Here is a 56,946-nt window from a genome sequence, read left to right as displayed (position 1 = left end):
TCGCCCGCGAGGCCGGCGTCGAGGTCGTCGATGCCGACACTCTCTACGCCGACTCGCTCGGTGCCCCGGGCAGCGACGGCGCCGACTACCTCTCGGCCACCGTGCACAATACCCGCGTCATGGTCGAGGCCTGGGGCGTGCAGCCCGAGCCACTGCCCGCGTCGTTGGCGGAGACGGCGCAGTGAGGACCGCCGCAGCGAAGTCTCCGGCTGCGGAAGACCCGGTCGCCCCGACTCCGGCGCTCACATTCGACGGCGCCGCATTCGGCTACGACGGCATCGCCCGCGTGCACCACCTGAGCCTCGAGGTGCCGGCCGGCGCCGCCGTCGCGCTGATCGGCCCGAACGGCTCGGGCAAGTCGACGCTGCTGCGCGGTATCCTCGGGCTCGCCGACCTCGTATCGGGATCGGTCGCGGTGCTCAGCGAGAGCCCGGTGCGCGCACGCCCGCAGGTCGGCGCGCTGCCGCAGGCCGATACCCGCGACACCTCGATGCCGGTCACGCTCAAGCAGGTCGTGACGATGGGGCTCTACCGTTCGCGGGGCCTGCGCCCCATCGGCGCTGCGGGCCGTGCGGCGGTCGACGACGCCCTCGACCGGGTGGGGCTCGCCCCCTTCGCGAAGCGCCGCTTCGGCGAGCTCTCGGGCGGCCAGCAGCAGCGCGGCATTCTGGCGCGATCCCTCGTCTCGAACCCTCGGCTGCTGCTGCTCGACGAACCGTTCAACGGCCTCGACCGCGAGAACCGCGACGCGCTGCTCTCTCTCGTGCGCGAGATCCGCGACGAGGGGCGCACCGTCATCGTGTCGACCCACGATCTCGAGATCGCGCAGCGGGCCTGCACCCACGCGCTGCTGCTGTCGAGCGGCCACGCCCCCGAGCAGCCCGGCCACCCTGCCGCGTTCGGGCCCGTCGACGAGGCGCTGACCCTCGAGGCGGTGCAGCACGCGTTCCACGATCAGACGGTCGAGCTCGACGAGCACACCGTGACCACGGCGCGCGAGGTCGAGTGATGGCCGCGCATCTGGCCGTGCTCGTGAGCGACCCGGGCTTCGTGCAGATCTTCGCGCTGCCCTTCATGTGGCGCGCGCTCGTCACGGTCGCGGTGCTCGCGGTCGCGGCGGGCGTCGTCGGGCTCTTCATCAGCTTCCGCGAGCTCGAGTTCGTGAGCGACGGCCTCGTGCACGCGGTCTTCCCGGGTCTCGTCGTGGGCGCGGCGATCGGCGGCACTTCGGCCCTGCTGCCGGGCGCAGCCGTCGCCGCGGTGCTCGCCGCCGTGCTCTTCACCGTGATCGAACGCCGCGGCGGAGTCGGCGCCGACGCTGCGATCGCCGTCGTGCTCACCGGCCTCTTCAGCCTCGGCATCGTGCTCGTGTCGCGGCAGGAGGGCTACGTCTCGCAGCTGCAGGATCTGCTCTTCGGCCGCCTCCTCACCGTCACGAGCGCGCAGCTCGTGCAGGTCGTCATCGTCGCGGCCCTCGCAGTGCTCATCGTGCTCGCGAGCTGGCGGGTGCAGCTCTACCGCGCCTTCGACAGCGCGGGCGCCGAGGCCGCCGGCTACCGCCCCTTCGCGGCCGACATCGTGCTCGGCATCGCGGTCGCACTGCTCGTCGTCGCGGGCGTGCAGGCCCTCGGCGTGCTCATGGTCATCGCGCTGCTCACAGTGCCGATGGCCGCGGCGCGCCTCCTCACCCGAGGCTTCGCCCTGCTCATCCCGCTCGCCGTGCTGCTGCCGCTCGCGGCCGGTGTCGGCGGCCTGTGGCTGTCGTTCGAATGGTCGATCGGCACCGGCGCGAGCGTCTCGCCCGGTGCCGTGGTCGTGCTGCTGCTCATCGCGGGCTACCTGCTCGCGGCGTTCGTGCGCGTGGTGATGCTGCGCGCGCCCGAACTTCGGCGCTCACCCGTCGTTCGGAGCAGAACGGCGATTTCGCTCCGAAATTCGGGTGAGAGCCGAAATTCGGGCGAGGGATCGCCGGCCGCTGCCGACTGCGCGACGACCGCCGGGTCGGCGCGGGAGGGCCGCGCATGAGCTACCTCGCCACCGCCGCGCTCGAACTCGCCCTGCTCGGCATCCTCTCGGGCATCGCCGGCACTCTGATCGTGCTGCGCCGCCGCTCCTTCTTCGCCGTCGCGCTGAGCCATGCGACCTTCCCGGGCGGCGTCGTGTTCGCGGTGCTCGGCTGGAACCTGCTGCTCGGCCAGGCGCTCTTCGCGTTCGTGCTCGTGCTGCTCATGACGCTGCTGTCGCGACTGCCCGGCCAGGGTCGCCAGGTGACGAGCGGCATCGTGCTGTCGTTCGGCTTCGCGCTCGGCACGCTGCTCGCGAGTCTCAACCCGGGCCTCGGCGTCCCCGTCGACGCGCTGCTCGTCGGTTCTCCGCTGAGCGTCACCGCCGGCGACGTGGCGGCGACCGCCGCAGTGATCGTCGTGGGCGGCGGCCTGCTGCTCGTGAGCTGGCGCCGCATCGTCTTCCACGCCTTCGACCCCGTCGGCTTCACGGCGTCGGGCTACCGCGCCTGGCCCGTCGAAGTCGTCGTGACCGGGGTGATCGCCGCGGCGGTCGTCGTCGCGATGCCGGCCGTCGGGGCCATCCTCGGGGTCGCGGTGCTCATCGCACCGGCCGCCGCGGCGCGCGTGCTGGTGCGTCGTCTCGAGTGGATCCCCGTCGTGTCCGCCGTCATCGGCGTGGCGGGCGGCCTCATCGGATTGTGGGTGTCGCGCGAGTTCGGCGTTGCGGCCGGCGGCGCCATCGGTCTCGTGCTCACCGGCCTCTTCGCGCTCGCGTTCGGCGTGCGTCGACTGGCCGAGTTCGTCGCCGGGCTCACCGCGGCCGGCGGAGCTCGCGCTACGGTGGGAAGCGGCATCGGAGTCGGAGGTGGAGCATGACGCAGCCGAAGCGCAACACGTGGCAGCGCGAAGCCGTGCGCGCGGCGCTCGCCGAGGCGCACGGATTCGTCAGCGCCCAGCAGCTGCATCAGGCGCTGCGCGGCGGCGGCTCGACGATCGGGCTCGCGACCGTCTATCGTGCGCTATCGAGCCTCAGCGAGACGGGCGAGGCCGACTCGCTGCAATCGCCCGAGGGCGAGAACCTGTTCCGCTCGTGCGCGACCCAGGGGCACCACCACCACCTCATCTGCCGCGGCTGCGGCACGGCGGTGGAGCTGTCGGCGACCGTCGTCGAGGAGTGGGCGACTCGCGTCGCCGCCGAGCACGGCTTCTCCGAGATCGAGCACGTCGTCGACCTCTTCGGGCTCTGCGCCCGCTGCCGCGCGGCGTGACATCTGCCGGGGCATGATCCCTGCCGGTGCATGCTCCCCCGCGAACCCGCGCGCTGAGCGCAGAGAAACGTGGAGCCGAACGGTGCACCGAAGGGGGATGTGTGCACCATTCGGCTCCACGGTAGGTGCGCCGCCGGGCGCTGCAGGCGGTTGCGCGCCCGGCGGCGAGTCTGGGCGGGGCCTCAGACCCCGGGGCCTCAGACCACGGGGCTTCAGTCCCGGGGCCTCAGACCCCGGGGCTTCAGGCCCCGCGGTTCGGGCCGCCCGGGCGCGCTCCCGAACCGTCGTCCGAGGCGGAACCGTCGCCGAGATCGTCGAGCACCTCGGTGACCGCTCGATCGTTCTCCGCGGCGGCCGCGAGCGCTGCCGGCTGCCCCGGCGCGAACCTGCGCGTCCACACGATCTTCAGCGCCCGCCGCCGCGCCCGCTTCAGCCGCACGTTCTCGCGCCGCCGCTCGACGAGCGTGTAGAGGATCGGCACGAGCACGAGCGTCAGCAGCGTCGACGATACGAGGCCGCCGATCACGACGATGGCGAGCGGCTTCGAGATGAACACGCCGCCTCCGGTGAGGCCGAGCGACATCGGGATGAGCGCGAAGATGGTTGCGGCGGCCGTCATCAGGATGGGGCGCAGGCGCAGTCGGGTGCCGTGCTCCACCGCCTCGTCGAGCGAGGCGCCCGCCGTGCGCAGCCGGTTCACGAGATCCATGAGCACGATCGCGTTCGTGACCACGATGCCGATGAGCATCAGCAGGCCGATGAGCGCGGGCAGCCCGAGCGGGGTGCCGGTGATGAGCAGCCCGAGGATGGCGCCGGTCGCCGCGAACGGGATCGATACGAGCAGCACGAACGGTCCGCGGAAGCTGCGGAACGTCGCCACCATCACGAGCAGCACCAGCATGATCGCGGCGAGCATCGCGAAGCCCAGCTGCGCGAAGGCTTCATCCTGCTCGGCGCTCACGCCTCCGAGGTCGAACACGACGCCCCCAGGCAGGTCGGTCTCGGCGATGGCCCGGTCGATCGCGGCGCTCGCCGCATCGAGCTGCCCCGACTTCGGCGTGACGGTCAGCGTCACCTGGCGCTCGCCATCGGTGCGCATGATCACGGGGGCGGTCTGCTCCTCCTCGACGGCCGCGATGGCAGAGACAGGGATCGCGGTGCCCGTGATCTGGGCGGCGGCCTTCTGCTCGGCCTCGGCGGCCTCCTGCTCGGCCATCTGCTGCGCTGCCTCGGCCTGCGATTCGCGCATCGCGGCGATCTGCTCGTCGGCGCCTTCGATGCCTGAGCGCACTCCCGCGATGGCCTCCTGCAGGGCCGCGATCTGCGCCTGGCGCTCGGCCTCGGCGGCGGCCGCGGCCTCCTCCTCGGGCGACGGCTGGGGGCCCGGCGGGGCCGGGGGCGCGGTCACGACCGGGGCGGCGATGAGCGCCGCCAGCTGGGCGTTCAGCTGGTCGAGCTGCGCGGCCATCTCGGCGCGCGCGTTCGCGGCCTCGCCGATCTGCTTCGCGAGCTCGTTCTCGCCCTTGATGCGGGCCTCCTCGGCCTGGGCCTCGGCCTTCTCGCGCAGCGCGTCGTTCGCGACCTTCTGCGCCTCGGCGGTCTGCTGCGGGGTGACCGGCAGCATGATCTCACCGATCTTCTCGGCAGTGCGCTCGGCCCCCGGCGTGCGCACGACGATGTCGCGCTCGTTGCCCTCGAGCATGAGTCGGCCGGCGTGGCGGCCCTCGAGCGCGTCCTGCACCGCCTTCGCGACCGTGGCGCGGTCGAAGCCGAGCTTCGCGGCCAGCACCTCGTCGAGCTTCACGCGTACGACGGGCTGATCGCCCTTGATGTCGCTCTCGACCGACTGCACGCCCCGCGCATCTGCCAGCTCCTGCTCGAGCTTCTCGCTCGCGAGCCTGAGCGCCGCCGGGTCGTTGCCGCGGATCTGCAGTGCGATGCCCGAGCCCGCGGCTCCCGCCACGAAGGCGTCCTGCGTCAGCAGCTTCACCTCGCCCGCATCCTTCACCCGGTCGAGGGCGTCGCCGACGGCGTCGCTCACGACGGTCGCGTCGGCGCCGTCGTCGAGCTGCACGTCGTAGCTCACGGTCGGGTCTTCGCCCGCGATGCCGCTGCCGCCGACCGGGATCGACGTGATGACGTCGCTCACCCCGTCGACCTTCGCGAGCGCCTGCTCGACGGGTTCGGCGGCCTTCACGAGATCTTTCGACTGCTCCTTCGTCGGAGTCTGCATGACCTGCAGGCTCTCGGCGCCCGACGAGCCGAGGAAGTCGGTCGGGATCAGCGAGCTCATCGCGATCGTGCCGAACAGCACGAGCACGGAGCCGACGAGCGTGATGACCGGGTGGCGGCGGGTCGCGTTCAGCGCCGGCATGATGGTGCTCTGCAGGCGGTCGGGTGCGGTGTGGATCTCGGCGAGGTCGTCGTGGGGGTCGGGGTCTGCGCCCGGTGCGCGGACGGCGCCGGGGCCGCCGCGCTTCGCCCGCCGGTTCATGAACCAGTACGCGAGCACCGGCACGATCGTGAGCGCCACGAACAACGATGCGAGCAGCGCGATCGACACGGTCACGGCGAAGGGGCGGAAGAGCTGACCGGCGATGCCCGAGACGAACGCGATCGGCAGGAACACGGCGACCGTAGTGAGCGTCGACGCGGTGATGGCGCCCGCGACCTGGCGCACCGACGCGACCACGCCCTCGACGGTCAGCGGCCCGTCGCCGCGGCGGCGGCTGATGTTCTCGATCACGACGATCGAGTCGTCGACCACGCGGCCGATCGCGATCGTGAGCGCGCCGAGCGTGAGAATGTTGAGCGTGTTGCCGCTCCACCACAGGCCGATGAGCGTGATGAGCAACGACAGCGGAATCGACATCGCCGCGATGATCGTCGAACGCCACGACCACAGGAATGCGAGGATCACGAGCACGGCGAAGAGCAGACCGAGCCCGCCCTCGACCGAGAGGTCGTGGATCGACTGCTCGATGTACGGCGCCTGGTCGAAGATCGTCACGAATTCGGCGTGCACGATCGGGGAGAGGCGGTCGAGCTCGGCGTTCACGGCGTGCGAGATGTCGACGACGTTGGCGCCCTGCTCGGGCATGATCTGCAGCGTGAGCGCGGGCTTGCCGTTGACGCGCGAGATGTTCGTCGCCGGCTTCGTCTCGAGGTGCACGTCGGCGAACTGCGAGACGGTCACGATGACCGGGTTGCCCTCGGCATCGGCGGTCGCGATGGGCAGCGCGCCGATCTCGGCGATGGCGGTCTCGGCGGTGCCCTCGGCGCCGAGCGGCACGCCGACGGTGACGGAGGTCTGGCCGTTCTCGGATTCGGCGGCGCCCGCGGGCAGGGCCGCGCCGTGCGCCTGGAGTACGGCGTCGAGCATCGCCGGGTCGACCTTGAGCGCTGCGACGTCTGCGGGGCGCAGATCGATCATGATGCGCTGCTGCTCCTGCCCGGCGAGCTCGGCCTTCCGCACCCCCGGCACGCCCTGCAGTGCGGGGACTACGGTGCCGGCGATCGATTCGCCGAACGCGGCGCCGTCTTCGCCCTGCTCGCTGCCGGCGCTCAGCATCATCGCGGGCATGGAATCGGAGCCGCCCGAGAACGCGGCCACCTCGGTGCCGGTCGGGAAGCCCGCCTTCAGCGCATCGGCCGCGCCCTGCACGGCGCGGAACGTCTCGTCGTCGTTCTCGCCGAACGACCACTCGACCATGATCTCGGCCGAACCGCTCGACGTCGTCGACGAGACCTTCGTGACGCCCGGCACCGCCTGCAGCGCCTGCTCGACCGGTTCCGTGATGGTGCGCGCCATCTCCTCGGGTGCGAGGCCCTGGGACTGCACGCTCACGAAGGCCATCGGCACCTGCATCGTCGGCATGAGCTCCTGCTTGAGCGCACTCATGGAGAAGAGGCCGACCACCGCGACGGCGAGGGTCGTGAGGCCGACGATGAGCCGGTTCTTGAGGCTGGTGCGTGTGAGGAAGGTCATGATCGCTTTCGTCGTCGTGCATCGGCGACCGCGGCGGGGCGCGGAGCCCGCGGAACGGTCGATGATTCCACACTGCCGTGCGCGGAGGGGGCGCCGCATCATCCTGAAGTACCATTCCGCTCATCCCGCGGTATGAAGAGGGAAAACCGGAATGCTCCCGAAGGCTCTCAGCGTGTGGTGCGAGGCGCCCCCTTGTGCCCGAGATGACGGCGTGACTACGGTGTTCACGGGTGCGTTTCGCGCAAACGGGTGCGTCTCGCGATGCCGAGCCCCGCGGCGGGTGGGCCACAATGGGAGGCGAACGGCCGGTGCCGCGGGTACCGGGCGGGATGCAACGGAGGAGCGCGCATGGCCGAGGAGACCGCTGTCGACGAGTGTGCGGCGACGTACCGGGACGAGGGGCGAATCGACTCGCCGCGCGGCCGCTTCGCGGGCGTGCTCTTCGACTGCGACGGCGTGCTCGTCGACTCTGAGCTCATCACGAACGGCACGCTGCGCGAGATGCTGCACGAGCTCGGGTGGCCGATCTCGTCCGAGGACTGCCTGCGCCGCTTCATCGGGCGGGCGCTGAAGGACGAGTGGCGCGTCATCGAGCAGCACACGGGGTTCCGCATCACCGAAGACTGGCTCGCCGGCTTCCGGGCGCTGCGCGACGAGCGTCTGCGAGCGCATCTCGAGGCGATCCCCGGCGCCCCCGAAGCCGTGGCCGCGGTGTCGCGGCACTTCGGCGGCCGCATCGCCTGCGCGACCGGCGCCGACCGGCCCAAGGTCGAGATGCAACTGGCGAAGGCCGGCATCGCCGGCTACTTCGGCGACAGGGTGTTCAGCGGCATGGAGATGCCCCGCTCGAAGCCCGCGCCCGACGTCTACCTGGCGGCCGCGCGGGCGCTCGGCATCGACCCCGTCGACGCGCTCGTCGTCGAGGACACCGTTGCGGGCGTGACCGCGGGCGTCGCGGCTGGAGCGACCGTGCTCGGCTTCTCGTACGGCGGACCGGTCTCGACCGACGCCGACGTGCTCCTCGCTGCGGGAGCGTCGCGCGTGTTCCGGCGCATGAGCGAGCTGCCGGCGCTCGTCGCGGAGCTCGACGGGGCGCCGATCGTCTCCTGAGCGCCGCACGGGTTCGAGGAGTAGCGTGGGCGGCATGATCAGGGACATCGAAGTGCAGCTGCCCGGCGGCGAGCGGGCGAAGTTCGGCGACATCGCTCCGGGCGCCGCCCTCGTCGTGAACGTCGCATCGAAGTGCGGGTTCACGCCGCAGTACGCGGGGCTCGAAGCGCTGCACGAGGAGTTCGGCCCGCGCGGTCTCACCGTCGTCGGCGTCCCGTGCAACCAGTTCCTGATGCAGGAGCCGGGTACCGATGCCGAGATCGCCGAGTTCTGCACGCTGAACTACGGCGTCGCGTTCCGCCTGCTCGCGAAGACGAAGGTGAACGGCCGCGGCACCGACCCGCTCTTCAAGGAGCTGCGCAAGGGCCGCGACCCGGAGGGGCAGGCCGGGCTCGTGCGCTGGAACTTCGAGAAGTTCGTCGTCGACCGCGACCCGGCCGGCGGGGGAGCGCCTCGGGTCGTGCGGTTCCGCTCGGCGACGACGCCCGAAGACCCCGCGATCCGCGCCGCGATCGAGGCAGCGCTCGCGAGCTGACGTCGGTCGGCCGCCTGCCGGCTGCGCCCGCGACTAGCGCGGGTCGACGGCCACCCAGGCGGGGTGCTTCGCGGTGCGTCCGTCGCCGCTCGAACGGCGGGTGATGCGCCGGCCGATCCACGGCAGCACGTGCTCGCGCGTGTATCGCAGCTGCTCGCGCGCCGTCGGGGCCGGCGTCGCCTCGGCCGCGAACACCCAGTCGGCCGGCGGCTCGTAGCCGAGGGTGCGCAGCACGTTCGCGGCAACCCGGTGATGCCCGACCGGCGCCAGATGCAGCCGGTCGTGCGACCAGTACTGACGGCCAGCGAGCTCGGCGTCGCTCCAGTTATCGGTGAACGGGATGCCGAGGCGCGTGACGATCCCTGTCGCCGCCCGCACCAGCTCGTCGCCCTTGCGCCGCACGCGCTCGCCGCCGGGGAGGCCCGCCGTGGGGTTCGCACCCGCGAGCAGCAGCGGGGTCGCGCCGGTCTGCTGGATGCGGCGCAGCGCCTGTTCGGATTCGGCGGTGATCCAGGCCATGTCGGTGCCCGGGCGCAGCATGTCGTTGCCGCCGCCGTTGAAGCTCACGAGGGTCGGACCGAGGGCGAGCGCGGGCTCGAGCTGCTCGGCGATGATGCGTGCGAGCAGGCGCCCGCGGATGGCGAGATTCGCGTAGTGCACCGTCTCGCCCGTCGCGTCGGCGAGGCCCTGCGCGACCAGGTCGGCCCAGCCGCGCACCGAGCCGTCGGGCTGCTCGTCGCCGACGCCCTCCGTGAAGCTGTCGCCGATGGCGACGTACCTGATGCCCGACTGCTGCCGCTCCGCCTCGCTCACGGACACCAGGATACGGCGTCGCCCGCGCCGGCGCGTCGGCCATTTCGCTCGAACGCTTGACAGATGCGCGCGAGGTACGTAGGTTCGTTAGTGAAGTAATTAACCAGTGAACGGAGGGATCGAGTGTTCGACGACAGCCGCCCGATCTTCCAACAGCTCGCCGACCGCATCGCCGATGAGGTGCTGCGGGGCATCTACGCAGAGGAGGAAGCAGTGCCATCGACCAATGAACTCGCGGCGCACCTGCAGATCAACCCCGCGACCGCCGGCAAAGCGCTCAACCTGCTCGTGGAGCGCGACGTGCTCTACAAGAAGCGCGGCATCGGCATGTTCGTGGCGCCGGGGGCGCGATCCCTCATCGCCGAGGAGCGCCGCCGCTCGTTCGCCGTGCGCTTCGTGGCCCCGCTGCTCGCGGAGGCACGCTCGCTCGGCCTCGGCCCCGCCGAGATCGTCGCGATCATCGACCAGCAGACCGAGGCGGCCGCGCAGGCCGCCGAACCCGAACTCCGGAACCAGGAGGAAGCCCGATGACCACCGCCATCTCCACCCGCGACCTCACGCGCAGCTACCGCGGCACCCGCGCCCTCGACGGCGTCACCCTCGACATCGAGGCCGACGTCATCACCGGCCTCCTCGGCCGCAACGGCGCCGGCAAGACGACCCTGATGTCGCTGCTCACCGCGCAGGATCGCCCGACCTCGGGCCAGGTGCTGTTGGGCGGGCGCGACCCGTTCGAGCGCCCCGAGGCCATCGAGAGCATGTGCTTCGTGCGCGACAACCAGCGCTACCCCGACGACTACAAGCTCAAGCACGCGATCGCCGCCGCGAAGATCTTCTACCCGAACTGGTCGAGCGGGCTGGCCGACCGGCTCATCGAGCGCTTCCGCATCCCCGAGAAGCCGATCGTGAAGAAGTTCTCGCGCGGGCAGCTCTCGGCCCTCGGTATCGTGATCGGCCTCGCGTCGCGCGCTCCCATCACCTTCTTCGACGAGCCCTACCTCGGCCTCGACGCGACCGCGCGCGGCATCTTCTACGAGGAGCTGCTGCGCGACTACGGCGAGCACCCGCGCACCATCATCCTCTCGACGCACCTGATCGACGAGATGGATCGCATGCTCGAGCGCGTCATCGTGCTCGACCAGGGGCGCGTCGTGCGCCACAGCGACGTCGACGAGTTCAGGGGCGGCGCCTACCAGGTGGCCGGTCGCTCGAGCGCGCTCGAGCAGTTCGTCGCCGGGCGCCCCGTGCTCTCGCGGCGCACGATCGGCGGCCTCGGCACCGCCGTGATCGGCCGCGCCGTATCGCAGGCCGACCGCGAGGCGGCCGAGGTCGACGGGCTCGAGATCAGCGCGGTGTCGCTGCAGGATCTGGTCGCGGCCCTCGGCGTCGGCGAATCGGTCGAGGGTGCGGACGAAGGTACTGCCGGCGGCGACCGGGAATCCGGCGCATTCGCCGGAGCAGCGCACAACGGAAGGAGCGCATCATGAACCGCATACTGAAAGTCACCCGCCTGCATCTGGTGAAGGCCTCCACCTTCATGGTGGCGCCCCTGATGATCCTCGCGATCGTGATGGCGATCTCGGTCGTCATCGCGATCGCCATCCAGCGAGCGCTCGGCGATGCCGCCTCGACGACCGAGTACATCGAGGGGGCCCGGTACAACAGCGCCATCATGTGGGCGCTGCCGGGGTTCCTCATCTACTACGGGGTGCAGGCCATCGCCACGACGTATCCGTTCGCGCTCGCGCTCGGCACGACGCGCCGCGACTTCATCCTCGGCACCGTCATCGCGAACGCGGTGCAGTCGGCGTACATCGCACTGCTGCTGCTCGTGCTGCTCGGGCTCGAGCTCGTCACGAACCACTGGTTCGCGGGCGTCTACGTGCTCGACACCTACGTGGTCGGCGCGGGCGACCCGGTGGCACTCGTCGTGCGCTCGTTCGTCGGCGTGCTCTTCTGCCTGACGGCGGGCGGCATGTTCGGTGCGGTATGGGTGCGCTTCGGCCCGAAGGGACCCGCCGTCGTCGGCCTCGCCCTCGGCCTCGTCGTCGCGCTCGGCGTGCTGATCATCGCGCCGCGCATCGGCGAGATCATCGCCTCGGTCACAGTGGCGGGCCTCGGCGTCGCAACCGTCATCGCCGTCATCGTGTGCCTCGTCGCCACCTGGTTCGCGATGCGCAGGGCCTCGGTCAGGTAGGCGAGCACGGCCTCACGACCTCAGGGCCTCACCGCACGCGAATGCCCGATCTGGTGCAGTATTCCTCGGAATAACGCACCAGATCGGGCATTCGCATGTGAGCGGGCAGGTCGGGCTGCCCGTGCAGCAGCGCGGGTTACGCGCGAGCCGGCTCGGCTTCTGCTGCAGTGCCGACCTCGGCGGCCGGTGCCTCGGCGGCCGGTGCCTCGGTGGCCGGCTGCTCCAGTGCTTCGTCGACGTCGTCGTTATCGAACGCGAGGCCCTTGCGCGGAGCGTTGTAGAGCTGTTCGTCGAGAATGCCCTCGCGCTTCGCGACGATCGTCGGCACGAGCGCCTGGCCCGCGACGTTGACCGCAGTGCGACCCATGTCGATGATCGGGTCGACCGCGAGCAGCAGGCCGACGCCCTCGAGGGGCAGGCCCAGCGTCGAGAGGGTCAGCGTGAGCATCACGATCGCGCCGGTCGTGCCCGCCGTCGCCGCAGAACCCACGACCGAGACGATCACTATCAGCAGGTACTGCATGATCGAGAGGTCGATGTTGAAGAACTGGGCGATGAAGACCGCGGCGACCGCCGGGTAGACCGCGGCGCAGCCGTCCATCTTGGTCGTGGCGCCGAGCGGCACCGCGAACGAAGCGTAGCCGCGGGGCACGCCGAGGTTGCGCTCGGTGACGCGCTCGGTGAGGGGCAGCGTGCCGATCGATGAGCGGCTCACGAAGCCCAGCTGCACGGCGGGCCAGACGCCCGAGAAGTACTGCTTGATCGAGAGGCCGTGCGTCTTCACGAGGATCGGGTAGACGACGAACAGCACCAGCGCGAGGCCGAGGTAGAGCACGCCGACGAACGCGGTGAGCGAGCCCATCTTGTCCCAGCCGTACTCGACGATCGCATTGCCGATGAGGCCCATGGTGCCGATCGGGGCGATGCGGATGATCCACCACAGCACCTTCTGGATGATGGCGAGCGCCGACTCGGTGAGCGCGATGAAAGGCTCCGCCTTCTTGCCGATCTTCAGCGCTGCGATGCCGACGGCCGCCGAGATCACGATGACCTGCAGCACGTTGAAGTTCGCGGCGGCGCTGATCGCGCCCGTGGTCTCGTCGACCGAAGCGCCGACGCCGAGGCCCAGGAAGTTCGTCGGTACGAGGCCGATGAGGAAGTTCCACCACGTGCCCACCGTCGACGGGTCGCCGGTCTCGAGGCTCTGCGAGGCGACGGCGCCGGGGCGCAGCACGGTGCCGAGCACGATGCCGATCGACACCGCGATGAGGGCCGTGATCGCGAACCAGAGCAGGGTCTGGCCGGCGAGGCGGGCGGCGTTCGTGACCTTGCGCAGGCCGACGATGCTCGACACGATCGCCGTGAAGATGAGGGGCACGACGGCGGCCTTGAGCAGGCTGACATAGCTCGAGCCGAGCACCTTCAGGGTGGCCTGGAGGCCGTTCGCGTTGCCCTCGGCGTCGGAGCCGAGCTGCAGGGCGACCGTGCCGAGCACGAGACCCAGCACGAGGCCGGCGAGGATCTGCCAGCCGAACGAGGTCATCCAGGCAGGGAGGCGGCGCTTGCGGGCGGCTTGCTGGGCGGTCGCCGTGGGTGTTGACACGAGGAGTCCTTCCGAGAGTTGCGAAGCGTGGCGCGTGCGAGCGATGCGGCTCGTCGACGCGACAAGTTGAGGGGCGGCTCCGCGACCCGTCGCACAGGCGCGGCTGCGGCTTGTGCGACGGGGCCGCAGTGCACCCGAACCAACGAAGAGTGTAGCAAAGTATTCGTGAAGGTTATTTCATCTATTACGAAACATTCAACGATGCGGGTGGCGGCGCGGGGAGCGATCCCTGCAGTCGGGGTTGCCCGGTAGGCTGGAGCGCATGGCTGATTCTTCGTTTGACGTGGTGAGCAAGATCGATTCGATGGAGGTCGAGAACGCGATCAACCAGGCGCGCAAGGAGGTCGAGCAGCGCTACGACTTCAAGGGCGTCGGGGCCGATGTGTCGCTGAGCGGCGAGAGCATGATCCTGATCAAGGCGAACTCCGAGGAGCGCGCGAACGCGGTGCTCGACGTGCTGCAGTCGAAGATCATCAAGCGCGGCATGTCGCTCAAGGTGCTCGACACCGGCGAGCCCTACGCCAGCGGCAAGGAGTACCGCATCGAGTCGAAGCTCAAGGAGGGCATCGACCAGGCGACCGCGAAGAAGCTGAACAAGCTGATCCGCGACGAGGGCCCCAAGGGCGTGAAGTCGCAGATCCAGGGCGATGAGCTGCGCGTCTCGTCGAAGAGCCGCGACGACCTGCAGTCGACCATCGCGCTGCTCAAGGGCGCCGATGTGGACACTGCACTGCAGTTCGTGAACTTCCGGTAGGCGCGGGCATGATCGGCGAGAACCTGCTCGGGCCCGAGCCCACGCTGCTGCAGACCGACGGCGCGGTCGAGGCCGCGCTCGCCGCGGGCGCAGATGCCGAAGCGATCGTGCGCGAGCACCCCGATTCGCCGCTGGCATGGGCCGTGCTGGCCGATGCCGCGAATGCCGATGGGCGCGAGATCGAAGCGTACGCCTTCGCCCGTGTCGGCTACCACCGCGGGCTCGACGCCCTGCGTCGGGCCGGCTGGCGGGGCGCGGGCCCCGTGCCGTGGTCGCACGAGCCGAACCGCGGCGTGCTGCGGGCGCTCTACGCGCTGCGCCGCTCCGCCGGCCGCATCGGCGAGACGAGCGAGGTCGAGCGCCTCACCGAGTTCTTGAACGGGGCCGACCCCGCGGCGATCGCGGCGCTCGACGCGCAATAGCAGTATGGATCGTCCGAGTCTCATTGATGAGTTGCAGGGCCTTGCCGATGCCCTAGCGGCCCGGATTCATCAGTCTGTGGCGGTCGACGATGCCGCGGGACGCTTGCTCGCCGTCAGTCGGCATTACGGTGATGCTGATGAGTACCGGATGATACTCATGCTTGAGCGCAAGATTCCGCCTGCGTACCGAGAATTCTTCGCACCATATCTTGCGCATGGGGCGGAGGGGCCGATCCATGTCCCGGGGAATGATGAGTTGTCGATTCTGCCGAGGATCGGGTATCGCATCTATATCGAAGGACAACTTGTCGCATTCCTGTGGTTCATGGATCTGGGAAGGGAACTGCAAGAGGAGCTCATCGAGAGCTACCTTTCTCGGATGCGTGAATTGCTTGCGGAGCGTCTTGATAAAGGTTCGTTCCGTGATGCAGGTCGTCAGTCTCAGCTTTTCGATTTGATTTCCGGACGTCCAACTCATCGGGAGTCATTGATGCAGTTCGAAGCGCCGGAGGGCGTTCGGCATTGCTTCGCCGTGGTGAGCTATTACTGCGATGACGTGCGTGATGAATTCCGTGCGGGTGCCGATGCATTCATGCGGGACCTTCCCGATTACATTATCGATCACGGTTTCCGATTCGTTGGCAGCGTAGAGCCAGATGGATTAAGCGTCGCGGTGTACCGTCGGGAAGTGGGGAACGAATCCGACCTCACGGCTATGATCGACCGTTTTGCACTCGCTGCTTCATCACTCTGCGGAGACGAGTTCCGAGGACCAACGCGGGGAAGCTTCGGGTTGAGTGAGCTCGGAGATATCACAGCGGTGCGCGAACTGTACGCACAATCGGTTCTAGCCGCATTCCTCGGACATCATCTTGGCGGACCGGATCCTCTGCTTGCGTGGCCGCAGATCAAGGGGTTGGCGAGATCTCTTACTCTGCCACCCGGAACTCCACAGTCGGCGGGGCTTCGGATGCTCGAAAGCATGCTGCTCGATGAAGATGGCTTCGCGTTCGAGACGATCGGGGCACTGCTGCATTCCGGAGCGGGTATCGGAGAAGCCGCGAAACTGCTGTCGGTGCACCGTACGACGATGCACTACCGGATACAGCAGCTCCAGGGTGCGACGGGAGTAAACCTTCAGATGACTGGGCATCGCTTCCTTGCGTTCGATCTGTGGCTGAGGATTGCTTTGACCAGGTCTTCGATCGGACATCTTGTCGAGGAAATACAACAGACCTAGCTATTGCTACGTCTGTAGCAATAGTCATTGATTCTTTTCGTCAGAATGCCAATGACACGGCTCGCGGCCTGCCGTTGAATGTAATTTAACGTGCTCCCCGCTGAGGCGGCCCGCGAATTCTACGGTGTCGGTTGCGAGGCGAGGCCACGTCATAGGACGCAGATTGCGATCTGGCGCCCGGCGAGTTCTCTCCCCGAGGCGCCGGCGCGTCGCGTATACGTAGCGAGCAAGGACAACACCTCTATGGAACTGGGAAAAGATCTCCTCTACCTCAACCGTGCGCAGGTCGAAAGCCTGGGTGTCACGATGCCGACGGTGATCGATTGGATGGAATCGGCGTATCGGGAGAAGGGGCGCGGTGACTACGCAATGCCCGCGAAAACCGCGCTGCATACCCTGACCGATACCCACCCGGGTGATTTCATTCATTCCATGCCCGCGTTCATTCCGGCGATGGAAGCTGCAGGAGTCAAAGTCGTCTCGGGATACGTGCACGCACGCGAACTCGGGCACCCTTACATCAGTGGTCTTTACCTGCTCAACGACGTCGATACCGGCATTCCCCTCGCGGTGATGGATTGCACGTGGATCACGATGGTCCGCACAGGCGCGGTGACTGGACTGACCGCCAAATACCTCGCTAACGAATCATCAGAAAGCCTTGGCGTAATCGGCACCGGAGTTCAGGGCCGTATCAACCTCGAAGCACTGGTCTGCACGATGCCGAATCTTAAGTCAGTGCGGGTGTTCGACGGCAACCCTGCTGCCGCTGAAGAATATCGCCGGGAGATGAGTGCGCTCTACCCGCAGCTCGATATTCAGATCGTGGGGCAGCGGGAAGAGGCGGTGATCGATTGTGACCTGCTGTTCTCGGCCGTTCCCAGCATCGTGAAGCCGGAATGGGAGTTCATCACCGCCGACATGATCAAGCCGGGCGCCACAGCGCTGCCTGTCGACGACCTCGCGCTGTACACGCCTGAGGCAGCATCAGGGGCGCCGTTTTCGAAGTTCTTCACCGACGACCAGGGGCAGTTCGAGAGCTTCAAAGAGATGGGCTTCTTTAGGGGATTCGACGAAGTGCCGTTGGAACTTGGGGAAATGATCGTCGGAAAGCATCCGGGGCGTGAGAGTGAGAGCGAGTGCATCATGACCGTTAATATCGGGACCGGTCTCGCCGATATCGCGACGGCGAAGAACCTCTACGTGCAAGCGCTTGACCAGGGCATCGGAACCGTCCTTCCGCTGTAGCGGCTCCAAAGATGGCCGTGCTCTATTGTGCAGGGCCCGCATAGCTCGGAAGTTTCAATCAGTTCAAGGTCGAAAGGATGTAGACAATGAAGAAGAAGATGATATCCGTCGGTTTGGCGGTTGCCATGGTCGGCACGCTCGCTGCCTGTTCTGGAGGTAGCGCCGGAGGGGCGCCGGCGGGCGGCACAGAGCTGAAGCTTGCAACCATGTACCCCGAAGAACATGCGGATGTTCAATCGGTTGAGCGGGCAGCAGCCGAGATCGAGAAGCAGACTGATGGCGAGGTGAGTATTTCAGTCTACCCGTCGAACCAATTGGGCGACTATACACAGGTGTATGAAGAAGTGATGGCAGGCACCATTGACATGGCGACCATCACCATTCCCACAAACTTTGACGAGCGCCTCGAAATGCTGACCATGCCGTACCTTGTGACCACCTTCGACGAGGCCAAGGAACTCTACGCCCCGGGCTCTGAGTTCTTCAACGAACTCAATGAGATTCAGGGTGAGCAGGGGATTGAAACCCTGAATATCTATCTCGACGGTTTCATGGGTGTCGGCATGGTCGATCCGCTCAGTGATCCGATGGATCCCGGAAAGAAGCATCCGCAGCTTGTGCGTGTTCCTCCGGTCGACTCGTTCTTGTGGACCGCCGAAGCAATGGGTTACAACACAGTGTCGGTGCCATATGCGGATCTCTACTCCGCCTTGCAGACCGGTGTGGCTGACGGCTGGGTGGGCGGATCCGCCTATGTGAATCAGACTTCGTTCGGCGATGTCATCAAACAGTTCGTCGACTCTCGCTACATTATGGAACTGGTAGTCACGATCGTGAATAAGGACACCTTCGAAAGCCTGACGCCGGAACAACAGGAAATCATGCAGGAGACCTTTGCTGCCGAAGCGCTCCTGGTGGCCGACGAGCGTGAGGCTCTCGATGAGGATGCCATGAAGACCATGGCGGATGCAGGTATCGACATCTACGAACCGACGCAGGACGAGCTCGACGCGATGGCGACGCACGTTCGCGAAGTCGCTTGGCCGAAGTACGAGAAGGTGCTCGGCGAGGAACTGCTCGGCGTTCTAATGAAGGCGCAGAACTAGGCAGGAGTAGGGAGGGGCCGAGGCAGGCACATACCCCGGCCCCACCTTTCTGCAGGAGTGCGTCCTGGAACGAGGTAAGAGTGAAGCAAAAAGAACTGTGGCGCCCGTTGCTGCGGCTTGAGCGGGCTGTGCTCATCATCACGAGCATCCTCACCGCGGGCCTCGTCACCGTTGGTGTAATCACGCGTTATGTGCTCCATGTTGATTTTCTCGGCATGGAGGAGATGGTCAGTGTGATCGCGATCTGGCTGTACTGGGTCGGTGGGCTCTATGCAAGTCGGAACGATAATCATATTCAGGGCAACCTGATCGAGAATCTGTTGAAGAGCCCTCGTGCTAAACGCGTACACCGGCTCTTTGTGCTTGGAGTGAGTCTCCTAGTGCTCGTGGTGTTTGCGAAGTGGAGCTTCGATTATGTGCTGTGGAGCGTTGATCGGGGTGCGAGGACGTCCGCGCTCAAGATTCCACTGGTGTTGGCGCATGTGCCGCTGCTCGTGGGTTTCGTGATGATGTTCCTGTACACGGGCTATCACGCGGTGCGCACATTCCGGGTATCTGATGACAACTACGACGACATGATGGAAGAAGTACGTTCATGGCGCTGATCTTTGGTTTTCTCCTGCTCATTACACTGATCGTGGTCGGCGTGCCGATCGTGTATGCCTTCGGTGCGGTCATCATCTGGCTGGTGATTGCTCTTGGATACGAGCCGAGCTTCCTGATTCCGACCGCTTACAATTCGTTGAACGGAGTTGTGCTGCTCGCGATACCACTATTCGTTATGGCGGGCGGTGTCATGGCGAAGGGCGAAATCGGTGAAGCGCTCGTCGGCGTGGTCGAGAACTTCGTCGGCCGAGTGCGAGGCGCGCTGAATATCGTGCAGACGGTGACCTGTGCCGTCTTCGGTTCGATCAGTGGTAGTGGGGCGGCCACGCTCTCTGCGATCGGTTCGATCATGGCACCGAAAATGCGTGCACGCGGTTACAACATGGGTGTTGCAGCCGCAGTGCTTGCCGCCGCCGCGCCGATCGGCATGCTTATCCCGCCAAGTTCGATCCAGATTCTCTTCGCATGGTCGGCACAGTTGTCGGTGCTCGCAGCTTTTCTTTCGACGCTGATCCCTGGCCTCATTTTGACAGTTCTCATATCGATCGTCGGTTGGACGATGTCCCGACGCGATCAGAACATCGTGCTGAGCGCGCCTGTCACGAAGCGCGAGTGGCTTCTTAATACACGCAAGTCGACTCTGTTCGCTACCCCTGCGCTGGTAATGCCGGTCATTATTCTCGGTGGGATCTACTTCGGCGTCATGACCCCGACGGAGGCGGCAGCGGTATCGGTGGTATATGCGATCCCTGTCGGCATGTTCTTCTACCGGAAGCTCACACTGAAAGGGCTCAAGGAGACCCTTGTTGAGACAGCGAATACTACCGGTGTCATCATGGTGATGCTCGCCGTGATCATGGTGCTGAGCCGCATTCTGGTAATGGAGAACGTTCCGGACAAGATTCTGGATGTACTGCTGCTGGTTTCGGAGAACAAATACGTCATCCTGTTGATGATCAATGTGTTCCTCATTGTCATTGGTATGTTGATGGATGATGTGAGCGGCACGCTCCTCTGCGCGCCGATCCTTGTGCCGATCGGCCTGGAACTCGGAGTCAGCCCCTATCACATGGCGGCCATCTTGGGCGTGAACCTTGGTATGGGTAATGTGACGCCCCCGACGGCTCCATTTCTATACCTCGGAGCCCGTATTTTCAATACACCAGTGAAGGGCATGCTGCGGCCGATGCTCTGCATTCTTGTATTCGCATACCTGCCGACGCTGCTGCTCACGACGTTCGTTCCCGAGCTCGCACTATGGCTTCCGGGGACGTTGCTGGGTATTAAGTAGACTGGTCTATCACCGCGAGCGCGTCGATCTCGACGAGCATGTCGGGGTGCGGCAGCCCGGTGAAGACGGTCGTGCGGCAGGGCAGCACCCCGCTCGGAGCATGTTCGGCGATGAAGGCCTCGTAGGCTGCGTTCATGCCGTCGAAGTCCTCGCGCCGCGTCAGGTAGACGCGGAACATGATGACATCGTCGACCGTCGCATCGCCGGCCTCGAGGATGGCGCGGATGTTCTCGAGCGTGCGCGCGGTCTGCGCGGCGACATCGTCGGGCGCGATGTGCTCGCCCGTCGCGGGGTCGACCGCGCCCTGGCCCGACACCTGGAACATGCCGCCCTTGCGCACCCCCTGCGAGAAGGCGTGGGGTGCGGCCGGGGCGCGCTCGGTGCGTACGGCGATCTTCTGCGACATTCGGGGCCTCGATTCTGCGGGTGATCCACGCGTGCCGGAGCGCTGGCGGGCTGTCGGAAATGGGTGGGCTGCGGCCGCTCCACGGCACCTGATGCTCCGAGGAGCGTAGCGCCGAAGCCGGGCCGAACCGTGGAGGGAGCGAACCTCGGCGAGCCGCCGGGCGCGAGGCGATCCCTGGCCGAAATGCTGCCGGGAGCGCGCTTCGCTAGACTGGGGAAGTATCTGCCTAAGCTGCAAAGGAAGGGGCTGAAATGCCCGCAGTACTGATCACCGGAGCCCAGTGGGGCGATGAGGGCAAGGGTCGCGCGACCGATCTGCTCGGAAGTCGCGTCGATTACGTCGTCAAGTTCAACGGCGGCAACAACGCCGGCCACACGGTCGTGGTGGGCGAAGAGAAGTACGCGCTGCACCTGCTGCCCTCGGGCATTCTGACCCCGGGCGTCGTGCCGGTCATCTCGAACGGCGTCGTCATCGACCTCGGCGTGCTGAAGCAGGAGCTCGACGCGCTGTCGAGCCGCGGCGTCGACGTCTCGCGCCTCAAGGTCAGCGCCAACGCGCACGTCATCACGGCCTACCATCGCACGCTCGACAAGGTGACCGAGCGGTTCCTCGGCAAGCGGCAGATCGGCACCACGGGGCGAGGGATCGGCCCCGCCTACGCCGACAAGATCAACCGTGTCGGCATTCGCATTCAGGATCTCTTCGACGAGAGCATTCTGCGGCAGAAGGTCGAGGCCGCGCTCGAGTTCAAGAACCAGGTGCTCGTCAAGATCTACAACCGTCGCGCCATCGAGGCCGACGAGGTGATCACCGATCTCATGGGCTACCGCGAGATGCTCGAGCCGATGGTCTGCGACACCGGCCTGCTGCTGCACGAGGCGATGCAGAACGAGAAGACGGTGCTCTTCGAAGCCGGCCAGGCGACCATGCTCGACATCGACCACGGCACCTACCCGTTCGTGACCTCGTCGAACGCGACCGCGGGCGGCGCATCGACCGGTTCGGGCCTGCCGCCGCACCAGATCGACCGCGTCATCTCGGTCGTCAAGGCCTACACGACCCGCGTCGGCGCGGGCCCCTTCCCGACCGAGCTGTTCGACGAGATGGGCGAGCGCCTGGCGACCGTCGGCCACGAGTACGGCACGACGACCGGGCGCCTGCGTCGCTGCGGCTGGTACGACGCCCCGATCGCGCGCTACGCCGCGCGCATCAACGGCGTGACCGACTTCGTGCTCACGAAGCTCGACGTGCTGTCCGGCCTCGAGACGATCCCCGTGTGCGTCGCCTACGACGTGAACGGCGTGCGCCACGACGAGATGCCGGTGAACCAGAGCGACTTCCACCACGCGAAGCCCATCTACGAGGAGTTCCCGGGCTGGACCGAGGACATCTCGGGCGCCCGCACCTTCGAGGATCTGCCGAAGAACGCGCAGGACTACATCCGCACGCTCGAGGCGATGAGCGGATCGCGCATTTCGGCCGTCGGCGTCGGCCCCGAGCGCGAACAGGTCGTGGTGCTGCACGACCTGGTGGGGTGATGCGATGAGCGAAGCGACCCCGCAGCAGCGCCTCGAGAGCCTCCGAGCGAGCATCGACAACATCGATGCGGCGCTCGTGCACATGCTGGCGGAGCGCTTCCGCTGCACGCAGGAGGTCGGGCGGCTGAAGGCCGAGCACGAGATGCCGGCCTCCGACCCCGCCCGCGAGGCGCGGCAGACCGCGCGCCTGCGCAGCCTCGCCGAAGACGCGCACCTCGACCCCGAGTTCGCCGAGAAGTGGTTCAACTTCGTGGTCGCCGAGGTGATTCAGCACCACATCGAGATCGCCGCCGAGAAGTAGCGTTCTCGCCACCGCCGGGCCGCCCGCCTTGCGCATTATTCGAACATGTGTTCGAATAATCGCATGAGGTGGAGCGGTCAGTCGGCGCGCGGTGCGGCGGATGGTGCCGGGCCGTCGGCGCTGCCGGCGCTGCCCGGGCTCGAGCTCGGCGAGGTCGCCGCCGTTCCCGGGCATCTGCGCACCGTTCGGGTGCCCGAGTTCGAGGGCATCGCCTTCCACGAGGTGATCGCGAAGAGCGCGCTCAACCGCGTACCGGGCGCTTCGTCGATGCCGTTCTCGTGGACCATCAACCCGTATCGCGGCTGCTCCCATGCATGCCGCTACTGTTTCGCTCGAGGATCGCACCGCTACCTCGAACTCGACACCGGTCGCGGCTTCGACTCGCAGATCGTGGTCAAGGTGAACGTCTCCGAGGTGCTCGGCCGTGAGCTCGCGCGGCCGAGCTGGCGGCGCGAGACGGTCGCCCTCGGCACCAACACCGACCCGTACCAGCGGGCGGAGGGGCGCTACCGCCTCATGCCCGGCATCATCGACGCCTTGGCGCGAGCCTCGACGCCGATGTCGATTCTCACGAAGGGCACGCTGCTGCGGCGCGATCTGCCGGCGCTCGTCGATGCATCGAAGCGCGCCCCGGTCGATATCGCGATGTCGATCGCGATCGGCGACCCCGAGCTGCAGCAGGCGATCGAGCCCGGCACCCCGACGACGGCCGCGCGGCTCGCGACGATCGCGGCGGCGCGCGATGCGGGTTTCGAGCCCGAGGTGTTCGTGATGCCGGTGCTGCCGTACCTCACCGACTCGTCGGCGCAGCTCGACCGGTTGCTGCGCGACATCGCCGCGGCCGGGGCGCGCTCGGTCATCTACGGCCCGCTGCACCTGCGCACGCATGTGAAGCCGTGGTTCTTCGCGTGGCTCGAAGAGCGTTGCCCGGAGCTGCTGCCGCGCTACCGTGCGCTCTTCCCGGGGGCATCGAGCCGCGCCCCGCAGGCGTACCGGCTCGAGCTCGCGGGGCGCATCAGGCCGCTCATCCGCAAGCACGGGCTCGAGCGCCGCGGTGGGCGGCGGATCGCGGAATCGACCGGCGGCCCCGAGCGGGTGCCCGCGGCGGTGCCGGGCGAGCCGGCGCCGACCCTGTTCTGAAGCTGCGGGGCCGCGGCCGGTGCGAACGGCCCGTGTCAGGGAACCGGTGTCTGCCTCGACGGCATTCCCATAATCCGTATCGCATCGTCCCTGTGTCCGTAATTTTTGCGTCATCTCTCAGTAGCGGTTAGGATCGCATTGGGGATTCATCGGGGGTGCTGAAGCATCGCTCGAATTGAGCATGGTCTTGGGGGAGATCGCTCGACGCCTCATCTCTGCCGAGGTCTGCACCTGCGACTTCGCGTTCATGGACCATCAGGGGAGTTCTTCGCACATGCGTAGCAACGTTGGGGAGCGCACTTCGTGGCGCCCGAAAGCCAGGAAAGCAATAGCGGTCATCGCCGCCTTCGCGCTGAGCATCGGCACGGTCGCGCTCGGTTCGACCGCTGCGAGCGCAGGGCCGAGTTCGGTGCTGCAGCTCGTCAAGAAGGTGGACGGGCAGGATGCCGTCCGCGACCTGACGCCGGGCACGATCGTGACCTACTCGGTGAACTTCAGCGTCGAGAATCAGAGCGTGGTGGCCCCGGTGACGGTGACCGATGTGCTTCCTGCCGCATTCGAAGGCTGGGAGATCCTCGGTCTCTCGGCGACCGTGAACGGTAGCCCGAACGATGTCTCGACGGTGCTCCCCGGCGTTACCGATGGCGGCGGGAACGCAGGCACCATCGGTGCAGGCGTCGAGAACCGCATGATCACAGTCGGTGTGAATCGTGCAGTCGACGGCATCATCGGCATGTCGGCAGATGATCAGGGCGTGCTCACCTACCAGATCAAGATTCCGGAAGACCTGTCCCCGGACTGGGAGTGGAACAACGCGGACCTGGTCAATACCGCGGTGTTCGAGGCCGACGGCAACGAGGCCATCACGCAGACCGATGACGCCACGATCTCGGTCGCTGTGCCCGTCGTCGTCGACGTCACGCCGTCCAAAGCCTGGAGCCCGGCGGAGCAGGGCTTCCAGATCGGCGCGCCTTCGCAGGTCACGATCGGCGGTACGCAGTCCTCGAACGTGAACGCCACGAGCCTTTCCCTGCAAGACCCCGCCGACCCCACGGCGGCCCCCGACGGCGCGACCTCGCTCGACGCCGCGAATCCCTTCAACTACGTCGACTTCGCCGGTTTCGCGGACCCGGAAGACCCGACCACGAACCTGCCCGCCGGGGCCGAATCGGCAACCGTCGAGGTCTACCACTGGAACGGCACGAGCTGGAACTGGACTCCCTGGGTCGACACGATGACGCCGAGCGATATCGCCGGTGTGCGCACCACCTACACGGGCGATCTCGCTCCGGGCACCGCCGTCTCGCAGAGCTTCGACGTCGAGCAGCGCGGCACGCACCGCACCACCGAGGGCAAGATCTCAGAGGGCTACACGGCCGAGAACGATGTGCGCGCCACGGTCGTGGTCGACGGTCAGCCCCCGGTTTCGAAGGATGCCGAAGCGAACCTCGTCGTCGGCCCCGAGCAGATCGAGGTCGAAGCGGGCAAGTCGTTCCTCGACGCCTCCGGCAATGAACTGACCTCGCTCACCGCGGTCGGCGGCGACACCGTCGGCGTCGTGCTCCACGCCCGCAACAAGAACGTGCCCGCGAGCACCTCGCTCGACTCGCTGACCGTGCGCGAACCGGCCGACGGCGCCGACGCCGAGTACTTCTCCGATGACCTGGCGTTCGCGGGCTTCGACAATACGAACCCGGACGCCGCCTGGCCGAATGGTGCGACCGAGGCGACCGTCACCTGGATCCTGCCGAACGGCGACCGACAGACGCTGCCGGTCATCACCGCCGGTTCGCCGCTGCCCGCCGCACCCGGTGCGATCACGGGCTTCGAGATCGAATACACCAGCACGACCGGCATCGAGCCCGGCGCGCTCGCCGACATCCGCTACTCGATCAAGACGAGCGAGAACCTCGGCGAGGCGAATGCGCCCGCCGGTCCGTTCAAGAACGTCGTCGACGTCACGGGCGAGCGCAACGGCCTCGACCCCGTCGCCGATGACGCCGAGGCGCACCTCACCGTCGTCGCGCCCGCCATCGATGTCGTCATCGACAAGCGCGTCAGCCCGAGCATCGTCGAGCCCGGTGACGACGTCATCGTGCAGCTGCCGACGACGGCCACCGCCTCGGGCAGCCAGACCAAGCCGACTAAGATCGTCGTCACCGACGAGATCCAGGGCGCAGGCACCTTCTGGGATGCCTACGACCTCACCGAGATCGTCGCACCCGTGCAGGTGCCGGCCGGTGGCACCCTCGTCATCCAGCTGCGCGATGCCGACGGAGGTTGGACCGACTTCGAGACGCTCACGACCGATTCGGCCGTGAACATCCCGGTGCCCGGCGGCGCTGATGTCACCGGTGTGCGGTATGTCTACACCAACCCGAACGGCTTCCCGACCTCGACCAATGTGAAGCCGAACCTCCGATTCGAGGCCCGCGACACCTTGCGTCTGAGCGATGCTCCGACGGCGCCGGTCGACGAGAAAGACCCGCTCAAGGCGACGCCGTACGAGAACACGGCGACCGCCGACGGCACCGGCACCCTGGGCGACCGCGTCGTCACGGATGACGATGAGGCAACCGCGACCGGCAGCATTCGACCCGATGAGGCGTTCGGCCCCGGCCCGCTCTGGGCCGACAAGAACTGGCTGAAGCCCGATCTGCTCACATCTCAGTCGGGTGCGACCGCGAGTTCGCAGCAGCGCTGGGCGCTGACCGCGCCCGGCTACGAGAGCGTCGTGCTCACCGACCCGAACAACCCGACCGCGGACGGCGTCGGCACCGTGTTCGAGGCGTTCGATCTGCGAGGAGTAAAGGCGATCACTCTGGCGCAGGATCCCGCCCTGCAGTGGGATTCGATCACCGCGGTCGAGCTCTACAACGGCACGGAATGGGTTGCCGTCACGGCGCCGACGAACGGCTGGATGGGGTCGAACGGCTTCGTCGGGTACACGCTGGATGCGAACCAGCGCGGCTGGGCGCTCGGCATCCGCCTGACCGTCGAGGAGAACGCGCAGTCGCGCGCCGCCGCTGCCGCCCCCGAGGTCGGCGACATCGGAGCCCCCGCAGTGGGGTCGGGCGTCTCCGCCTCGGCAGCGATTCGCGGGTACACCCTCGACTGGCAGCTGCGCGACCGCGCACGCGGCACGGCTCAGGAATCGCCGAAGTGGGTCACCTCCAACGCGAGCTTCAACTGCGGTGCCGCGCCCGGCGACTTCGGCTGCATCGATAACGTCTTCCGGGCCGAGGCGAACCCGTTGGGCGGTGGCGCTCCCGCTGTCGATACCGATAACGATCAGATCAACCTGATCGACGGCACGCCGAACGTAAGCCTCGAGAAGTCCGTGACGAAGGGTGCGCTCGTCGCGCCGAACTACGGCGATCTCGATCCGGCCGACTACCCGACGACGCGGTACTCGCTCACCGCGAAGAACGCCTCCGAGAGCGAGGGCGGCGCGGCCGGCATCATGAAGCTGTCGCGCCTGCGCGTCACCGACGTCGCGAGCGCGACCTCGGGCAACAGCCTGATGGGGCAGAGCCCGTTCGCCGGTCGTGTCTTCTCGAACGAGGCTGCGACCAATCACTTCGATCAGTTCAATGTCACCGGCCTCAGCTTCGCTGCGCTGCCGGCGTACATCGACAAGACGCAGAGCACCGTCGAGCTGTGGCTCTACAACGACGGCCTCGGGGCGACGCAGAGCTTCTCGATCGCGCAGATCGAGGCCGGCGACGCAGGCGCACTGCTGGCCGACGTGATCGGTGTCTCGGTGACGTATCAGGGCACCTCGCCCGAGATCAACGGCAACCGCATCATCGCCGGCGATAAGTTCGTCATGAACATCGACGTGCAGCTGCGCGCCGAGAAGCGTGCGAGCGGCTCCCCCGTCACGGGCGGCCCCACGGGCTCCGCCGTGCGCGTCTCGAACGATGCCTTCGCCCTCGGCGAAGACCTCGTTGTGAACCCGGGCAGCCGCCCGACCAGCGGCGATGACGCGCACGTCGATCTCTCGCAGGCGCGCATCGAAGTGAAGCTCGCCAAGTCGATCGCCGTGACGAACACGCTGCCCGGCGCCGACAACGGCACGATCTACGAGGCCGACCCGCAGGCGCCGGCGACCGTCACGCTGAAGGCCACCCCCGGTAACTCGACGGCTCCGCTGCACGACCTGACGATCGAGGATCAGACGCCGGGCTTCTGGCAGAAGTTCCAGCTCGTCTCCTTCGGCCCAGCGGGTCTGCCGACGAGTGTCGACCGGACGACGCAGTACGTGCTCGTCGGCACCGACTGGGTCGAGTTCGGCGCCTTCACCGCCGACGGCGGCGGCCTCGCCGATGTCATCGGTGTACGCACCGTCTTCGACCGTGCTGACGGCAAGCTCTTCCCGCTCGGCGCCACCTCGTGGAGCTCGGGCTGGGGTTCGGCGACCATGCCGTTCACCGTGCAGCTGCGCGCCGACGCCGGCATCGACTGGCACGGCGAGGCCGCACCGGTCGAGAACTCGGCGACGACGATCGCGACGCGCACCGACACCGACACCGCAACCGACGGTGCCGATGCCGAGATCGATTTCTCGCAGGGCGAGCACAAGATCAAGGTGGAGAAGCGGGCGCCGAACGACACCGGAAACCATCAGGTCAACCCGTTGGATTCGCTCAAGTGGAAGCTGATCTTCACGAACACGGGCAACAGCCTGCTGCCCATCGAGACGGTCACCGACCAGCTGCCGACCACGCTCGTGTGGGACGGTGAGCAGCCGGGCTTCAGCTCGACGAGCGACGGCCTGACCGTCGATCCGGCTGTCATCGCCGTGGCGCTCTCCGATGACGGCCGAGAGCTCGGTTTCACCTGGCCCGAGGGTTCGACCATGAAGCCCGGCGAGGTCGTGACCATCGAACTCGGTTTGATTCTGCAGCCCGGTCTCACGACGGGCCAGCGCGCCACCAACGAGGTCGTCGTCGATACGGGCGAGCCGCTCGCGGCCTGCACGCAGCCGACGAAGAACGGGCAGGCGCCGAACGCTCCCGCCTCGAACGAGGAGTGCAGCAACACCAACTACGTGTCGCCGCTCGTCGGCACCTATGTGAACGGCATGAAGACCGTGAACGGAGAGATCGTCGAGACCGACGGCGAGTTCCTCGTCGACGGCGGGAGCCGCGTCGATCGCGCGACGAACCTGCCGACCGGTGAGGCCTGCTCCTCGAGCAGCTGGAGCGCCGACGGCTACACGCGCACGCCCTGCATCGCCTACACGGCGGTCGGTGCGACGGATAGCTGGAACCTCGATTACTTCAACATCGGCACCAACCCGCTGTCGAAGATGGTGATCGTCGACATGCTCCCCACTCCGGGCGACAACCTCCTCGCAGGCTACGGCTTCGAGCGCGGGTCGAACTTCCGACCCGTGATCGACTCCGCCTCGCTGCAGGTCGCGAAGATGCCGGCGGGCACTCAGGCGCTGATCGAGGTCACGACGAACGCTGAGGCCTGCTACAGCACGGGCTCGACGGCCCCGAACCGGTGGACCGACGACCCCACCTGCTCGAGCACCGCGAACCCGGCGAACGTGTGGACCTCGCTCGCCGACTATCTCGCCGGCGGCGGCTCCGACGCGGATATCGCGGGCATCCGCGTGACGCTCGACCTCGCAGCCACTCCGCTGGCACCGGGGCAGAACGTCATCGTGAACTTCGAGACGCAGAACCGCGTGATCGATCACGCCGAGGGCGGCCTGCAGCCGACGCTCGCCGACTACCAGGACGCACGCGTCGCCTGGAACCAGAGCGGCGTCATGGCCTGGGACATAACGGGAGCGCCGATCCCGCTGCCGAAGGCACCGCCGGTCGCCGGTGTGACGCTGAAGACCGCCGACCTCGTGGTCTCGAAGGACATCCTCGGCGATCCGCGCAACGCCCCCGAGTCGTTCCCGGTCGCGCTCAGCTGCACCGTGCCCGATGGCACGGGCGGCCGCACGGCCCTCGATCTCGGCGACTACGCGCTGCTGCAGGTTCCCGGAAACCTTCCCGGCACCGAGGCCGCCGAGCGCCAGTCGGTCGTGGTGCCGAACCTGCCGATCGGTGCGAACTGCGACGCCGTCGAGGTATCGAACCCCGAGAGCGGGCCCGTAGTGGGCGAGTTCGGCGAGATCGGCCGGTCGGTCGAGGCCTCGACCGGGGTCAACCCGAGCGAGGACGGTCTGTCGGCGGAGCTCCGCATCCGCGACAACGGCGCGGGTTCCGAGCCGGCGCAGGCGACGCTCCTCTCGTTCGCGAACACCTACGCGCTCGGTGACCTCGTCATCGAGAAGTCGGTGCGCAGCACGAGCGAGTACGACCTGACCTCTGAGCAGCGTGCGCAGAGCTTCGAGTTCCTCGTCGAGTGCGTGGCAGGCGAGACCGTCGATACTCGGAAGGCGACCGTGAAGGCCGGCGAACAGGAGGTCGTGACCGACCTGCCCGCGGGCGCCAAGTGCGCGATCACCGAGACCGACAGCAGTCATGCCGTCGAGACGACGGTGACGGTGGCGGGCGACACGACCGAAGGCGTCGAGCGCGAGGGCGTCGTGCTGAACGAGTCGGGCACGCATGTGCTGTTCACCAACGGGTTCGAGGGCCCGAAGCCCGTGGTTCCCGGTGAGAACGGTCAGTCGCTCGGTGAGTGGCTGTCGACCACCGGCGGCCGTTCGCTCGCCGGCCTCGGCATCGTCGCGCTGCTCGGCATTCTCGTCGGCGCGGGGCTGCTGATCCGGCGCCGTACGTCGACGGCAACGTCGAACGAGTAGCCGCACGAGCACGCGCACGGGCCCGGTCCGCTTCCTGAACGGAAGCAGGCCGGGCCCGTGCGTTCACGGCTGCGGTGACGCGCCGGCGGCAGAACCGTTCAGGCTCGCTACCGTGCGGCGCGGGCGACCGCGATCGCGTCGAGCACGCGGTGCCTCAAGGCGTTGCCGCGCTCGGTGAAGCCGCGCTGCAGACGGGCGTACTCGCGCTTGCCCTCGGCGGTCTCGACAGGGATCGCCTCGAGCACTGCTCCCGACGCCCCGCGGTAGGCGCTCACGTCGTACGGCGACGCCCGCATATCGACCTCGCGGATGTCGCGGGCGAAGACGAACGCGTCGAGCAGCAGCTCGCCCGGCACGATCGGGCCGAGCTTGCCGGCCCACTTGTAGAGGTCCATGCCGGCATGCAGGCATCCGGCCTGTTCGAGTTCGGCCTGGGTCCCGCGCGTCGGCTGCAGCGTGTTCAGCGGCCGGGCGGGCTCGGTGAAGAACCTGAAGGCATCGAAATGGGTGCATGAGATCGGGTGCGACTCGACGACCCGATCGGTGGCCGCCTGCCCGACGCGCAGCGGCAGCGAAGTGTGGCGCAGCTGTTCGGGCGTCATGCGATATACCATCGCCCACTCGTGCAGACCGAAGCAGCTGAAGCGCGGCGGCCGGTCCATGCTGCCGCGCAGCAGCGTCTCCACGTAGTCGACCGCCGCGCCGCGGCGCGCGAAGAAGTCGTCGAGGTCGAGCGTCAGCGATCCCTGACGATCGGCGGCCCGGTAGAACCGCCAGCCCTCGCGATCGGCGGCGTCTGCGAGCACGACGCCCGCGCCGGGATGCCAGCGGCGCAGTTCGCGCGGCTTCATCGGATAGTACGTCCACAGGAAGTCCTGGACCGGATGCCGCTCGCCGCGGTGGCGGCGCTCGCGGTGCTCGACCGCGAGGGCATCGGCGCGCGCCTGATGCGCGGCTTCCGCGGCCCGCCATTCGGGCGCGGCGGATCGCCGGATCGGGGACGAACGGTGGGGCATCCGGCGAGTGTATCTCCTCGCCGATTGGGTTATTCTCAATGCGGGGGATCGGTCAGGGCGCCGCGCGCACCGCGCGCGGAGAACGGCGTCCCGTGTATAGGGGAGACTCGGGTCACTGTGGATGTATTGCACCCTGCCTCGACGGGCGACTTCGACCGTGCAGAGCCGTTGGCCCGAATCGTCGGTCGCATCGAGGCCGCATTCGTCGCGCGCGAGTACTCGCTCGTCGGCGAACTCATCGAACGGAATCTGCTCGCCGCCTGGTTCGGCATCGAACCCCACCGGTTCGCCGAGATCGTGGCCGCCCTGCTCGAGCGCGGCGATGCGGTCGGCCCGACGCTCCGCGCCCTGAGCGCCATCATGCTTACCGACCCGAACGCGCCACGGCCCGCGGCGCCCGACGCCGGCGCCGGTGCGCCGGAGGCCGAGTCGCCGGAGGCCGTCGCCGTCGTCGAGAACCTGACCGCCGCGGGCCTCATGTTCAGTCTGCGGCTGGAGGGCCGCATGACCGAGGCGTTCGCCGGGGCCGAGACACTGCTCACCCGGAAGACCCCGATGCGCCCGGTGTACGACTGGAACCGCGGCTGGGCGCTCTTCAGCTCGGTGCAGTACGGTCTGACCGCAATGCTCGCGGGCCGATTCGCCGAGGCGCTCGTGAGCTTCACGAACGCCCGCATGCACGGACGCGTGCCCGCCCTGCACTTTCTGACCCGCGACGCGTGCGTGCGCGCCGCGGTCATCGAAGCGCTCTACGGCGACGTCGTGAAGGCCCGGGCGCTGCTCGAGGAGGCGGAGAGCATCCCTCGCACCTCGAGTTGGGTCGAACCTGAACTCGATGCGTTGTACGCGCTTGCCGATGCGCTCGTGCGGGCGCCCGCGGCGGAGGCGCTCGCCCGTATCGATGCGGTGACGCTCAGCAGCCTCGGCGAGAGCTGGCCGTTCTACTTCGCCGCGCTGCAGTACGCGCTGCAGCGCGCGAGCAATCTCCCCGAAGCCGTGCGGCGGGCCGCGGTCTTCGCCCAACTGCCGCTGCCGGTCGTTGCCGGCGACGGGTACGCGGGCAGCATCCAAGCGATCTGCTCGGCGGTGACCTCGGCAGCGCAGGGGGATCTCGGCGAGGCGCGAGCGCAGATCGAGAGCGCCGACCGGTCGCTGCACCTCACCCGGCTCGTGCTCGCCCTGATCGAGATGGCGTCCGGCCGATTCGACGAGGCGCTGCGCATCGGGCTCAACCTCCGCGAAGCGACCGCTGGCCTCAGGCGCCTCGAAGTCTGGCGCCGCGCGACGGTCGCCGAATGCTACTGGGCGTTGGGGGAGGAGGAAGCGTGCGCCGCGATCATCGCGCTGGTGCTCGCCGAACCCGATGCGATCCGCGCCGATGAGATCCCGTACTTCTCACGCGGCCTGCGCGATTTCGCACGACAGCGCTTCCCGGCATGGCCCTCCGCAGACGATACGGTCGCACCCCAGTTCGTGTTCATCGGCGAGGGCCAGGAGAACCTCACCGACCGGGAGCTCGAATCGTTGCGACTGCTCGCGCAGGGGCTGTCGCGCGAGCAGATCGCCAAAGCGCAGTTCATTTCGATCAACACGGTGAAGGGCAACCTCGGTTCGCTCTACCGCAAGCTCGGCGTCGGGTCGCGCGCTGCCGCGGTCACGGCCGGCGAGCAGCGCGGCCTCCTCTGATCGGCAGCGGATACCGCCCGACCCGCTTCCGAACTTTCACCCCCGGAACCACCCTTTTTTGCGAGCGTGCGGCGCATAGCGATCCTAAAGTGAGAACGTGGCCGCTGTATGCCGAGACCACTGCAGAGGTCGTGAGCCGCTGCGACGTCTCGCTGGAGCTGCCGTAGGCCTGCGGATAGTCGCATGCGCGACACGATCCCCCCATTGCGAAGCGTATGCGACTGTCCCCGGGCCTACGGCCGGTGGCGACTCTTCGGCCGGCGACGGAGCCGGCGGGCGCAGCTAGTGCCCGCGCAGCCGCTCGAGGTCGCGGCGATCCTTCTTCGTCGGACGGCCCGAGCCCGGGTCGCGGATGACCGCGGCCGGCCGCTCGACGCGGGGCGGCGGCGGGGGCGTGAGATCTTCGAAATACTTCGCCGCCTCGGTCGCGCTGCCGCGTCGCGCAGCGAGGCCGATCACGCGGTAGATGCGCTCCTGCTCGTGCAGGCGGGCACGTACCGTGTCGCCGACGCGCACGGCCTGGGCGGCCTTCGCGGGCTTGTCGTTCACCCGAATATGCCCGGCGCGGCATGCGGTGGTGGCCTGGCTGCGGGTCTTCGCCAATCGCACGGCCCACACCCACGCGTCGAGGCGCACGGAATCGGATGTCATGGCATCGATCGTACGGGAAAGCGGCGGGCGGGGCGGGCAGAATGGGAGGCATGCGCGAGGAGTACGAGACCGTCGACGGGCAGACCGACACCGAGATCGAGATCTCGCGCTCCCGCTTTCTCACCCGGCTCGTGCGGGCCGAGAGCGAGGAGGCGGCGCGCGAGGCGATCGCCGAGGTGCGCGGCGAGCATCCGCGGGCCCGCCACCACTGCTCGGCATTCGTACTCGGCCCCGACGGGCGCGTGCAGCGCTCGAGCGACGACGGCGAACCGAGCGGCACGGCCGGCGCCCCCATGCTCGACGCCCTCGTCTCGGCGGGGCTCAGCGATGTCGTCGCCGTCGTGACCCGGTACTTCGGCGGAGTGCTGCTCGGGGCGGGCGGTCTCACCCGTGCCTACCGCGGCGCGGTCGCGGAGGCCGTGCTGCAGGCCCGGCGCGTGCGGCGCGGGCTGCGGCGCGACGTGGTCGTCGTCTGCTCCTACGAGGTCGCGGGGTCGATCGAGGCGGAGGCCCGCCGCCGCGGGTACGCAGTCGGCGAGGCGGAGTACAGCGACCGCGTCGCGCAGCATTTCGCGGTCGCTGAGGACGAGGTCGCCGCGCTCGCGTCGCTCGCCGCCGAGGCGAGCGCCGGGACCGCGGAGGTGCGCGCCGGCGCATCGGCGTACGTCGACCTCTGAGCCGCGCCCGGCGATCCCTCGCGATCCCTGACGAGACAGGCGCGCGTGAAGCACCCCGGTGCGCCCGCAGCGCCCCGGTGCGCCCGAAGCGCCCCCGAGACGCCTGCATGTGCCGCGGCCCAGCTCGAAGTCGCAGGCGCGCGATACGCTTGCTGGGTGGGCTATTGGGATGAGATCGTCGGTCAACCGGAGGCCGTGCGCACGCTGCAGCAGGCCGCCGCGCCCGGAGCCGTACCCGCCCATGCGTGGCTGATCACCGGCCCGCCCGGGTCGGGCCGCTCGAACATCGCGTACCGCTTCGCCGCCGCGCTCATCGCACGCGACGAGCGCACCCTCGACCACGTGTTCTCGCAGGTCAGCGGGCGCACGCACCCCGACCTCGGCGTGCTCACCACCCAGGCCGCGATCATCAAGATCGATGCGGCCCGCGAAGTCGTCGCGAGCTCGTACTATTCGCCCGCCGAGGGCCGCTACCGCGTCATCGTCATCGAAGACGCCGACCGCATGACCGAGACCACCTCGAACGTGCTGCTGAAAGCGCTCGAAGAGCCGCCCGAGCGCACGGTCTGGGTGCTCTGCGCCCCGAGCGAGGCCGATCTGCTGCCGACGATCCGCTCGCGCACGCGCGCCCTGCGGCTCGTGACGCCGCAGCCCGCCGAGATCGCGCGCCTGCTCGCCGAGCGCGACGGCATCGACCTCGAACTCGCCGAGCGCGCTGCGCGCCTCGCGCAGAGCCACATCGGCATGGCCCGACGTCTCGCCGGCAACGCCGAAGCGCTGCAGCGCCGCGAGCAGACCCTCGACACCGCGCTCTCGATCGAGACGCTCGGCGACGCGATGGCCGCCTCCGCCCGGCTCGTGAAGCTGGCGGAGGCCGATGCGGCGGCCATCACCGAGCAGCTCGACGCCCGCGAACGCGAGGAGGCGATGCGCAGTCTCGGCATCGCCGCGGGGGCCGCGATCCCGCCGCAGATGCGCGCCCAGATGCGCGCGCTCGAAGAAGACCAGAAGCGGCGCGCCAAGCGCAGCCTCGTCGACGGCCTCGACCGCATCCTCACCGACCTGCTCTCGCTGTACCGCGACGTGCTGCTCACCGCGATGTTCGCGGGCGAAGGCGCTGACGGCGCCTCGAACGCGCACTCCGACCGCCCCGACCTCGTGAACAGCGAGCGTGCCGCCCGCATCGACGAGCTCGCCGAGCGCTGGGGGGCCGAGCGCGCCCTCGCCGCCGTCACCGCGATCGAGACCGCGCGCGACCGGCTGCTGCGCGCCATCACCCCGGGGCTCGTGATGGAGGCGCTGCTCGCCGCGATCGCGACGGGATCGGCCGCGTCGAAGACCGAGCCGGGAGTGCGCGCGTGACCGCCGCCGTGCGGGCCCGCCGCGTCGGGGCCGTCGCGCTGCTCGCGCTGGCCCTCGCAGCCGCCCCGGCACTCGGCGGCTGCGCCGCCCTCACCGGCCTGTTCTCGCAGACGCCGCACGTGAAGCCCGAACCGATTCTGCCGGCCGCGCCCGAAGCGACCCTCGACGGATTCCAGAGCCAGCAGCCGGTCTGGCAGGCCTGCGGCGACCGCCTCGAGTGCGCCGACGTGTACGCGCCGCTCGATTGGGGCGACCTCTCGGGCGAGCGCATCACCCTGCATATGGTGAAGCACGTCGCGAAGAGCAAGCAGCCCCAGGGCTCGCTGTTCGTGAACCCCGGCGGGCCCGGCGCTTCGGGCGCCGACTACGTCTGGAACGGCGCCGAGTACGCGGCGCAGCCCGCGGTGCTCGACGACTACGACCTGATCGGGTGGGACCCCCGCGGCGTCGGCAGCTCGAGCGCGGTCTCGTGCCTCGACGCGGCCGGGCTCGACGACTACCTCTTCGGGCTCGGCGATGCGGCCGATGCCGCCCTCGAAGCCGGCAGCGACGCCTGGATCGACGCGGCATACGCCGAATCCGAGGAATTCGGGCAGGCCTGCGCCGAGAACACCGGCGCCCTGCTCGGGCACGTCGACACGGCGGCGACGGTGCAAGACCTCGACCTGTTGCGCGCGATCGTGGGCGACCCGCAGCTGAACTACCTCGGCTATTCGTACGGCACCTACATCGGGGCCCGATACGCCGACGCCTACCCCGACAAAGTCGGGCGCATGGTGCTCGACGGCGCGATGGACCCGACGACCACCGAGTACGAGGTCGTGAAAGAGCAGACGCGCGGCTTCGAGCAGGCGCTCGAGGCCTACCTCGCAGATTGCCTGAAGCGCTCCGATTGCCCGTTCACGGGCCCGGTCTCGCGCGGCATGCAGCAGATCGGTGCGCAGCTCGACAAGGTCGACGAGACTCCGCTGCAGGGCACCGACGGCCGCTGGCTCAGCAGCGGCACGATGCTCACCGCCATCATCACCCCGCTCTACGCGCAGAGCAACTGGGGCTACCTCGACGACCTCTTCACGAGCGTGAACGAGGGCGACGCCGACGTCGGGCTGATGCTCGCCGACTTCTACTACAGTCGCGAGAACGGCCGCTACCTCGATAACTCGACCGAGGCGTTCATGGCGATCAACTGCCTCGACTATCCGAGCGGCATGGACCGCGACCTGATGCGCGAACAGGCTGCCGAACTCGCCGAGCTGGCCCCGACGATCGGGCGGTTCCAGGGCTACGGCGACATCGGCTGCGCGGCGTGGCCGGTCTCGGGCGTCGAGTCGCGCGACGGCGTCACGGCGGCGGGCGCAGGCCCCATTCTCGTCGTCGGCACGACCGGAGACCCGGCGACCCCGTACCGCTGGGCGCAGTCGCTCGCCGGGCAGCTCGAGAGCGGCGTGCTCGTCACCTACAACGGCGAGGGGCACACCGCCTACGGCGACAACGACTGCATCGACCGGGTCGTCGACGCCTACTTCGTGCAGAGCGAGGTGCCGTCGCGCGACCCGCAGTGCGCGGCGGGCTGAGCGCGGCGGGCTGAGCGCCGCGGGCCGTTCGCGGTTCGTGCCGGGTTCGGCGGGCCAGGGATCCCTACTCCGTCAGCCACGACCGGATGGTGTCGATGATCGCGTCGACCGGCTCATCGGCGGCGACCCGCAAGCCGGGCTCATCATCGGCGAGCGGCTCGAACGCGGCGAGCTGCGAGCGCAGCAGGGCGGGCGGCATGAAGTGGCCCGGCCGGTCGCGCATGCGGCGGTCGAGCTCGGCCGCATCGACTGCGAGCTCGACGAAGGCGGCGTCGGGCGCGTGGCGGCGGATCGCGTCGCGGTATGCCCGCTTGAGAGCGGAGCAGGCGACGACCGCCCGTTCGCGTGCCGCGAGCGCGGAGCCGACGCGGGCGAGCCAGGGCGCGCGGTCGGCGTCGTCGAGCGGGGCGCCCGCACGCATCTTCGCCACGTTCTCGGCCGGATGCAGGTCATCGGCGTCGATGAACTCGGCGCCCAGGCGCTCCGCGAGAGCGGCCCCGACCGTCGATTTGCCCGAGCCGCTCGGGCCCAGAACGACGATGCGGGTGCTGGCGGGCATGCGGTGCGGCTCCGATCTCGACCTCGGGCCGGGTCGTGCGGCGCCCCGGTGCCGGGGTGGCACGACGCGACGGTTCATCGTGCTAATATTATTGCTCGTGTGCGGAACTCGTTTCGCGCCAGGCCGACTTAGCTCAGGGGTAGAGCAGTTCCCTCGTAAAGAACAGGTCTGGGGTTCAAATCCCCAAGTCGGCTCCGAATCGGACCGGTCGGATCGGTAGGAAACTACCGGTCCGGCCCGTTTTCGTGTGTCTAGAGGAAAGCGTGCCGATGCGCCACCCCGCTGACACATTCTCTCGGCGAGGCTAGGGTCGGCTCTGGGGCCCGCTCGAGCGGGCCGATCGCGCAGGCCCGACCGGGGCCGGCTCCCGCACGAACGAGTACGCGAAGCGGGCGGGCAGAGAACCGGGCGGGCAGAGAACCGGGCGAGCAGCGAACCGGGCGGGCAGAGAATCGATGCGGGCGGAGGAACCGATGGCAGCACCATCAGCCGCTGCTCGGCGCCGCCCGATCACCCGCGAGTACGATGGCGACGAGGCGATCTACCGTCTGCAGGGCCGTCGCATCACGAGAACGGCCGAGATCGAGCGGCTGAACGCCCTCGCCGTACCGCCGGCCTGGCGCGACGTCGAGATCGCCCGGTCGCCGAGGGCGAAGGTGCTCGCGACCGGCGTCGACGCCGCGGGCCGTACCCAGGCGATCTACCATCCCGCATACCGGCGCAGGCGCGAGCGCGAGAAGTTCGACCGGATGGTGCGCTTCGCCGAGAGCCTGCCGGCGATGCGCGCTCGCGTCGACCGCGACCTGCGGCGGAGGCGCCTGTCGCGCGATCGCGTCATCGCCTGCGTCGTCCGGGTCATCGACGAGCAGTTCTTCCGCGTCGGCAACGCCGCGTACGCGTCGCGCGGCGGCGGCCGCGGGGTGACGACGCTCGAGTGGGAGCATGTGACGCCGGGCGCCGAGGCGGTGCGGTTCGATTTCGTCGGCAAGAGCGGCCGCCGGCAGCGGCGCATGGTGCGAGACGCGCGCGTCGCCCGGGTGATCGCGCGACTCGAGAGTCTGCCGGGGGATGAGGTGTTCCGCTTCTTCGACGAGGATGGGCTGATCCATCGGCTCGACAGCCGACATGTCAACGCGTATGTGAAACGGCATATGGGCGAGGAGTTCACGGCGAAGGACTTCCGCACCTGGGGCGGCACGGTCGTCGCGGCCAGTGCGCTGTTCAGCTGGGCGCGCGACGTCGCCGACGACTCGGGGAGCACCGACGACGCGTCGGACGCAGCGGCCGAGAGCCGTGACGCGGCAGCGGCACGCAGACGAGCGATCGCCCTCGTCGCCGAGCGGCTCGGCAATACGCCGGCGGTAGCGAAGTCGTCGTACATCGACCCGCGGGTGCTGCAAGCGTTCGAGAATCCCGCGGAGATCGCGCGCGTGCACCGGGTGCGGCTGCGGGCGAGGCGCTATCTGAGCGTCGACGAGCAGCGCGTACTCCTGCTGCTGCGCGAGGATTGAGCGCCCGGGAGGGGGTGCAGCGTGCGCCCCTGAACAGGTGGTCAGAACGGCGCCGCGAAGCGCTTAGGGTAGAAATCGTGACCGAACAGCCCCCGCCCACCGCGCAGCGCGAGCCGCATCCGGGGGACGACGCTGCCCGGCAGGCGGCACCGCTGGCACCGCAGGCACCGGCCGCGCAGGCGGCGATCCCTGTCGAGCCCGCCGCTGCGACCGCCGAGCCCGCCCCGAAACTGCACCCGAAGCCCCGCATCGCGCTCTGGGACAACGCCCGTTTCGCACTCATCGTGCTCGTGCTCGTCGGCCACATGGTGTCGACCGTGCGCACCGAATCGCAGTTCGGCTTCGCGATCTACGTCTACATCTACCTGTTCCACATGCCGGCGATGATTCTGCTGTCGGGCATGTTCTCGCGCGCCGACAGCTCGCCGAAGATCGTGCGCTCGACGCTGCAGCTGCTCGCGGTGTGGCTCGTGTGGGAGGGCGTCTGGGCGCTCATCCACCTGGTGCTCGAGGGGCAGGCGCCCGGCCAGGGCTTCCTCATCAAACCGGCGTGGACCCTCTGGTTTCTCGTCACCCTCGTCACGATGCGCCTGCTGCTGCCCTACATCGCGAGGCTGCGGCACCCGCTCGTCGTGTCGTGCGTGCTCGCCCTCGCGAGCGGACTCAGCCCCGTGCTCGGCACCGAATTCTCGGCGGCGCGCACCCTCGTGTTCCTGCCGTTCTTCGTGCTCGGGTGGCTCGCCAGGGATCGCGGCTGGATCGACGGCATCTGGTTCACGCGCCCGACGAAGCGCCTGCGGGTCTTCGCGTGGGCGGTGTTCGCGGCGCTCGCGCTCGTGTTCCTGTGCGTGCCGAACCTCATCAAGATCTGGCGCCTCGACCGCTGGCTCACCTGGCGCGACAGCTACGAGACCACGCTCGAGCGGGCGCCGATCGGCGCGCTGCAGCCCGACACCTGGTGGTCGACCGCGCTCGTCGGCATCCCGGCGACGGCCGCGCTGCTCTTCCTCGCCGCTCTGCTCACCTTCGCGCTGCTCATCGTGCTGCCCCGCAGCACCACGTTCTGCACCAAGTGGGGCTCGCGCACGCTGTTCGTGTACCTGCTGCACGGGCCGATCGTCTACCTGCTGCGCACGAGCGGTGTGATCGACGACGTGCACGCATGGGGGCTGCTCGGCGTACCGGCGCTCGTCATCATGGCGGTCGCCCTGTCGGCGCTGCTGTCGATGCGGTGGGTGACGGTCGTGTTCGGGCCCGTCATCGAGCCGAAGATCGACTGGCTGCTGAAGCGCGGCTGAGCGGTGTGCGGCTGCCGCGCGGCCGGTGCTGCCCTGCGCGCGGCCGGTGCTGCCCTGCGCGCGGCCGGTGCTGCCCTGCGCGCGGTCGGTGCTGCCTTGCGCGCGGTCGGTGCCGCCCTGCACTCCATCGGCGCGACTGTATAGGTGAAGCACCGGCGGGTACGTGAATCACCGTGCTTCCCCTATACGTCCGGTCGACGACTCTACGCTCGAGGGCGAGGGCGAGGGCGAGGGCGAGGGCGAGGGCGAGGGCGAGGGAGAGGGCGAGGGCGAGGGCGCGCTGCGGGCCAGGGATCGCCGTGCGCGCCGACGGGCAGCACCGGATCAGGGTGCCGGTACCCGGAGCGCCGAGGGCTACGCCTCGTCGGGCACGAGCAGCTGGTGCTTCGCGAGCTCGCGGTAGAGCGGCGTCGATTCGATGAGCTCGGCGTGCGTGCCCTCGCCGACGACGCGGCCCTTGTCGAGCACTACGATCTTGTCGGAGTCGACGACGGTCGACAGCCGGTGCGCGATCACAATGAGCGTTCGCCCCGTTGATACTGAGTCGAGTGCCTCGCGCATGAGCCGCTCGTTCACGCCGTCGAGGGAGGCTGTCGACTCGTCGAGCAGCAGGATGGGCGGTGCGGTCAGGAGCGCGCGGGCGATCGCGAGGCGCTGCTTCTCGCCGCCCGAGAGCAGGAGCCCGTTCTCGCCGACCTGCAGGTCGAGGGCGGTGGCGAGCGAGGCGGAGGGATCCCTGTCGAGCAGCCCGCCGAGATTCACCGAGCGCAGCACCCGTTCGCAGGCGGCGTCGCTCGCGTCGGGGGAAGCGAGGCGCAGGTTGTCGCGGAGACTGCCGGCGAGCACCGGGGCGTCCTGCTCGACGTAGCCCATCTGGGCGCGCACCTCGGCGCGGTCGAGCATGCGCAGGTCGGCGCCGAAGAGCGAGACCGTGCCCGAGTCGGGGTCGTAGAAGCGCTCGATGAGGCCGAGGATGGTCGACTTGCCGGCGCCCGACGGGCCGACGAGGGCGACGCGTGAGCCGCGGGGCACCGTGAAGCTGACGCCGTGCAGCACGGGGGTCTCGATGATCGGCGCGGGGGCGGCCTCGGCGTCGCGCCGCGAACCGCGGCGCACGAGCGCGCGGGCGTCGGCGCGGTCGGGGGCGGCCGAGCGGTAGGTGAAGTGCACGTCGTCGAACGCGATCGCGGGGGCCGGCGAGGGGAGGTCGGCAGCGGAAGCGCCTCGGGAAGCAGCACCGGGCGCCGAAGCAGCATCGAGAGGCGCCGACACCGTAGCCGGCACGGCCTCGCTCAGCGGCACGATGCGGCCGACGGGCGACAGCGCGGCGTCGTGCTCGGTCTCGGTGGGCAGCGACGCGATCTCCTGGATGCGGCCGAGCGCGCCGAGCGCCTGGTTCACGGCGGCGATCGCGCCGAAGGCCTGGCCGAGCGGCATGATCATCAGGAACAGGAAGATGATGAAGGTGACGAGCTGGGCGATGGTGATGGCGCCGGTCGCGACCCGGAAGCCGCCGAGGCCGAGCACGACGAGGAAGGTGAGCTGCATCGCGAGGAACGAGATCGGCACGATGACCGCCGAGATGCGGGCGACCTTGAGGCCGAGCTCGTACGCCTCGGTCGCGTCCTGCACGGTCGCCGCTTCTTCGCGCTCCGCGGCGCCGGCCGCGCGGATCGTGCGGATCGACGAGATGGTGCGGTCGACCTGGGCGGCGAGGTCGCCGACCTTCTCCTGAGCGCGCGTGACGGCGGGGCGGATGCGGCGCGACACCGCGACGACCACGACGAGCGCGGAGACGACGACGCCGAACGCGATCGCGAAGAGCACGGGGTCGATGACGAGCATGCCGACGAGTGCGCCCACGAAGACGAGCATGCCGCTGATCGCCTCGACGAGGCCCTGCGTGAGCACGGCGCGCAAGAGGGTCGTGTCGCTGCCGATGCGCGATACGAGGTCGCCGGTGCGGCGGCGGTCGAACTGCGAGATGGGCAGGCGCAGAATCTTCGCGATGAGGTGCCTGCGGCTCGCGAGGACGACGCCCTCGCCCATGCGCTGCAGCACGTAATGCTGCAGGCCGCTGAGCACGGCGCCGACCACCACGATGATGCTCAGCACGACGAGCAACTGCGCGAGCGGGTCGCCGTGCTGCACGCGCTCGATGACCTGCCCGAGCAGCAGCGGCTGCAGCAACGACGCGACCGCGGCGACAAGGCCGAGCACGATCGCGAGCACGAGCGGCCCGCGCTGCTCGAAGAGGTACGGGATCAGCTGCTTCAGCGAGGCCCGGGGCCCCTTCGGCGCCGTCGTCGGGGCTGTCTTCGGCGCCGGTGCCGCGGTGGTCGGGGCGGTCGATTCGGCCCGGTCGGTCGCGGGTGCTTCGGGGTGCTCTGCCACGGCTTCCACTCTATGGGAGCGGCCTGGGCGCGGGCTTATGGGAGCACTGGTCTCGGGCGCGGTCTCGGGCGCGGTCACGGTCGAGGGCTCGGTCATGATTGCGGCCGCGGTCTCGCCAGGGATCGCCGACGTCGAACCCCCGCCGGTCATCGCCCGTGCGCAGTCTGCGACGACGCGGCCGGCCCCCGCAGCGCCCGCACTGCGGCGACGAGGTGCAGGGCGGCCTCGGCGGCTTCGCGGCCCTTCGACTCGGGGGCCCCGGGGCGGCCCGACCGGTCGAGCGCCTGCTGCTCGTCGTCGGTGGTGAGCACGCCGAAGCCGACCGGGCGGCCGGTGTCGAGCTGCACGCGGGCGAGCCCGTCGGTCACGGCGTTGCAGACGTAGTCGAAGTGCGGGGTGCCGCCGCGGATGATGACGCCGAGGCAGACCGCGGCGTCGAAGCGGGGCGGGGCGCCGTCGTGCGGAGCCAGCGCGACCTGCGCGGCGAGCGGCAGCTCGAACGAGCCGGCGACGCGCACGAGCTCCGACTCCGAGCCGGCGCGCTCGAGGGCGGCTTGCGCCTCCGCGATCATCGGCGCCATCACCTCCTCGTGCCAGCTACCGGCGATGATGGCGACGCGCACGCCTTGCGCATCGACGAAGAGATCGGGGGCGCCTGCGCCGCTCATGGCTGCTCCTCAGGGTCGGTGTCGGTGTCGGTGTCGGTGCCGGTGCCGGTGGTGTCGGCGCCGAGTTCGGCGCCGGGTGCTGGAACGGGGAACGGGATCGGCACGGGGACCGGTGCGGATGCCGGAGCGGAGTCCTGAGCGGAGTCCGGTGCGATGATCTCGGGGAGCAGATGCCCCATGCGGTCGCGCTTCGTCTCGAGGTAGGCGACGTTCTGCTCGGTGATGCCGGTGACGAGGGGCACCCGCTCGGCGACCGCGATGCCGTGCTCGGCGAGCTGCTCGGCCTTGTCGGCGTTGTTGCTAAGCAGGCGCACGCGGTCGATGCCGAGGTCGGCGAGCATCTCGGCGGCGGCCGTGTAATCGCGTGCGTCGGCGGGGAGCCCGAGGCGCAGGTTCGCATCGAGGGTGTCGAGGCCGTCATCCTGCAGCTGATAGGCGCGCAGCTTGTTGGTGAGGCCGATGCCGCGCCCCTCATGCCCGCGCAGGTATATGAGCGCGCCGCCGTGCTGCTGGATGAGCGCGAGTGCCGCGTCGAGCTGCGGCCCGCACTCGCACCGGAGCGAGCCGAACGCCTCACCGGTGATGCATTCCGAGTGCACGCGCACGAGGGCTTCGCCGGTGGGCTGCTCGCCCGCCGACGTCGGCGCGAGCAGCGCGAGGTGGTCGATACCGGCGCGGCGGTCGCGATACGCGAGCACGCGGAACTCGCCGTGGCGCGTCGGCAGCCGGGTCTCGGCGCGGCGGCTGACACTGCGGCCGGCGCGGCGAACGGTACTGGCGGCACCGTCGGCGGCATTCAGGTACGCGATGAGGCGCTCGATCGTGATGACCGGCACCCCCTCCCGGTCGCCGAGCTCGAGCAGGCCGGGCAGGCGCATCATGTCGCCGTCGTCGGCGACGATCTCGGCGATACAGGCGACGGGGCGCAGCCCCGCGAGCCGCATGAGCTCGACCGCGGCCTCGGTGTGCCCGGCACGAGCGCGCACGCCGCCGGCGACGGCGCGCAGCGGCAGCACGTGTCCGGGGCGGCGCACATCGTCGGGCACGGCATCCGGGTTCGCGAGCGCGCGCAGCGTCGTCGCGCGGTCGTTCGCGCTGATGCCGGTCGTGATGCCGCGAGCCGCATCGACGGTCACGGTGTAGGCGGTGCCCCGGGCATCCTGGTTGCGGGCGACCATCATCGGCAGCTCGAGCGCGTCGGCGATCTCGTCGGTCATCGGGGCGCACAGCAGACCGGACGACCAGCGCACCGTCCACGCGATCGTCTCGGCGGTGGCGAGCTCGGCCGATAGGATGACGTCGCCCTCGTTCTCGCGATCTTCATCGTCGGCCACGATGACGGGGCGGCCGGCTCGGATCGCCGAGATCGCCTCGTCGATCGATGAGACGTCGGGTTGAGCGGGGTCGTGCGCAGAATCGTGCGCAGAACCGTGCGCAGGCGCGAGCGAAGGGCTGGCGACCGGGGTCGGAATCCCTCCGGCGACCGGTGCGCTCGCGAACTCCTGCATGCGGGCGACATGGCGCGCGATGATGTCGGTCTCGATGTTGACGCGGTCGCCCGGGGCGAGCGCGCCGAGCGTGGTGGCGGCCAGTGTTTCAGGGATCAGCGAGACCTCGAACCACTGCTCCGTCGCGCTTGCGGGCGAGATCGCCGAGACGGTCAGCGAGGTGCCCGAGACCGCGATCGATCCCTGGTCGACGAGCAGCGGCGCGAGATCTCGCGAGATGGCGAAGCGCAGCACCCGCCAGGCGTCGCCGGGTGCGACCGACACGAGCTCGGCCGTACCGTCGACGTGACCCTGCACGATGTGGCCGCCGAGCCGGGCATCGGCCCGCACCGAGCGCTCGAGGTTCACGGCATCGCCGCAGCGGAGCGAGGCGAGGGCCGACATGCGCAGCGTCTGCGCCATGACGTCGGCCGTGAACGTGCCGCGCCCGTCGGCGGTCGTGCCGCGGTCGACGACGGTGAGGCACACGCCCGATACGCAGATCGAGTCGCCATGCGCGGCGTCGCTCGTCACGAGCGTGCCGGCGATCTCGAGCCGGGTCGAGTCGCCCGCCGCGGTGACGGCGACGATCTCCCCGATCTCTTCGATGAGTCCTGTGAACACGTCTAGTTCTTCCTTCTCTCGACGGGTGGTTCGGCCGGTGGACCGGGTGTCTCGACCGGGTGCAGAGCAGGGTGCAAGAGCGATCCGCGCACGAGCAGGTCGTCGCCGAGCCGCTCGACCCCGAGGTCTTCGCGGCCGGTGCCGCGGCCGGTGCCGCGGTCGACCCGCAGGCGGGCGATGCCGTCGATGCTCGCAATGCCGATATCGCCGAGCGCGAGGCGCGGCCCGCCGAGCAGTGCCGGAGCGAGGTACACGAGCACCTCGTCGACGACGCCGGCCGCGATGAGCGAGCTCGCGACGGCGGGCCCGCCCTCCACGAACAGGCGGTGCACGCCCCGCTCGGCGAGTGCGGCGAGGTCGGCGGCGAGGTCGACGCCGCACAGCTGCCACGGCGCATCCCAGCCGCGAGCCGCGAGCGCCGGGTGCTGCAGCACCCGCGCATCGGCCGGGATCGCTCGGCGGCCCAGCACGACCGGCATCGGCTGCCGAACCGCGGGCACGAGCAGCGTTCCGTCGGCGGCCCGCGCCGTCAGCTCCGGGTCATCGGCGAGCAGTGTGCCCGTGCCGACGAGGATCGCGTCGGCCCCGGCGCGCCTCCGGTGCACGTCCGCGCGCGCTTCGGGTCCCGTGATCCAACGGCTCGACCCGTCGGCCGCAGCGGCCCGGCCGTCGAGAGTCTGCGCCCACTTCACGGTGACGTGCGGGCGGCGGTCGTACGGTGCCGTTGGGCGGGGCAGAGCCGACGACGATCCCTGTCGGGGGCGCTGCCGGTGCTCATGCCGCGAGCCCGCACCCTGCCGCGCCAACCACGGCGCCAGCAGTTCGCGCGCCTCGTCGGCCAGCACGCCGCTGAAGACGCGCACACCCGCGGCGCGCAGCGCGTTCGCCCCGCCGCCCGACGCCCGCCCCGGGTCGGGCAGAGCGTAGACGACCGCACCGATGCCGGCCGAGATCAGGGCCGCCGTGCAGGGGCCGGTACGCCCCGTGTGATTGCAGGGCTCGAGCGTGACGACGGCGGTGAGCTCGCGAGCGCGGGCCCGATGCTCCGCAGTCAGCTGGGCGAGCGCATCGACCTCCGCGTGCCGCGTGCCCGAGCCGAGATGCCAGCCCTCGGCGACGATGCGGCCGCCGGGCCCGAGCACGACGCAGCCGACGCGGGGGTTCGGGTCGTCGTACGGGCCGCGGTGCGCGAGCACGAGGGCGCGGCGCATCGCGTCTTCGATGATCTGTCGCTCGAGCATGTGCTCCTCCCCGAGGTCTCGGCGGCGAATGCCAGGCGAACCGGGGTGCGGCAAATACCCTCCGCGTACGCGAAGGGTGCGTTCCTCTCATCCAGACTCGACTGCGACACATATCGCAGCCATCACTGTCGGCATCGGAATTTCACCGATTCAGCCTCGCATGGGCGAGGGTCGCGGGCTTTCACCGCCGGTTCGGATTCTCACCGACCCCGGAACGCTCACCACTGTACTCGCCCGAACCGTGGGTGCGGGCTGTGAGTCGGCTGAGGCCGGACGAAGCGACCCCGGCACCGCCGGCGTCGACCGGGCGGTGATGTTCGGGAGCGACCCCTAGTTCAGAAGATCGGCGAACATGCGGCCGTTGATGATCACGTTCATGGTCAGCGCGAGGATGAGCGCGTTGAAGAAGAACGCCAGGGTGGTGTGCCACACGAGGGTCCACCGCATACGCGTATCGGTCACCTGCACGTCTGACACGGCGAAGGTGGTCGCGTTCGTGAACGCCAGATAGACGAAGTCGACGAGCCGTGGTTCGGCGGTGCCCGGGAAGACGAGCGTGACCGCGGGTGAACGGTGATAGCGCGAGTAGTAGATGCGCGCGTAGCCCCAGTTGAACATCGCCCACGACAGCAGCATCGCCGTGATCGAACTGAGTTCGGCGAATACATCGTGCGACTCTGCGCTGATGCTCGCGATCAGATCGGTCGCCACGGTGAGCCCGAGCAGGCTGGCGCCCAGCCCGACGACCGTCGAGAGCATGCGCGTCAGCGGATGGCCGATGAGCAGCCGAACCGCGCGCGGGTCGGGGGTCTCGAAACGCACGATGATGTTCAGCCCGATGACGGTCGCACCGAGGTAGATCGCCGCGACTCCGCACCAGATGAAGCGCAGCACGGTCTCGGCCTCCGGCACGTCGGTGCCCCAAATGGTGTACGCGCCGACCCAGACGAGCAGAAGCTGCAGCAGCAGGCCGATCACCTCGCCCGTGACGGCGAACGCGGTGAGCGCGCGGTGGCTGAACCGGTCGAGGGGGCGCGCGGTCTTCGGGATCGCGATGCTGCCGGTCCGGCGGATCGCGCCCGGCAGCGCTGCGCCGTCGCTCGCTGCGCTCGGCTCGTCGCGCTCGCCCGCGTGCTCGCCCGCGTGCGCACCCGCGTGCTCGCCCGCGTGCGCACCCGCGTGCTCGCCCGTCACTTCGACCCCGATCCCGCGCTCGCCTCGGCCCCCGCGGCGACCAGGTCGCGCAGCGACGCGTCGGGCAGGTAGGCGCGCGTGATGGCGATACCGATGCGGGGTAGATCGCCCTCGTCGCGGAACAGCAGGTACAGCGACTCGTGCCGCGGATTGAACTTCTGCTTGAACTTGTGCAGCGACTTGAAGCCGTAGAGCGGCTCGATGAGACCGCCGATCTGCTCGAGCACCTGATCGACCGGGCCCGCCGCCGCTTCTGCGGGGCGCACGAGCGGTGCTCCCGAGAGCGATACGAACTCGTAGCCCTCCTGCGAGAACCACTGCGCCGACGAAGCGATCAAGAACTCCATCACGGGCGGGAACCCGCCGTCGCGGCGACGCATGAGATCGAGGGTCCAGCCCACGATGCGGGGCTCGCCGCCCGCTTCGGCCGGGCCGTACACGGGCAGCCACGAGGTGACGCCGTGCAGGTTGCCACCGGCGTCGACCGCGAGCCCGACGTAGGTCTCGGGGTCGAGCGCCTCTTCGACGGTGCCGAGGGTGAAGCGCATCTCGGGCAGTCCCTTGTCGCCCGTCCACTGCTCGGAGATCGCGCGAACCTGGGCGAGCACGTTCCACGGCTCGTCGGCGAGACGCGTCATGCGGAACTCGATGTCCTCGCGCCCCGCGCGGTTGATCGCCGTGCGCACGGCGGCCCACGGCTTGCCGGTGAACTGCAGGCCGGGCAGGTCGACGATGGTGTCCTCGGCGACGATGACCGAGCGCCACCCCTCGGGCACGGCGGCCGCGCTCGCCGCCCCCGCCGAGAACGCGCACGGGATGAGGCCGGCAGACTGCGTGACCTGTTCGAACTGGGCGAGCGCCTCGCCCTCGTGCCCCTGCGGCACGATCGGGTCGCCGAGCATGATCGCGACGCCCGACCACGCCTGGTACGCGATCGAGCCGGCCTCGGCCTCGGTGTTCCCTGCACCGGCGCCGGGTGATCCCTGCAGATCGACCGATCCCTGCAGGTCGACCGCGATGCGCTGGTTGCCCTCCCACGTCGTCATCCACGAGATCGTGCCGCCCCCGAAACGGCGCAGACGTGCGATGAGCTCGTCGCGGGTCTGCGGCTCGGCCGCGAGCACCCGCTTCGTATGCCGCATCGAGACGCGGAAAGCCCCGCGCGCCGCGATCAGCAGCACGATGAGCAGCAGCCACAGCACGGCAGGGGCGAGCGTCAGCCCGAGCGCCTCGGCGATGGAGTCGATTGCTCCGCTCTCGAGCAGCTGCGGCAGCACGGCCGGCACGATCGCGGCGGTGAGCACGTTGAAGCCGCCGAGCACGAGCACGACGATCCAGGCGACCCGGTACCCCTTGCGAATGCCGTTGGCGATGAGCAGAATGACGACGACGTCGATCGCGATGTCGACGAGCGACGCCTCGGGCCGGTTGCTGCCGAGCGGCCCCGAGTAGGGCACGATGAGGTCGAGCACCTGGATCGCCCCGATCGCGATGAGGCTGGCGAAGGCGAGCAGCCGCCACTCGCGCTGGGTCGGGCGGCTCTTCGGGCGGCGGAACGCGGGCAGCCAGCCGCTCACGATGAGAGCGGCGGCCATGACGACGGCGTGCTCGAGATCGTCGATGCGGCCGAGGTAGAGCACCGAGATGCCCGCCCACAGCACGACGGCGAGGCGGGCGCGCAGGCGCCAGGGCGCGGGCAGCGTCGCGATCGCGAACACGAGCGCGGCGAGTGCGCCGCACGACGGCCCGCCGTCGAGGCTCGCGGCGACCTTCTCGGCCCACGGCCACCCCGAGTTCGCGAGCGGGGTGAGGATCGCGGCGGCGCCGAGCACACCGACGAGGTGGCCCGCCAGGAACAGGCCGATGGTACGCGGCGTGCCGAAGCGCCATTCGGCCCAGCCGACTCCGCCGATGACGAGCGGCATCAGCGTGAGGTAGACGAGCGGGTGCTTCAGGATGAAGGGTGAGGTGAAGACCGTCCACCAGCGGCCCTCCGCGAATGCGGGGAGGCCGGTGCCGAGCGTCTCGTACGCGGCCTGCGCGTTCGCGACCGAGAACAGGGTGCCGGTGACGGCGCCGACGACCAGCAGCGCGAGCACGAGCGCGATCGTGAACGGGGTGCGACGCGCTACCCGCATGAATCGGTGCGCGCGCGTGTGCTCGGGCGGGGTCGCGGGGGCGTTCGCGGGCACTGCGGTCGGGGCTTTCTCCATGGCCTAAGCCTATGGCTGCGACGGGCGGATTCTCGAGATTCGCCGCGTTCTTCGCTGCAGTGGTGCGCGGATCGACTGCGGGCAGTGTCGGGCTGCTGCGGGCGGCATTGGGTCGGTCGGCGCTCGCGGTACGGGCGGCACGGCGTCGCGTGCGGGTTCTGGTGCAGAATCCGTGCGTGATTCTGCACATTTTCCCGCACGCGCGACGGGTGACGGCTTTGCGCGCCGAGAGCTCAGGGGAAGCACGTATGGCACGCGCGGGGCGCCTCGCCAGGGATCGGCCGCCCCCCCCCCGAACGGTCAGGTGTACGAAATGGTAGTCAGGCGCTGTTGATTACGATAATGTAGTCAGGGCAGGGTGTTCACGAATTCGTAATCACAGGGGGCGACATGCAAGCGCTGGTCTCGTCGACGCAGGACATGGGGCGCCTGGTACGCCATGTGCGCACGCGCCACGGGCTGACTCAGCGCGAGCTCGCGGCCCGGCTCGGCGTCACGCACCGCTGGCTGTCCGAGCTCGAATCGGGCAGAGGCAAGCAGATGAACGACCGCTACTTCGCGGTGCTGGCTCAGCTCGGCATCCGCCTCACCGGGACCGTCGACGATGCCTGAATCGCTCGCGGTACGGTTGTCCGGGGTCGAGGTCGGGGAGCTCGACCCCGATGGGCGATTCCGCTGGGCCGATGGCTGGGAGGGCTGGGCGCCGCTGAACTCCGCCGTGCTCTCGAACTCGCTGCCCTTCGGCGCCGATGGGGGCGACCCGGCGCCCTTCTTCGGCGGATTGCTGCCCGAAGGCGTCGGGCTCGACAGGCTGGCGCGCGAGGCCCGGGTGGCGTCGAACGACCTCTTCGGTCTGCTCGCCGAAGTCGGAGCCGACGTCGGCGGCAGCGTGACAGTGGGGGAGCCGAGGCCCCTGGTGCCTCCGATCGAGATCGAGGAGCAGGACTTCGCCGGCATTCTCGACCGCGCCTACGGCTACTTTCGGGGCAGAGCGGTCGGCGGCGGAGGTTCGGCCGCGACCGGCGTTCAGCAGAAGGTGGCGTTGACGCGCGACGATCCCACCGGCAGATGGCTCATCGGCAGAGGCAGCACCCCGTCGACGCATCTGCTGAAACCGGTACCGGCGGAGTTCGGCGCACGTGTGCGTGCCGAAGCTTTCATGAACCGGCTGGCGCGCGAACTCGACCTGGCGCAGCATCGTGCATCGGTCGAATCCGCCGGTGCCCGCAGCGTGCTGGTCGTGGAACGATATGACCGACGGAAGCTCGACGACGGGACGATCGAACGCATCCATCAGGAGGACTGCGCGCAGGCGCTCCGCCTTCCGTGGGGTGGCAACGACAAGTACGAGAACGTGAATGACCGTGCAAGCCTGCGAAACATCGCCGCGCTTCTCGACCGGGGCCGCTCGCTCTTCGACTCGGGCCCCTCCGATCGGGAGCGGCTGCTCGCGGCGACCGTGCTGAATGTCGTCGCAGGCAACACCGACGCGCACGCCAAGAACTTCTCGGTGATGCTGCCGCCGCTCGCCGATCCGACTGCTGCAGCGACTCTCGCCGACATCTACGACGTGGTGCCGCAGCTGCTCTTCTCGGCTGAAGCCGAACTTCTCGCGATGCGCATCGCGGGAAGCAGCGATGCGAACGGGGTGACCGGTGAACATCTGATGGCGGAGGCTACGGGCTGGGGGATGGCGCCGACCCGCGCGGAAGCGGTCATCGCAGCCACCTGCGAGAGCATCGTCGAAGTACTCGCCCGTATCGGCGAAGACGAGCCGGGCGCAGCTCCCGCAGCCGGCACCAGGTCAGTGGCGTCGACGGCGCACGAATTGGCGCGCCTACGCAGCTACCTCCGCGAACGCGCCGAGAACCTGTTGCGCGGGGACGAGGTATGGACCCGGCGTCTGCCGCCGGCACTCGCGCTGCGCTGAGTGATCGCCGCCGTGTGCCCGAATGAGTGCAGAATTCTCGCGTGATTCTGCACATATTCCCGCATGCGCGAAGGGCGACGGCCCGTCCGGCGGGCAAGTGCGGGCAGCCGCAGACCAGGGCAGGCGCGGGCGGGGCGCCTCGCCAGGGATCGGTCGGCGCCCCGAACGGTCAGCGGATGAGGCCGACGCGCTCGTACACGAGGTCGAGCGTGCGGTTCGCGACCTCGTTCGCGCGCTCGGCCGCGGCGGCCAGCAGACGATCGAGCTCGGCGGGGTCTGCGAGCAGCTCCTCGGTGCGCTCGCGCACCGGCGTCAGGCTCGCCTCGACGACCTCGGCGACGCCCTTCTTCAGGTGCCCGTAGCCGAGGCCCGCGTACTCCTCGACGATCGCATCGATCGTGCGGCCCGAGAGCACCGAGAAGATCGTGAGCAGGTTCGAGACGCCCGGCTTCGCGGCGCGGTCGAAGCGGATCTCGTTGTCGTCGTCGGTGACGGCGCGCATGATCTTCTTCGTGGTGACCTTCGCCGGGTCGAGTACCTTGATGAGGCCCGCCTCGGTCTCGGCCGACTTCGACATCTTCGCCGTCGGGTTCTGCAGATCGTAGATCTTCGCGTTCACCTTCGGGATCTGCGCCTCGGGAACGACGAAGGTGTCGCCGAAGCGCGAGTTGAAGCGCGTCGCCAGGTCGCGGGTCAGTTCGACGTGCTGGCGCTGATCCTCGCCCACCGGCACGGACTCGGCCTGGTAGAGCAGAATGTCGGCGGCCATCAGCACCGGGTAGGTGAACAGCCCCACCGACGCCGCGTCGGCGCCCTGCTTCTGCGACTTGTCCTTGAACTGGGTCATGCGGCCGGCCTCGCCGAAGCCGGTGATCGTGTTGAGCACCCAGGCGAGCTCGGCATGCGCCGACACCTGCGACTGCACGAACAGCGTCGACTTGGCGGGGTCGATCCCTGCCGCGATGTACTGGGCCGCCGTGCGGCGGGTGCGGGCCGCGAGCTCGGCGGCATCCTGCGGCACGGTGATGGCGTGCAGGTTGACGACGCAGAAGAAGGCGTCGAAGTCCTCTTGCATCTGCGTCCACTGGCTCAGCGCGCCGATGTAGTTGCCGAGCTGCAGCGAGTCGCTGGAGGGCTGCATGCCCGAGAAGAGGACGGGCTTGGCGGTGATCTCGCTCATTGCGTGGGGGTGTTCGCTTTCGGAATCAGATGGTGTAGTCGACGATGACGGGCGCGTGATCGGACCATCGGGTGTCGTACGACGGGTAGCGGTCGACGCGGTAGTCGGCGACGCGCTCGGCGAGCTGCGGGGTCACCACGTGGTAGTCGATGCGCCAGCCCGTGTCGTTGTCGAAGGCCTGGCCGCGGTTCGACCACCAGCTGTACGGGCCGTCGACCTCGCCGGCGAAGGTGCGGCCCACGTCGGTCCAGCCGAAGCCCGTGCCTTCGCTGCCGTCGACGCCGGCGACGAGTTCGCCGCGGGGCCCGAAGAAGCGGTCGAAGTAGGCGCGTTCGCGGGGCAGGAAGCCGGAGCGCTTGACGTTGCCCTTCCAGTTCTTGATGTCGAGCTCGCGGTGGCCGACGTTGAAATCGCCGACGATGGCGACGTGGTCGCGCTCATCGATGAGCTCGTTCATGCGCACGCCCATCGCGTCGAGAAAGGCCCACTTGGCCTCCTGCTTCGGGGTGTCGACCTCGCCCGAGTGGGTGTAGTTGCTGATGACGGTGATCTGCGAGTCGCCGAAGGCGAAGTCGGCTTCGAGCCATCGGCCCGACGACTGCACGCTCGCCTGCAGGTCGGCGCCGCCGAGGCCGACGCGGTGCGCGAGGGCGGGGGTGCGGCTGAGCAGGGCGACGCCCGCGCGGCCCTTGATCTCGCAGGGATCATGCAGCACGTGCCAGCCGCCGTCGTCGGCCGCGGCGATGAGTTTCGCGATGTCGGCATCGGCGGCGCGCACCTCCTGCAGCGCGACGATGTCGGCGCCGCTGGCGTCGAGCCACTCGCCCATGCCCTTGCGGAAGGCGGCACGGATGCCGTTCACGTTGACGGATGCCACACGCAGAGATTCAGCCATGGGCTCCAGTCTAGTTCGAGTCGCCCGTGCGTGGCGCGGGGTGGCGGGTAGCCTTCCGCAAGAGGGGCGGGCAGACTGGGAGTATGCCGAAGCTCGCGAGGATGCGTGCCGGGGCCGTCGCCCTGGGTCTCTTCGGTGCGACCGTTCTCGCAGGCTGCGCTGCGGGCGCCGAGTCCGAGGCGACGACCTCCGCGCCGTCGGCCGCGACGTCGGCCCCGGCCGAGACGAGCGCCCCGCCGACCTCGCCTCCACCGGATGAGCAACCGGAGCAGAATCCCGAGCAGGATCCGGAGCATGCGCGAGCGCCGATTCCCGACTGTGAGACCGTGCTGCCCCTCGCCGATGTGCAGGCGATGCGCGGCCCCGATTGGGCCCGCGGCGACATGCTCGACATGTTCAACCCGGGCTTCGAACCCACGGGCGAGGGCGACTACTGGCTGAACTCCGGGTTCAACGACACGGTGCGCGGGGTGCTGCAGGCGTCGCCCGACACGGTGCGCTGCATGTGGGGCGTGCCGAACTCGGGCGCGCGCACGACGCTGTTCGCGACGCGTGCGACGGAGGATCAGCTGGCCGCCGTCGCGAGCTCCCTCGCAGCCGACGGGCTCGCGCAGGAGCAGGTGGGCGATGAGACTGTATACGTGTGGCAGTCGGAGGGTGGCATCGACTCGTCGAAAGTGTACTTCTGGGCGCAGGGCGGCGTGCTCATCGCCGAGATCGGGTCGGCGGGCCCAGGGCTCGGCGGCGAGCTGTACGCCCGCGTGACGTAGCCGGCCGGTGGCGCATCGGGTCGCGCGTCAGAACACCATGGGGCGGTCGAACTCGTCTTCGAAGGTGCCGCCGAGCAGCTCGACGTCGATCTCGGCGACGACCGGCACGTGATCGCTGGGGGAGTCGCCCTTGCGCTCCTCGCGCTCGATGCTCGCGCCCGTGACGGCGTCGGCGAAGGCCTGCGAACCGAGGATGAAGTCGATGCGGATGCCCTCGTTCTTCGGGAACTTGCCCGCCTTGTAATCCCAGTACGTGTACCCCTCGGGCACGATGGGGCGCACCACATCCTGCAGGTACGGTTCGAAGGCCGCGAACGCCGCGCGCTCTTCGGGCGAGATGTGCGTGGAGCGGCCCGGCACGAACGAGGGGTCGCCGCAATCGGAGTCGAAGGGGATGATGTTCCAGTCGCCCATGAGGGCGAGCGGCAGGTCGGGGTTCTCGTCGAGCCACGAGGCGGTGTCGGCGCGCAGCGCCTCGAGCCAGTTCAGCTTGTAGGGCATGTGCGGGTCGTCGAGCCCGCGGCCGTTGGGCACGTAGAGGCTCCAGAGCCGCAGGTCGCCGACGGTGACGCCGAGGGCGCGCGCCTCGACGGGCAGATCGTTCGAGCCGCCGGCCTGCAGCTCCTCCTGCCCCTTGATCGGTTTGCCGAAGCCGGGAATGCCCGCGAATCCGCGGGAGACGTCGGTCATCTCGTGGCGGCTCGCGAACGCGACGCCGTTCCACTGATTGAGGCCGTGGATCTCGAGCTGGTAGCCCGCCTGCTCGAAGGCTTCGACCGGGAACTGGTCGGGGCGGCACTTGATCTCCTGCATGGCGAGCACGTCGATGTCTTCGCGGACGAGCCAGTCGACGACGCGGCCGAAACGGGTGCGGATCGAATTGACGTTCCAGGTGGCGATGCGCATGCAGCCAGCCTATCTTCCGGCGAACTGCGGAGGATGCCGCGCCACTCGGCGCCCGCGATTTCCTGCGCGCGGTTTCATCCGGTTAGAATGATTGACGTTGTTCGCGTATGGAGACGTGCCGGAGCGGCCGAACGGACTTCACTGCTAATGAAGGGTCGGGCTTAAACCTGACCGGGGGTTCAAATCCCCCCGTCTCCGCCAGTTGAACAACACGAAAGCCCCTGCGAGAGCGGGGGCTTTCGTTATTCTCGACAGGAAGAGCAGAGCATTGAATGAAACCCAGCAGACGCCCGTTTCGCCCGGACGCGGAAAGCGGCCCGCCTATCTCGTGCTGGTGTTCGCCGCAGTCGCGATCGTGATGTTCACTTGGTTCCACACGCCTACCGCCGTAGTCGCCTCGGACGGCGCTGGAAACGAGGGCATCACGCTCCGGTGCTCCAATGCCGGCCCATCCAGGTGGGATCCGCCCACGGTGAACCGCGGCCAAGAGCTCTCGAGCGATCAGGCCCCGGCCATGCAGACGCACAACCAGCAGATCCTGAAGAACGACATCGAATCGCTCCGGGCAGACCTCGCGTGCGCCTCCGCTCGTGACGCGCATACGAATACGCTGATCGTGACGACCTTCGGTGCGGGCGCGATCCTGTTCTTCGGGCACGCTGCGCTCTGGGCCCGCCGCGACCGGCCGGAAGCGCCCGCCCGGGCCGCCGCTTAGCCGGAGGTCGTCAGGGAGCCCAGGCGGTCCTGCGACGAGCCGCACTCC

General features: G+C 69.0%; 48 protein-coding genes, 2 tRNA genes, 1 pseudogene and 1 riboswitch (1 of these 52 cut by a window edge). Of the genes and pseudogenes, 34 read left to right on the top strand and 17 right to left on the bottom strand.

Translation table 11 applies throughout. The annotated features are described in order from the left end of the window. The 5 genes in view from NHL51_RS03940 to NHL51_RS03920 are tightly spaced (each overlapping or abutting the next) and all read left to right on the top strand, a layout consistent with a single transcriptional unit that may run on beyond the window. Positions 1-185 carry the end of a metal ABC transporter substrate-binding protein gene (locus NHL51_RS03940; RefSeq protein WP_434141865.1) on the top strand. It extends 985 nt beyond the left edge of the window, so only the last 185 of its 1,170 coding nucleotides appear in the window; its start codon lies off the left edge, out of view; its stop codon occupies positions 183-185. Then, positions 182-1,009, top strand: coding sequence for a metal ABC transporter ATP-binding protein (locus NHL51_RS03935; RefSeq protein ID WP_434141864.1), 828 nt, complete (start codon positions 182-184; stop codon positions 1,007-1,009). The genes NHL51_RS03940 and NHL51_RS03935 overlap by 4 nt, the downstream gene beginning before the upstream one ends. Next, entirely contained in the window at positions 1,009-2,025 is a 1,017-nt protein-coding gene (locus NHL51_RS03930; RefSeq protein WP_434141863.1) for a metal ABC transporter permease, read from the top strand. The genes NHL51_RS03935 and NHL51_RS03930 overlap by 1 nt, the downstream gene beginning before the upstream one ends. Next, positions 2,022-2,882: a metal ABC transporter permease gene (locus NHL51_RS03925; protein ID WP_434141862.1), complete on the top strand. Its 861-nt coding sequence runs from the start codon at positions 2,022-2,024 to the stop codon at positions 2,880-2,882. The genes NHL51_RS03930 and NHL51_RS03925 overlap by 4 nt, the downstream gene beginning before the upstream one ends. Then, entirely contained in the window at positions 2,879-3,274 is a 396-nt protein-coding gene (locus tag NHL51_RS03920; RefSeq protein WP_434141861.1) for a Fur family transcriptional regulator, read from the top strand. The genes NHL51_RS03925 and NHL51_RS03920 overlap by 4 nt, the downstream gene beginning before the upstream one ends. A 241-nt stretch (positions 3,275-3,515) precedes the next feature. On the opposite strand, the gene NHL51_RS03915 is transcribed toward NHL51_RS03920, so the two are convergent. Beyond that, positions 3,516-7,262: an efflux RND transporter permease subunit gene (locus NHL51_RS03915; RefSeq protein ID WP_434141860.1), complete on the bottom strand. Its 3,747-nt coding sequence runs from the start codon at positions 7,260-7,262 to the stop codon at positions 3,516-3,518. A gap of 348 nt (positions 7,263-7,610) precedes the next feature. On the opposite strand from NHL51_RS03915, the gene NHL51_RS03910 reads away from it, so the two are divergent. Together NHL51_RS03910 and NHL51_RS03905 are read left to right on the top strand one after the other, a co-directional pair. Further along, complete coding sequence (locus NHL51_RS03910) at positions 7,611-8,372, top strand: HAD family hydrolase (RefSeq protein ID WP_434141859.1); 762 nt, start codon at positions 7,611-7,613, stop codon at positions 8,370-8,372. A 34-nt stretch (positions 8,373-8,406) separates the two neighbouring features. Further along, entirely contained in the window at positions 8,407-8,907 is a 501-nt protein-coding gene (locus NHL51_RS03905) for a glutathione peroxidase (protein WP_434141858.1), read from the top strand. A gap of 33 nt (positions 8,908-8,940) precedes the next feature. Here NHL51_RS03905 and NHL51_RS03900 read toward each other — a convergent pair whose 3' ends face one another. Beyond that, the gene (locus tag NHL51_RS03900; RefSeq protein ID WP_434141857.1) at positions 8,941-9,720 is read right to left on the bottom strand and encodes an SGNH/GDSL hydrolase family protein; all 780 of its coding nucleotides are present in this window, start codon (positions 9,718-9,720) and stop codon (positions 8,941-8,943) included. A gap of 123 nt (positions 9,721-9,843) precedes the next feature. On the opposite strand from NHL51_RS03900, the gene NHL51_RS03895 reads away from it, so the two are divergent. The 3 genes from NHL51_RS03895 to NHL51_RS03885 are packed head-to-tail and all read left to right on the top strand — an operon-like array spanning position 9,844 to position 11,917. Then, positions 9,844-10,251 (top strand): GntR family transcriptional regulator, encoded by a 408-nt coding sequence (locus NHL51_RS03895; protein ID WP_434141856.1) that lies wholly within the window; start codon positions 9,844-9,846, stop codon positions 10,249-10,251. Beyond that, a complete protein-coding gene (locus NHL51_RS03890) occupies positions 10,248-11,207 on the top strand; it encodes an ABC transporter ATP-binding protein (RefSeq protein WP_434141855.1) in 960 nt (319 codons plus the stop codon). Before NHL51_RS03895 ends, NHL51_RS03890 begins: the two co-directional genes overlap by 4 nt. After that, on the top strand, positions 11,204-11,917 hold the full coding sequence (locus NHL51_RS03885; RefSeq protein ID WP_434141854.1) for a hypothetical protein: 714 nt from the start codon (positions 11,204-11,206) through the stop codon (positions 11,915-11,917). The genes NHL51_RS03890 and NHL51_RS03885 overlap by 4 nt, the downstream gene beginning before the upstream one ends. A 136-nt stretch (positions 11,918-12,053) precedes the next feature. On the opposite strand, the gene NHL51_RS03880 is transcribed toward NHL51_RS03885, so the two are convergent. Further along, on the bottom strand, positions 12,054-13,520 hold the full coding sequence (locus tag NHL51_RS03880) for a dicarboxylate/amino acid:cation symporter (RefSeq protein WP_434141853.1): 1,467 nt from the start codon (positions 13,518-13,520) through the stop codon (positions 12,054-12,056). A 262-nt stretch (positions 13,521-13,782) separates the two neighbouring features. Between NHL51_RS03880 and NHL51_RS03875 the strand changes: the two genes are divergently transcribed. The 7 genes from NHL51_RS03875 to NHL51_RS03845 all read left to right on the top strand — a co-directional run bounded on the left by NHL51_RS03875 (position 13,783) and on the right by NHL51_RS03845 (position 20,187). Next, positions 13,783-14,274, top strand: coding sequence for a YajQ family cyclic di-GMP-binding protein (locus NHL51_RS03875; protein WP_434141852.1), 492 nt, complete (start codon positions 13,783-13,785; stop codon positions 14,272-14,274). A gap of 8 nt (positions 14,275-14,282) precedes the next feature. Beyond that, positions 14,283-14,696 (top strand): DUF3151 domain-containing protein, encoded by a 414-nt coding sequence (locus tag NHL51_RS03870; RefSeq protein WP_434141851.1) that lies wholly within the window; start codon positions 14,283-14,285, stop codon positions 14,694-14,696. Between the two features lie 4 nt (positions 14,697-14,700). Then, entirely contained in the window at positions 14,701-15,936 is a 1,236-nt protein-coding gene (locus NHL51_RS03865; RefSeq protein WP_434141850.1) for a helix-turn-helix domain-containing protein, read from the top strand. A 243-nt stretch (positions 15,937-16,179) separates the two neighbouring features. Next, positions 16,180-17,184, top strand: a complete 1,005-nt coding sequence (locus NHL51_RS03860) for an ornithine cyclodeaminase family protein (protein ID WP_434141849.1) — start codon at positions 16,180-16,182, stop codon at positions 17,182-17,184. A gap of 86 nt (positions 17,185-17,270) precedes the next feature. Further along, positions 17,271-18,290 carry a TRAP transporter substrate-binding protein DctP gene (gene dctP / locus NHL51_RS03855; protein WP_434141848.1) on the top strand — a complete coding sequence of 340 codons (1,020 nt, stop codon included), beginning with the start codon at positions 17,271-17,273 and terminating at the stop codon, positions 18,288-18,290. Between the two features lie 80 nt (positions 18,291-18,370). Then, positions 18,371-18,895 carry a TRAP transporter small permease gene (locus NHL51_RS03850; protein ID WP_434141847.1) on the top strand — a complete coding sequence of 175 codons (525 nt, stop codon included), beginning with the start codon at positions 18,371-18,373 and terminating at the stop codon, positions 18,893-18,895. After that, positions 18,886-20,187, top strand: coding sequence for a TRAP transporter large permease (locus NHL51_RS03845; protein ID WP_434141846.1), 1,302 nt, complete (start codon positions 18,886-18,888; stop codon positions 20,185-20,187). The genes NHL51_RS03850 and NHL51_RS03845 overlap by 10 nt, the downstream gene beginning before the upstream one ends. Here NHL51_RS03845 and NHL51_RS03840 read toward each other — a convergent pair. Then, complete coding sequence (locus NHL51_RS03840; RefSeq protein WP_434141845.1) at positions 20,180-20,593, bottom strand: RidA family protein; 414 nt, start codon at positions 20,591-20,593, stop codon at positions 20,180-20,182. The genes NHL51_RS03845 and NHL51_RS03840 overlap by 8 nt on opposite strands. A 251-nt stretch (positions 20,594-20,844) precedes the next feature. Here NHL51_RS03840 and NHL51_RS03835 point away from each other — a divergent pair, with 251 nt between their 5' ends. The 4 genes from NHL51_RS03835 to NHL51_RS03820 all read left to right on the top strand — a co-directional run bounded on the left by NHL51_RS03835 (position 20,845) and on the right by NHL51_RS03820 (position 30,347). Next, a complete protein-coding gene (locus NHL51_RS03835; RefSeq protein ID WP_434141844.1) occupies positions 20,845-22,131 on the top strand; it encodes an adenylosuccinate synthase in 1,287 nt (428 codons plus the stop codon). 4 nt (positions 22,132-22,135) lie between these two features. Next, entirely contained in the window at positions 22,136-22,432 is a 297-nt protein-coding gene (locus tag NHL51_RS03830) for a chorismate mutase (protein ID WP_434141843.1), read from the top strand. Positions 22,433-22,495: 63 nt separating this feature from the next. Then, positions 22,496-23,572, top strand: coding sequence for an Rv2578c family radical SAM protein (locus NHL51_RS03825; protein WP_434141842.1), 1,077 nt, complete (start codon positions 22,496-22,498; stop codon positions 23,570-23,572). A 181-nt stretch (positions 23,573-23,753) separates the two neighbouring features. After that, the gene (locus tag NHL51_RS03820; protein WP_434142195.1) at positions 23,754-30,347 is read left to right on the top strand and encodes a DUF5979 domain-containing protein; all 6,594 of its coding nucleotides are present in this window, start codon (positions 23,754-23,756) and stop codon (positions 30,345-30,347) included. Positions 30,348-30,454: 107 nt separating this feature from the next. Here NHL51_RS03820 and NHL51_RS03815 read toward each other — a convergent pair whose 3' ends face one another. Further along, positions 30,455-31,363, bottom strand: a complete 909-nt coding sequence (locus NHL51_RS03815; RefSeq protein WP_434141841.1) for a 3-methyladenine DNA glycosylase — start codon at positions 31,361-31,363, stop codon at positions 30,455-30,457. Between the two features lie 117 nt (positions 31,364-31,480). Here NHL51_RS03815 and NHL51_RS03810 point away from each other — a divergent pair, with 117 nt between their 5' ends. Continuing rightward, a complete protein-coding gene (locus tag NHL51_RS03810) occupies positions 31,481-33,049 on the top strand; it encodes a LuxR C-terminal-related transcriptional regulator (protein WP_434141840.1) in 1,569 nt (522 codons plus the stop codon). 282 nt (positions 33,050-33,331) lie between these two features. Here NHL51_RS03810 and NHL51_RS03805 read toward each other — a convergent pair whose 3' ends face one another. Further along, the gene (locus NHL51_RS03805; protein ID WP_434141839.1) at positions 33,332-33,700 is read right to left on the bottom strand and encodes an RNA-binding S4 domain-containing protein; all 369 of its coding nucleotides are present in this window, start codon (positions 33,698-33,700) and stop codon (positions 33,332-33,334) included. Between the two features lie 50 nt (positions 33,701-33,750). On the opposite strand from NHL51_RS03805, the gene NHL51_RS03800 reads away from it, so the two are divergent. The 3 genes from NHL51_RS03800 (at position 33,751) to NHL51_RS03790 (ending at position 37,313) form a co-directional block, all read left to right on the top strand. Further along, positions 33,751-34,377, top strand: a complete 627-nt coding sequence (locus NHL51_RS03800) for a YigZ family protein (protein WP_434141838.1) — start codon at positions 33,751-33,753, stop codon at positions 34,375-34,377. Positions 34,378-34,533: 156 nt separating this feature from the next. Beyond that, positions 34,534-35,739 (top strand): DNA polymerase III subunit delta', encoded by a 1,206-nt coding sequence (locus NHL51_RS03795; protein ID WP_434141837.1) that lies wholly within the window; start codon positions 34,534-34,536, stop codon positions 35,737-35,739. Continuing rightward, entirely contained in the window at positions 35,736-37,313 is a 1,578-nt protein-coding gene (locus tag NHL51_RS03790; protein WP_434141836.1) for an alpha/beta hydrolase, read from the top strand. The genes NHL51_RS03795 and NHL51_RS03790 overlap by 4 nt, the downstream gene beginning before the upstream one ends. A gap of 64 nt (positions 37,314-37,377) precedes the next feature. Here the strand turns inward: NHL51_RS03790 and NHL51_RS03785 are convergent, their stop codons facing one another. Next, entirely contained in the window at positions 37,378-37,872 is a 495-nt protein-coding gene (locus NHL51_RS03785) for a gluconokinase (RefSeq protein ID WP_434141835.1), read from the bottom strand. A 122-nt stretch (positions 37,873-37,994) separates the two neighbouring features. Here NHL51_RS03785 and NHL51_RS03780 point away from each other — a divergent pair. From NHL51_RS03780 to NHL51_RS03765, 4 genes are all read left to right on the top strand, one after another. Continuing rightward, positions 37,995-38,066: transfer RNA gene (locus NHL51_RS03780), tRNA-Thr, on the top strand. A gap of 279 nt (positions 38,067-38,345) precedes the next feature. Then, positions 38,346-39,383 carry a DNA topoisomerase IB gene (locus NHL51_RS03775; protein ID WP_434141834.1) on the top strand — a complete coding sequence of 346 codons (1,038 nt, stop codon included), beginning with the start codon at positions 38,346-38,348 and terminating at the stop codon, positions 39,381-39,383. A 77-nt stretch (positions 39,384-39,460) separates the two neighbouring features. Then, positions 39,461-40,681 (top strand): acyltransferase family protein, encoded by a 1,221-nt coding sequence (locus NHL51_RS03770; RefSeq protein ID WP_434141833.1) that lies wholly within the window; start codon positions 39,461-39,463, stop codon positions 40,679-40,681. Positions 40,682-40,844: 163 nt separating this feature from the next. Continuing rightward, the gene (locus NHL51_RS03765) at positions 40,845-41,084 is read left to right on the top strand and encodes a hypothetical protein (RefSeq protein WP_434141832.1); all 240 of its coding nucleotides are present in this window, start codon (positions 40,845-40,847) and stop codon (positions 41,082-41,084) included. Here the strand turns inward: NHL51_RS03765 and NHL51_RS03760 are convergent. From NHL51_RS03760 to NHL51_RS03730, 7 genes and pseudogenes are all read right to left on the bottom strand, one after another. After that, positions 41,036-43,075, bottom strand: coding sequence for an ABC transporter ATP-binding protein (locus NHL51_RS03760; RefSeq protein ID WP_434141831.1), 2,040 nt, complete (start codon positions 43,073-43,075; stop codon positions 41,036-41,038). The genes NHL51_RS03765 and NHL51_RS03760 overlap by 49 nt on opposite strands. A 146-nt stretch (positions 43,076-43,221) precedes the next feature. Continuing rightward, positions 43,222-43,743 carry a 6,7-dimethyl-8-ribityllumazine synthase gene (gene ribH / locus NHL51_RS03755; protein ID WP_434141830.1) on the bottom strand — a complete coding sequence of 174 codons (522 nt, stop codon included), beginning with the start codon at positions 43,741-43,743 and terminating at the stop codon, positions 43,222-43,224. Continuing rightward, complete coding sequence (ribA, locus tag NHL51_RS03750) at positions 43,740-45,251, bottom strand: GTP cyclohydrolase II (RefSeq protein ID WP_434142193.1); 1,512 nt, start codon at positions 45,249-45,251, stop codon at positions 43,740-43,742. Before ribA ends, ribH begins: the two co-directional genes overlap by 4 nt. A 9-nt stretch (positions 45,252-45,260) precedes the next feature. Beyond that, a pseudogene (locus NHL51_RS03745) lies at positions 45,261-45,854 on the bottom strand (riboflavin synthase); the annotation flags it as partial. Between the two features lie 2 nt (positions 45,855-45,856). Beyond that, positions 45,857-47,095, bottom strand: coding sequence for a bifunctional diaminohydroxyphosphoribosylaminopyrimidine deaminase/5-amino-6-(5-phosphoribosylamino)uracil reductase RibD (locus tag NHL51_RS03740; protein WP_434141829.1), 1,239 nt, complete (start codon positions 47,093-47,095; stop codon positions 45,857-45,859). 75 nt (positions 47,096-47,170) lie between these two features. Beyond that, a riboswitch (FMN riboswitch) is annotated at positions 47,171-47,316 on the bottom strand. Positions 47,317-47,425: 109 nt separating this feature from the next. After that, entirely contained in the window at positions 47,426-48,289 is an 864-nt protein-coding gene (locus NHL51_RS03735; RefSeq protein WP_434141828.1) for a DUF1345 domain-containing protein, read from the bottom strand. Then, positions 48,286-50,502 carry a bifunctional lysylphosphatidylglycerol flippase/synthetase MprF gene (locus NHL51_RS03730; RefSeq protein WP_434141827.1) on the bottom strand — a complete coding sequence of 739 codons (2,217 nt, stop codon included), beginning with the start codon at positions 50,500-50,502 and terminating at the stop codon, positions 48,286-48,288. Before NHL51_RS03730 ends, NHL51_RS03735 begins: the two co-directional genes overlap by 4 nt. A 390-nt stretch (positions 50,503-50,892) precedes the next feature. Here NHL51_RS03730 and NHL51_RS03725 point away from each other — a divergent pair, with 390 nt between their 5' ends. Together NHL51_RS03725 and NHL51_RS03720 are read left to right on the top strand one after the other, a co-directional pair. Next, a complete protein-coding gene (locus NHL51_RS03725) occupies positions 50,893-51,114 on the top strand; it encodes a helix-turn-helix domain-containing protein (RefSeq protein WP_434141826.1) in 222 nt (73 codons plus the stop codon). Beyond that, a complete protein-coding gene (locus tag NHL51_RS03720; RefSeq protein WP_434141825.1) occupies positions 51,107-52,432 on the top strand; it encodes a HipA domain-containing protein in 1,326 nt (441 codons plus the stop codon). Before NHL51_RS03725 ends, NHL51_RS03720 begins: the two co-directional genes overlap by 8 nt. A gap of 169 nt (positions 52,433-52,601) precedes the next feature. Here NHL51_RS03720 and trpS read toward each other — a convergent pair whose 3' ends face one another. After that, positions 52,602-53,612: a tryptophan--tRNA ligase gene (gene trpS, locus NHL51_RS03715; protein ID WP_434141824.1), complete on the bottom strand. Its 1,011-nt coding sequence runs from the start codon at positions 53,610-53,612 to the stop codon at positions 52,602-52,604. 25 nt (positions 53,613-53,637) lie between these two features. Next, positions 53,638-54,507: an exodeoxyribonuclease III gene (locus NHL51_RS03710; RefSeq protein WP_434141823.1), complete on the bottom strand. Its 870-nt coding sequence runs from the start codon at positions 54,505-54,507 to the stop codon at positions 53,638-53,640. Between the two features lie 83 nt (positions 54,508-54,590). Between NHL51_RS03710 and NHL51_RS03705 the strand changes: the two genes are divergently transcribed. Next, a complete protein-coding gene (locus NHL51_RS03705; RefSeq protein ID WP_434141822.1) occupies positions 54,591-55,277 on the top strand; it encodes a hypothetical protein in 687 nt (228 codons plus the stop codon). 27 nt (positions 55,278-55,304) lie between these two features. On the opposite strand, the gene NHL51_RS03700 is transcribed toward NHL51_RS03705, so the two are convergent. Next, a complete protein-coding gene (locus NHL51_RS03700; RefSeq protein WP_434141821.1) occupies positions 55,305-56,183 on the bottom strand; it encodes an exodeoxyribonuclease III in 879 nt (292 codons plus the stop codon). A gap of 109 nt (positions 56,184-56,292) precedes the next feature. Here NHL51_RS03700 and NHL51_RS03695 point away from each other — a divergent pair. Then, positions 56,293-56,384, top strand: a tRNA-Ser gene (locus NHL51_RS03695). Between the two features lies 1 nt (position 56,385). Further along, positions 56,386-56,898 carry a hypothetical protein gene (locus NHL51_RS03690; protein WP_434141820.1) on the top strand — a complete coding sequence of 171 codons (513 nt, stop codon included), beginning with the start codon at positions 56,386-56,388 and terminating at the stop codon, positions 56,896-56,898. The last annotated feature ends 48 nt before the right edge of the window (positions 56,899-56,946 follow it).

The sequence above is a fragment of the Leucobacter sp. gxy201 genome, assembly GCF_051043335.1.
Classification (GTDB): domain Bacteria; phylum Actinomycetota; class Actinomycetes; order Actinomycetales; family Microbacteriaceae; genus Leucobacter.
Note: the sequence above shows the minus strand (reverse complement) of the source record. Positions and strands in the feature narration are given on the sequence as shown.

What these genes read in the sequence shown, in the direction of transcription:
- NHL51_RS03930 (WP_434141863.1), top strand. Translation starts at nt 1,009, where the DNA reads ATGGCCGCGCATCTGGCCGTGCTCGTGAGCGACCCGGGCTTCGTGCAG.
- NHL51_RS03925 (WP_434141862.1), top strand. Translation starts at nt 2,022, where the DNA reads ATGAGCTACCTCGCCACCGCCGCGCTCGAACTCGCCCTGCTCGGCATC.
- NHL51_RS03920 (WP_434141861.1), top strand. Translation starts at nt 2,879, where the DNA reads ATGACGCAGCCGAAGCGCAACACGTGGCAGCGCGAAGCCGTGCGCGCG.
- NHL51_RS03915 (WP_434141860.1), bottom strand. Translation starts at nt 7,262, where the DNA reads ATGACCTTCCTCACACGCACCAGCCTCAAGAACCGGCTCATCGTCGGC.
- NHL51_RS03910 (WP_434141859.1), top strand. Translation starts at nt 7,611, where the DNA reads ATGGCCGAGGAGACCGCTGTCGACGAGTGTGCGGCGACGTACCGGGAC.
- NHL51_RS03905 (WP_434141858.1), top strand. Translation starts at nt 8,407, where the DNA reads ATGATCAGGGACATCGAAGTGCAGCTGCCCGGCGGCGAGCGGGCGAAG.
- NHL51_RS03890 (WP_434141855.1), top strand. Translation starts at nt 10,248, where the DNA reads ATGACCACCGCCATCTCCACCCGCGACCTCACGCGCAGCTACCGCGGC.
- NHL51_RS03885 (WP_434141854.1), top strand. Translation starts at nt 11,204, where the DNA reads ATGAACCGCATACTGAAAGTCACCCGCCTGCATCTGGTGAAGGCCTCC.
- NHL51_RS03875 (WP_434141852.1), top strand. Translation starts at nt 13,783, where the DNA reads ATGGCTGATTCTTCGTTTGACGTGGTGAGCAAGATCGATTCGATGGAG.
- NHL51_RS03870 (WP_434141851.1), top strand. Translation starts at nt 14,283, where the DNA reads ATGATCGGCGAGAACCTGCTCGGGCCCGAGCCCACGCTGCTGCAGACC.
- NHL51_RS03865 (WP_434141850.1), top strand. Translation starts at nt 14,701, where the DNA reads ATGGATCGTCCGAGTCTCATTGATGAGTTGCAGGGCCTTGCCGATGCC.
- NHL51_RS03860 (WP_434141849.1), top strand. Translation starts at nt 16,180, where the DNA reads ATGGAACTGGGAAAAGATCTCCTCTACCTCAACCGTGCGCAGGTCGAA.
- dctP (WP_434141848.1), top strand. Translation starts at nt 17,271, where the DNA reads ATGAAGAAGAAGATGATATCCGTCGGTTTGGCGGTTGCCATGGTCGGC.
- NHL51_RS03845 (WP_434141846.1), top strand. Translation starts at nt 18,886, where the DNA reads ATGGCGCTGATCTTTGGTTTTCTCCTGCTCATTACACTGATCGTGGTC.
- NHL51_RS03840 (WP_434141845.1), bottom strand. Translation starts at nt 20,593, where the DNA reads ATGTCGCAGAAGATCGCCGTACGCACCGAGCGCGCCCCGGCCGCACCC.
- NHL51_RS03835 (WP_434141844.1), top strand. Translation starts at nt 20,845, where the DNA reads ATGCCCGCAGTACTGATCACCGGAGCCCAGTGGGGCGATGAGGGCAAG.
- NHL51_RS03830 (WP_434141843.1), top strand. Translation starts at nt 22,136, where the DNA reads ATGAGCGAAGCGACCCCGCAGCAGCGCCTCGAGAGCCTCCGAGCGAGC.
- NHL51_RS03825 (WP_434141842.1), top strand. Translation starts at nt 22,496, where the DNA reads ATGAGGTGGAGCGGTCAGTCGGCGCGCGGTGCGGCGGATGGTGCCGGG.
- NHL51_RS03820 (WP_434142195.1), top strand. Translation starts at nt 23,754, where the DNA reads ATGGTCTTGGGGGAGATCGCTCGACGCCTCATCTCTGCCGAGGTCTGC.
- NHL51_RS03815 (WP_434141841.1), bottom strand. Translation starts at nt 31,363, where the DNA reads ATGCCCCACCGTTCGTCCCCGATCCGGCGATCCGCCGCGCCCGAATGG.
- NHL51_RS03805 (WP_434141839.1), bottom strand. Translation starts at nt 33,700, where the DNA reads ATGACATCCGATTCCGTGCGCCTCGACGCGTGGGTGTGGGCCGTGCGA.
- NHL51_RS03800 (WP_434141838.1), top strand. Translation starts at nt 33,751, where the DNA reads ATGCGCGAGGAGTACGAGACCGTCGACGGGCAGACCGACACCGAGATC.
- NHL51_RS03785 (WP_434141835.1), bottom strand. Translation starts at nt 37,872, where the DNA reads ATGCCCGCCAGCACCCGCATCGTCGTTCTGGGCCCGAGCGGCTCGGGC.
- NHL51_RS03775 (WP_434141834.1), top strand. Translation starts at nt 38,346, where the DNA reads ATGGCAGCACCATCAGCCGCTGCTCGGCGCCGCCCGATCACCCGCGAG.
- ribH (WP_434141830.1), bottom strand. Translation starts at nt 43,743, where the DNA reads ATGAGCGGCGCAGGCGCCCCCGATCTCTTCGTCGATGCGCAAGGCGTG.
- ribA (WP_434142193.1), bottom strand. Translation starts at nt 45,251, where the DNA reads ATGCAGGAGTTCGCGAGCGCACCGGTCGCCGGAGGGATTCCGACCCCG.
- NHL51_RS03740 (WP_434141829.1), bottom strand. Translation starts at nt 47,095, where the DNA reads ATGCTCGAGCGACAGATCATCGAAGACGCGATGCGCCGCGCCCTCGTG.
- NHL51_RS03730 (WP_434141827.1), bottom strand. Translation starts at nt 50,502, where the DNA reads ATGGAGAAAGCCCCGACCGCAGTGCCCGCGAACGCCCCCGCGACCCCG.
- NHL51_RS03725 (WP_434141826.1), top strand. Translation starts at nt 50,893, where the DNA reads ATGCAAGCGCTGGTCTCGTCGACGCAGGACATGGGGCGCCTGGTACGC.
- NHL51_RS03720 (WP_434141825.1), top strand. Translation starts at nt 51,107, where the DNA reads ATGCCTGAATCGCTCGCGGTACGGTTGTCCGGGGTCGAGGTCGGGGAG.
- trpS (WP_434141824.1), bottom strand. Translation starts at nt 53,612, where the DNA reads ATGAGCGAGATCACCGCCAAGCCCGTCCTCTTCTCGGGCATGCAGCCC.
- NHL51_RS03710 (WP_434141823.1), bottom strand. Translation starts at nt 54,507, where the DNA reads ATGGCTGAATCTCTGCGTGTGGCATCCGTCAACGTGAACGGCATCCGT.
- NHL51_RS03705 (WP_434141822.1), top strand. Translation starts at nt 54,591, where the DNA reads ATGCCGAAGCTCGCGAGGATGCGTGCCGGGGCCGTCGCCCTGGGTCTC.
- NHL51_RS03700 (WP_434141821.1), bottom strand. Translation starts at nt 56,183, where the DNA reads ATGCGCATCGCCACCTGGAACGTCAATTCGATCCGCACCCGTTTCGGC.